General features: G+C 52.8%; 58 protein-coding genes (1 of these 58 running past the window's edge). 38 read left to right on the top strand and 20 right to left on the bottom strand.

The features are described from left to right. Positions 1-398, top strand: partial view of an MlaD family protein gene (locus PMI41_RS21660; RefSeq protein WP_008128451.1) — the 3' end only. 589 nt of this gene lie to the left of the window's left edge; 398 of the gene's 987 nt are visible here — the last part of the coding sequence; its start codon lies beyond the left edge, outside the window; its stop codon occupies positions 396-398. Between the two features lie 291 nt (positions 399-689). On the opposite strand, the gene PMI41_RS25125 is transcribed toward PMI41_RS21660, so the two are convergent. Then, positions 690-866, bottom strand: coding sequence for a hypothetical protein (locus tag PMI41_RS25125; protein ID WP_008128448.1), 177 nt, complete (start codon positions 864-866; stop codon positions 690-692). A 193-nt stretch (positions 867-1,059) separates the two neighbouring features. Then, complete coding sequence (locus PMI41_RS21655) at positions 1,060-1,392, bottom strand: hypothetical protein (RefSeq protein ID WP_008128447.1); 333 nt, start codon at positions 1,390-1,392, stop codon at positions 1,060-1,062. Between the two features lie 510 nt (positions 1,393-1,902). On the opposite strand from PMI41_RS21655, the gene PMI41_RS21650 reads away from it, so the two are divergent. Then, positions 1,903-2,241: a hypothetical protein gene (locus PMI41_RS21650; protein WP_008128446.1), complete on the top strand. Its 339-nt coding sequence runs from the start codon at positions 1,903-1,905 to the stop codon at positions 2,239-2,241. Positions 2,242-2,309: 68 nt separating this feature from the next. Here the strand turns inward: PMI41_RS21650 and PMI41_RS21645 are convergent, their stop codons facing one another. Then, on the bottom strand, positions 2,310-2,693 hold the full coding sequence (locus PMI41_RS21645; protein ID WP_040856339.1) for a DUF305 domain-containing protein: 384 nt from the start codon (positions 2,691-2,693) through the stop codon (positions 2,310-2,312). An 83-nt stretch (positions 2,694-2,776) separates the two neighbouring features. Then, a complete protein-coding gene (locus PMI41_RS21640) occupies positions 2,777-3,946 on the bottom strand; it encodes a cystathionine beta-lyase (protein ID WP_008128444.1) in 1,170 nt (389 codons plus the stop codon). 103 nt (positions 3,947-4,049) lie between these two features. Here PMI41_RS21640 and PMI41_RS24400 point away from each other — a divergent pair, with 103 nt between their 5' ends. The 9 genes from PMI41_RS24400 to PMI41_RS21595 all read left to right on the top strand — a co-directional run bounded on the left by PMI41_RS24400 (position 4,050) and on the right by PMI41_RS21595 (position 12,788). After that, entirely contained in the window at positions 4,050-4,814 is a 765-nt protein-coding gene (locus tag PMI41_RS24400; protein WP_008128443.1) for a phosphatase PAP2 family protein, read from the top strand. 105 nt (positions 4,815-4,919) lie between these two features. Then, a complete protein-coding gene (locus tag PMI41_RS21630; protein ID WP_008128442.1) occupies positions 4,920-5,948 on the top strand; it encodes an amino acid ABC transporter substrate-binding protein in 1,029 nt (342 codons plus the stop codon). Positions 5,949-6,088: 140 nt separating this feature from the next. After that, a complete protein-coding gene (locus PMI41_RS21625; protein ID WP_008128441.1) occupies positions 6,089-7,117 on the top strand; it encodes an amino acid ABC transporter substrate-binding protein in 1,029 nt (342 codons plus the stop codon). Positions 7,118-7,404: 287 nt separating this feature from the next. After that, positions 7,405-8,433: an amino acid ABC transporter substrate-binding protein gene (locus PMI41_RS21620; RefSeq protein ID WP_008128439.1), complete on the top strand. Its 1,029-nt coding sequence runs from the start codon at positions 7,405-7,407 to the stop codon at positions 8,431-8,433. Between the two features lie 107 nt (positions 8,434-8,540). Continuing rightward, positions 8,541-9,734 (top strand): amino acid ABC transporter permease, encoded by a 1,194-nt coding sequence (locus PMI41_RS21615; RefSeq protein WP_008128437.1) that lies wholly within the window; start codon positions 8,541-8,543, stop codon positions 9,732-9,734. 2 nt (positions 9,735-9,736) lie between these two features. Continuing rightward, on the top strand, positions 9,737-10,894 hold the full coding sequence (locus tag PMI41_RS21610; RefSeq protein ID WP_008128436.1) for an amino acid ABC transporter permease: 1,158 nt from the start codon (positions 9,737-9,739) through the stop codon (positions 10,892-10,894). Between the two features lie 12 nt (positions 10,895-10,906). After that, a complete protein-coding gene (locus PMI41_RS21605) occupies positions 10,907-11,710 on the top strand; it encodes an amino acid ABC transporter ATP-binding protein (protein ID WP_008128434.1) in 804 nt (267 codons plus the stop codon). Beyond that, positions 11,707-12,396 carry a TIGR02117 family protein gene (locus tag PMI41_RS21600; protein ID WP_008128432.1) on the top strand — a complete coding sequence of 230 codons (690 nt, stop codon included), beginning with the start codon at positions 11,707-11,709 and terminating at the stop codon, positions 12,394-12,396. Before PMI41_RS21605 ends, PMI41_RS21600 begins: the two co-directional genes overlap by 4 nt. Positions 12,397-12,476: 80 nt before the next feature. Next, positions 12,477-12,788, top strand: coding sequence for a hypothetical protein (locus PMI41_RS21595; protein WP_008128429.1), 312 nt, complete (start codon positions 12,477-12,479; stop codon positions 12,786-12,788). Between the two features lie 236 nt (positions 12,789-13,024). Here PMI41_RS21595 and PMI41_RS21590 read toward each other — a convergent pair whose 3' ends face one another. Beyond that, a complete protein-coding gene (locus PMI41_RS21590; RefSeq protein WP_008128425.1) occupies positions 13,025-14,323 on the bottom strand; it encodes an FAD-dependent monooxygenase in 1,299 nt (432 codons plus the stop codon). Beyond that, the gene (locus PMI41_RS21585) at positions 14,320-14,565 is read right to left on the bottom strand and encodes a zinc-finger domain-containing protein (RefSeq protein ID WP_008128424.1); all 246 of its coding nucleotides are present in this window, start codon (positions 14,563-14,565) and stop codon (positions 14,320-14,322) included. The genes PMI41_RS21590 and PMI41_RS21585 overlap by 4 nt, the downstream gene beginning before the upstream one ends. 237 nt (positions 14,566-14,802) lie before the next feature. Between PMI41_RS21585 and PMI41_RS21580 the strand changes: the two genes are divergently transcribed. From PMI41_RS21580 to PMI41_RS21570, 3 genes are all read left to right on the top strand, one after another. Continuing rightward, a complete protein-coding gene (locus PMI41_RS21580) occupies positions 14,803-16,938 on the top strand; it encodes an RNA degradosome polyphosphate kinase (RefSeq protein ID WP_244423993.1) in 2,136 nt (711 codons plus the stop codon). A gap of 58 nt (positions 16,939-16,996) precedes the next feature. Beyond that, positions 16,997-18,508, top strand: coding sequence for an exopolyphosphatase (gene ppx, locus PMI41_RS21575; protein ID WP_008128421.1), 1,512 nt, complete (start codon positions 16,997-16,999; stop codon positions 18,506-18,508). A gap of 98 nt (positions 18,509-18,606) precedes the next feature. Further along, positions 18,607-18,966, top strand: a complete 360-nt coding sequence (locus PMI41_RS21570; RefSeq protein ID WP_008128419.1) for a VOC family protein — start codon at positions 18,607-18,609, stop codon at positions 18,964-18,966. 34 nt (positions 18,967-19,000) lie between these two features. Here PMI41_RS21570 and PMI41_RS21565 read toward each other — a convergent pair whose 3' ends face one another. Continuing rightward, positions 19,001-20,188 (bottom strand): tetracycline resistance MFS efflux pump, encoded by a 1,188-nt coding sequence (locus PMI41_RS21565; protein ID WP_008128418.1) that lies wholly within the window; start codon positions 20,186-20,188, stop codon positions 19,001-19,003. A gap of 107 nt (positions 20,189-20,295) precedes the next feature. Between PMI41_RS21565 and PMI41_RS21560 the strand changes: the two genes are divergently transcribed. From PMI41_RS21560 to PMI41_RS21545, 3 genes are all read left to right on the top strand, one after another. Continuing rightward, on the top strand, positions 20,296-20,949 hold the full coding sequence (locus PMI41_RS21560) for a TetR/AcrR family transcriptional regulator (protein WP_008128415.1): 654 nt from the start codon (positions 20,296-20,298) through the stop codon (positions 20,947-20,949). A gap of 71 nt (positions 20,950-21,020) precedes the next feature. Next, positions 21,021-21,473, top strand: coding sequence for a DUF4304 domain-containing protein (locus PMI41_RS21555; RefSeq protein ID WP_008128413.1), 453 nt, complete (start codon positions 21,021-21,023; stop codon positions 21,471-21,473). Positions 21,474-22,118: 645 nt separating this feature from the next. After that, a complete protein-coding gene (locus PMI41_RS21545) occupies positions 22,119-23,180 on the top strand; it encodes a serine hydrolase (RefSeq protein ID WP_008128409.1) in 1,062 nt (353 codons plus the stop codon). On the opposite strand, the gene PMI41_RS21540 is transcribed toward PMI41_RS21545, so the two are convergent. Beyond that, on the bottom strand, positions 23,181-24,101 hold the full coding sequence (locus PMI41_RS21540; protein WP_040856432.1) for an EamA family transporter: 921 nt from the start codon (positions 24,099-24,101) through the stop codon (positions 23,181-23,183). Positions 24,102-24,338: 237 nt separating this feature from the next. Next, entirely contained in the window at positions 24,339-25,499 is a 1,161-nt protein-coding gene (rnd, locus tag PMI41_RS21535) for a ribonuclease D (protein ID WP_008128405.1), read from the bottom strand. 142 nt (positions 25,500-25,641) lie between these two features. On the opposite strand from rnd, the gene aspS reads away from it, so the two are divergent. Beyond that, the gene (gene aspS / locus PMI41_RS21530; RefSeq protein WP_008128402.1) at positions 25,642-27,432 is read left to right on the top strand and encodes an aspartate--tRNA ligase; all 1,791 of its coding nucleotides are present in this window, start codon (positions 25,642-25,644) and stop codon (positions 27,430-27,432) included. A gap of 77 nt (positions 27,433-27,509) precedes the next feature. Here the strand turns inward: aspS and PMI41_RS21525 are convergent, their stop codons facing one another. After that, positions 27,510-28,709 (bottom strand): hypothetical protein, encoded by a 1,200-nt coding sequence (locus PMI41_RS21525; RefSeq protein WP_008128401.1) that lies wholly within the window; start codon positions 28,707-28,709, stop codon positions 27,510-27,512. Positions 28,710-28,935: 226 nt separating this feature from the next. Between PMI41_RS21525 and PMI41_RS21520 the strand changes: the two genes are divergently transcribed. Next, positions 28,936-31,251, top strand: a complete 2,316-nt coding sequence (locus tag PMI41_RS21520) for a DNA topoisomerase IV subunit A (protein WP_008128400.1) — start codon at positions 28,936-28,938, stop codon at positions 31,249-31,251. 52 nt (positions 31,252-31,303) lie between these two features. Here PMI41_RS21520 and PMI41_RS21515 read toward each other — a convergent pair whose 3' ends face one another. From PMI41_RS21515 to hemB, 5 genes are all read right to left on the bottom strand, one after another. Continuing rightward, positions 31,304-32,203, bottom strand: a complete 900-nt coding sequence (locus PMI41_RS21515; protein WP_008128399.1) for a DMT family transporter — start codon at positions 32,201-32,203, stop codon at positions 31,304-31,306. A 75-nt stretch (positions 32,204-32,278) separates the two neighbouring features. Continuing rightward, complete coding sequence (locus PMI41_RS21510) at positions 32,279-33,028, bottom strand: arginyltransferase (RefSeq protein WP_008128398.1); 750 nt, start codon at positions 33,026-33,028, stop codon at positions 32,279-32,281. A 102-nt stretch (positions 33,029-33,130) separates the two neighbouring features. After that, positions 33,131-33,547, bottom strand: a complete 417-nt coding sequence (locus tag PMI41_RS21505) for a hypothetical protein (protein WP_008128396.1) — start codon at positions 33,545-33,547, stop codon at positions 33,131-33,133. A gap of 45 nt (positions 33,548-33,592) precedes the next feature. Continuing rightward, a complete protein-coding gene (locus PMI41_RS21500; RefSeq protein WP_008128395.1) occupies positions 33,593-34,063 on the bottom strand; it encodes an RDD family protein in 471 nt (156 codons plus the stop codon). A gap of 68 nt (positions 34,064-34,131) precedes the next feature. Then, on the bottom strand, positions 34,132-35,169 hold the full coding sequence (gene hemB / locus PMI41_RS21495; protein WP_008128394.1) for a porphobilinogen synthase: 1,038 nt from the start codon (positions 35,167-35,169) through the stop codon (positions 34,132-34,134). Positions 35,170-35,316: 147 nt separating this feature from the next. Between hemB and PMI41_RS21490 the strand changes: the two genes are divergently transcribed. The 12 genes from PMI41_RS21490 (at position 35,317) to PMI41_RS21435 (ending at position 47,018) form a co-directional block, all read left to right on the top strand. Continuing rightward, positions 35,317-36,372 (top strand): enoyl-CoA hydratase/isomerase family protein, encoded by a 1,056-nt coding sequence (locus PMI41_RS21490; RefSeq protein ID WP_008128393.1) that lies wholly within the window; start codon positions 35,317-35,319, stop codon positions 36,370-36,372. Beyond that, positions 36,369-36,797: a DUF6163 family protein gene (locus tag PMI41_RS21485; RefSeq protein WP_008128392.1), complete on the top strand. Its 429-nt coding sequence runs from the start codon at positions 36,369-36,371 to the stop codon at positions 36,795-36,797. Before PMI41_RS21490 ends, PMI41_RS21485 begins: the two co-directional genes overlap by 4 nt. A gap of 161 nt (positions 36,798-36,958) precedes the next feature. Beyond that, complete coding sequence (locus tag PMI41_RS21480; RefSeq protein WP_008128391.1) at positions 36,959-37,474, top strand: winged helix DNA-binding protein; 516 nt, start codon at positions 36,959-36,961, stop codon at positions 37,472-37,474. 371 nt (positions 37,475-37,845) lie between these two features. After that, positions 37,846-39,126 (top strand): L,D-transpeptidase family protein, encoded by a 1,281-nt coding sequence (locus PMI41_RS21475; RefSeq protein ID WP_008128390.1) that lies wholly within the window; start codon positions 37,846-37,848, stop codon positions 39,124-39,126. A gap of 172 nt (positions 39,127-39,298) precedes the next feature. Further along, entirely contained in the window at positions 39,299-40,591 is a 1,293-nt protein-coding gene (gene glyA / locus PMI41_RS21470) for a serine hydroxymethyltransferase (RefSeq protein WP_008128389.1), read from the top strand. Between the two features lie 147 nt (positions 40,592-40,738). Further along, positions 40,739-41,221 carry a transcriptional regulator NrdR gene (gene nrdR, locus PMI41_RS21465; protein ID WP_008128388.1) on the top strand — a complete coding sequence of 161 codons (483 nt, stop codon included), beginning with the start codon at positions 40,739-40,741 and terminating at the stop codon, positions 41,219-41,221. 5 nt (positions 41,222-41,226) lie between these two features. Then, positions 41,227-42,321: a bifunctional diaminohydroxyphosphoribosylaminopyrimidine deaminase/5-amino-6-(5-phosphoribosylamino)uracil reductase RibD gene (gene ribD / locus PMI41_RS21460; protein ID WP_008128386.1), complete on the top strand. Its 1,095-nt coding sequence runs from the start codon at positions 41,227-41,229 to the stop codon at positions 42,319-42,321. A gap of 10 nt (positions 42,322-42,331) precedes the next feature. After that, the gene (locus tag PMI41_RS21455) at positions 42,332-42,946 is read left to right on the top strand and encodes a riboflavin synthase (protein WP_008128384.1); all 615 of its coding nucleotides are present in this window, start codon (positions 42,332-42,334) and stop codon (positions 42,944-42,946) included. 44 nt (positions 42,947-42,990) lie between these two features. Further along, positions 42,991-43,452 (top strand): 6,7-dimethyl-8-ribityllumazine synthase, encoded by a 462-nt coding sequence (locus PMI41_RS21450; RefSeq protein ID WP_008128383.1) that lies wholly within the window; start codon positions 42,991-42,993, stop codon positions 43,450-43,452. Positions 43,453-43,455: 3 nt separating this feature from the next. Beyond that, positions 43,456-43,962, top strand: coding sequence for a transcription antitermination factor NusB (nusB, locus tag PMI41_RS21445; RefSeq protein WP_008128381.1), 507 nt, complete (start codon positions 43,456-43,458; stop codon positions 43,960-43,962). A gap of 42 nt (positions 43,963-44,004) precedes the next feature. Continuing rightward, the gene (locus PMI41_RS21440) at positions 44,005-44,619 is read left to right on the top strand and encodes a hypothetical protein (RefSeq protein WP_008128379.1); all 615 of its coding nucleotides are present in this window, start codon (positions 44,005-44,007) and stop codon (positions 44,617-44,619) included. A gap of 242 nt (positions 44,620-44,861) precedes the next feature. Next, complete coding sequence (locus tag PMI41_RS21435; protein ID WP_008128377.1) at positions 44,862-47,018, top strand: sodium-translocating pyrophosphatase; 2,157 nt, start codon at positions 44,862-44,864, stop codon at positions 47,016-47,018. Positions 47,019-47,115: 97 nt separating this feature from the next. Here PMI41_RS21435 and PMI41_RS21430 read toward each other — a convergent pair whose 3' ends face one another. After that, positions 47,116-47,634, bottom strand: coding sequence for an outer membrane protein assembly factor BamE (locus PMI41_RS21430; RefSeq protein ID WP_086003543.1), 519 nt, complete (start codon positions 47,632-47,634; stop codon positions 47,116-47,118). A 112-nt stretch (positions 47,635-47,746) separates the two neighbouring features. Between PMI41_RS21430 and PMI41_RS21425 the strand changes: the two genes are divergently transcribed. From PMI41_RS21425 to PMI41_RS21395, 6 genes are all read left to right on the top strand, one after another. Beyond that, positions 47,747-48,307, top strand: coding sequence for a ubiquinol-cytochrome C chaperone family protein (locus PMI41_RS21425; protein ID WP_008128375.1), 561 nt, complete (start codon positions 47,747-47,749; stop codon positions 48,305-48,307). Positions 48,308-48,317: 10 nt separating this feature from the next. After that, a complete protein-coding gene (locus tag PMI41_RS21420; RefSeq protein WP_008128372.1) occupies positions 48,318-48,884 on the top strand; it encodes a DUF177 domain-containing protein in 567 nt (188 codons plus the stop codon). A 200-nt stretch (positions 48,885-49,084) separates the two neighbouring features. Further along, on the top strand, positions 49,085-50,173 hold the full coding sequence (gene plsX, locus PMI41_RS21410; RefSeq protein WP_008128369.1) for a phosphate acyltransferase PlsX: 1,089 nt from the start codon (positions 49,085-49,087) through the stop codon (positions 50,171-50,173). Continuing rightward, positions 50,170-51,141 carry a beta-ketoacyl-ACP synthase III gene (locus tag PMI41_RS21405; protein ID WP_008128367.1) on the top strand — a complete coding sequence of 324 codons (972 nt, stop codon included), beginning with the start codon at positions 50,170-50,172 and terminating at the stop codon, positions 51,139-51,141. The genes plsX and PMI41_RS21405 overlap by 4 nt, the downstream gene beginning before the upstream one ends. Positions 51,142-51,264: 123 nt before the next feature. Next, the gene (locus tag PMI41_RS21400; protein WP_008128366.1) at positions 51,265-51,585 is read left to right on the top strand and encodes an integration host factor subunit alpha; all 321 of its coding nucleotides are present in this window, start codon (positions 51,265-51,267) and stop codon (positions 51,583-51,585) included. A gap of 170 nt (positions 51,586-51,755) precedes the next feature. Continuing rightward, on the top strand, positions 51,756-52,313 hold the full coding sequence (locus tag PMI41_RS21395) for a MerR family transcriptional regulator (RefSeq protein ID WP_008128364.1): 558 nt from the start codon (positions 51,756-51,758) through the stop codon (positions 52,311-52,313). A 151-nt stretch (positions 52,314-52,464) separates the two neighbouring features. Here PMI41_RS21395 and PMI41_RS21390 read toward each other — a convergent pair whose 3' ends face one another. Together PMI41_RS21390 and PMI41_RS21385 are read right to left on the bottom strand one after the other, a co-directional pair. Then, positions 52,465-52,782: a hypothetical protein gene (locus PMI41_RS21390; protein ID WP_008128363.1), complete on the bottom strand. Its 318-nt coding sequence runs from the start codon at positions 52,780-52,782 to the stop codon at positions 52,465-52,467. A gap of 17 nt (positions 52,783-52,799) precedes the next feature. Beyond that, positions 52,800-53,051: a hypothetical protein gene (locus PMI41_RS21385; protein WP_008128362.1), complete on the bottom strand. Its 252-nt coding sequence runs from the start codon at positions 53,049-53,051 to the stop codon at positions 52,800-52,802. A gap of 189 nt (positions 53,052-53,240) precedes the next feature. On the opposite strand from PMI41_RS21385, the gene PMI41_RS21380 reads away from it, so the two are divergent. Next, entirely contained in the window at positions 53,241-54,161 is a 921-nt protein-coding gene (locus tag PMI41_RS21380) for a hypothetical protein (RefSeq protein WP_008128361.1), read from the top strand. 253 nt (positions 54,162-54,414) lie between these two features. Here the strand turns inward: PMI41_RS21380 and PMI41_RS21375 are convergent, their stop codons facing one another. Both PMI41_RS21375 and PMI41_RS25585 read right to left on the bottom strand, forming a co-directional pair. Further along, positions 54,415-55,119 carry a DUF899 family protein gene (locus PMI41_RS21375; RefSeq protein ID WP_008128358.1) on the bottom strand — a complete coding sequence of 235 codons (705 nt, stop codon included), beginning with the start codon at positions 55,117-55,119 and terminating at the stop codon, positions 54,415-54,417. A 226-nt stretch (positions 55,120-55,345) separates the two neighbouring features. Beyond that, positions 55,346-56,896 carry a calcium-binding protein gene (locus PMI41_RS25585; protein WP_008128356.1) on the bottom strand — a complete coding sequence of 517 codons (1,551 nt, stop codon included), beginning with the start codon at positions 56,894-56,896 and terminating at the stop codon, positions 55,346-55,348. Positions 56,897-56,960 lie beyond the last annotated feature (64 nt).

Raw genomic sequence — 56,960 nt, 5'->3', positions numbered from 1 at the left:
ATGAGTATGGAAGGCGCGCGCAGAAACTGGAAAGCACAATGCATGACGCACGCGATGTGATTTCGCGCGTCAATGAAGCATCGACGAAAGTCGATGATACGCTTCGTAAGGTCGATGAACAGCTTTCTGACGCAAGGGACAGCACTGTCAGCGAAATCCGCGGCAAGCTCGTGGACTATCAGAACCAGGCAAAGGAGTTGAACAAGACCCTTCAGGGCGTCGCCAACAATCTCGCTAATTTGACCGGCGAGAAGCTACGGAACGCGCAGAAGGTGATTTCCGAAAGCCGCCGCGCAGTCGAGAACATAGAGCGGGGTGTGTCAAATTTTCAGGACAATCCGCAAAAAATGCTCTTTGGAGACGACAATACCGTTCCGGAATATGCGCCTAAGCGCTGACCTATTTAGAAGTGCAGGTGCCCGCCATATTGGTGACCAAGATATAGTACGATTGGTATGATTATAAGAAACAAGATCAGATAGCCCCAAACCGGTGTAAGGTAGGGCGCATAATCATCTTTTTCTTTGTCACCCTCGTCCATCATGGGCTCAAGCGCCTATCCATGAGCATTGCAGCTGGTAATAAGCGACGAAATAGAGGGCTCTCCATGTGGGGTTAACCGCACGGAGAGTCCTCTAATTTATATCATGATGTGCCTGTTGAAGCATATCCGCCTCAAGCACCTATAATTATTTAGAATGCTGCTTGAAACGGCGATGGGTGAAGCCACCTTTGGCACGTTTCAGAATGTCCGACAGCTTGTTGCTGCTGTCGCTCTTTAGAGGCATTTCCGAGCGAACCTTCTGTAGTATCTGGGGTGTCGCGCAGTTTGCATTATGGGGCGTATGAAGGGTCACTTCTGCCATGTTTGTCACTCCCTGAAGAAGAACAAATTACAGCCGGCTTTCACCGGTATTTTCCACCCGAACTGGTAGCGTACGCCCAATTATTTATAGGCACAATAAAATTTGACATAGCGAATCAATCAACACCCCGCCCACCCTTCAATAAGCCGTGATACCGGGCGCAGAACGCGAATTTGCCTCTCAGGCAAGGGCTTTAAGCAGGAGTTCCGCACTTTCTGCGATCAATCGAGCGGCTCATCGACTCAACTTGACCTTGCAGAACACCAGCTTTTTTCTGATTTTCCGCGCGATAGTCCGGCAGGATAGGGCCCAAGCCAACAATGACATTAGGATCCTGATAGCCCTGACCATTGGTAAGCCGGCTGACTTCGGCAGCGGCGCGGCTGCGTTGCGCAATCAGGGCCGGGCACTCGACTGAATCATAGCGAAGCGACGAAATCTTTTCATTATCAAGCTGTCCTTGAATATTGCCGCAGCCTGCAAGCAGGGCGGTCAATATGATTGCTGGAAAGAGTCTCGTTCTCATATGCCAATATCCTCAATCGTGGGCAGCGGGACATGAATGAGGCAACGATATCGTTTTGGCAAGGCGAAAGGCGGTGTAATCTGCACCAAATTACCAGTTTTGGTTGTGTTTATGTAGTAAACCACGGAATCTAGAACTGCGATAGGTAGTTCGACTGCGGGTAGGGGCAATTGATTTTTGCTATGGCTTATCGCTTTCGGGGTAAACTGAATGTACGGAAAGGGTTAATGCCGGGTGGGTGCGGATCGAACTTTTCCCAGTTCAGTCTAAACGATTAGATTTTCTGGTCTTGTATCGTAGAAAACGTAATTATATGAATTGCTTATGGTTATTTCATCAATATGCAGATCAATAATGAACGTTAAACATGGTGCTATTTCTCAATTTAATGAAAAATGTCGAGTATTTAAGTATGGATTAACGATTTGGACTTGCGGTTTGTAGTGTCCGGCACGTATGATTCTGTTTCCGGGAGCCCCCGGCAGTGCAACACAAAGTGAGGAGACAGGAATGCCTGGTTTGCTGCACCCACTTCATGAGGGCCATGCGCCCATCATCTTGCATAACGCCTTTCAGGACGCGATTGACGCCCTGGAGGATTGGGAACTCGGCAGGGACGAACCCGTGATTGACGTCAATGAGAGACAGGTTGCTATCAGCACTGTGTTTCGGCGTTTAGGGACCTGCACTGATATACTTCCCGCACGTACACTGGCCGTCGTGGAGGATCTTCTGCCTTTGCGTTCGGCCGAATTCAAAGCAGGTTCATCGACCTATGCCGATGCTGCCTATAGTCTTTGGGAACTATGCCTGCAAAAACGTGCTGCAAGCAGTGAAATACGCCAGTAGGGCTTAACAGTTTGCGTAAAAAAGCCCGCCGGTCCGACCGGCGGGCTTTTTGTTTAAATGAGAGCGCTTCAGCCGCCGTTCTTTTCCAGCCACGCCTTCATGTCTTTGATCTCGCCTTCCTGTGCGGCAATAATCGTCTCGGCCAGTTTGCGGATTTCAGCGTCCTTGCCATATTCAAGTTCAACCTTGGCCATGTCGATCGCGCCCTGATGATGGGCAATCATGCCGCGTACAAAATCCTTGTCGGCATTGCCTGAAAACGCGATAGCCATATCCTTGTGCATTTTGGTATTGGCCTCGATAAATGCCTTTGAAGAAGGGCCCTGATCGCCCGACTGAGCTTTCATGGCATCAGATTTCATTGCATGTCCGCTGTGTTCCTGCGCCAATGCGGGGGAGGCAAAAGCGACGAGGCAAACAAACGCGGCAGTTTGGAAGTGCTTCAGGTTCATAATATAATCTTTCATCTGAAAAATTGGAGTTTGGCAGGCAGTTCATACCAGCACGCGCTGATCAAATCGAAATCAACTTCGGGTTATGCAGCTTTGGCGGCAGCCAAACCCTTGGCAATATCGGCGATCAGGTCTTCCTTGTCCTCCAACCCGATCTGCAGGCGAATAACCGTTCCCGCATAATTTTTTCCGGTAATTTCCCTGTCGCTGAGCCGGACATGCACTGCCAGACTGGCGAAGCCGCCCCATGAATAGCCAAGACCGAATATCTCCAAAGCGTTCAAAAAAGCATGTGCATGTGTTTTACCGCCTTCAATAACGATGGAGAAAACGCCGCCGCCGCCGGTAAAGTCGCGTTTGTAGATTGCGTGTCCCGCGTGGCTGGGCAGCGCTGGATGCAGCACTTCCACAACGCCATCCTGTTTTTCCAGCCATTCTGCAATCGCCAGCGCGCTTTCCGCATGCCGTTCCATGCGCAAGCCCATGGTGCGAAGTCCGCGCAACACCTGGTAGGCATCATCGCCGCTGACACAAAGACCGAGCGCCGTATAGGTCTGCTCCAATGTCTTGAAATGCTTTTCATTGGCAGAAATCGTGCCCATCAGAATATCTGCGTGGCCTGACGGATATTTGGTTACCGCATGAATCGAAATATCAACGCCGAAGTCCAACGCCTTGAAATGAATCGGTGTTGCCCAGGTATTGTCCATCATCACGACGGCACCCGCCGCATGGGCCTTTTCGGCAATGGCAGGAATATCCTGCATTTCAAAAGTATTTGAACCTGGCGATTCGGTGAAAACAACCTTGGTATTCGGCTTGATCAGCTTTTCAATGTTCGCGCCGACCAGCGGATCGTAATATTCGACCTCAACGCCAAGCCGCTTCAATGTGGTATTGCAAAAATAATGTGTATTGCCATAGCAGCTATCGACCATGAGCAGATGATCGCCCGGCGAAAGAAATGCCAGCAACGGCACTGTCACAGCCAATAGGCCCGATGGCACGAGCAACGTCCCGGCTGATCCCTCAAGTTCATCAATGGCCCGGCAAAGTGCATCGGTCGTGGGCGTGCCGTGCGTTGCATAAGTATAAGGCTGTTTGCCTGTCGCCATGGTTTGCGCGTCAGGAAACAAAACAGTTGATGCGTGCACGACGGGTGGATTGATGAAGCCATGGTAATCCATGGGATCATAGCCACCATGGGCAAGTCTCGTATTGACACCAAGTTTTGAACGAGATTGCTTATCCATGGCTGGTCCTCCAAATTGTCGGCTTATTTATGGGCTTATAGGCTTGTAGAACTATGTCGATAATCGCACCGCACAGCGGTTGCAACAGAAGAAGGATTTTTGATTGGCCGATAGCTCATCTATCGTGCAGCGCCTGGGAAATTCCTTTGCCCGTTACCTGCATATAATCACCTCAAAGCCACTGCCTGATACAAGACCGGTATGGACCGCATCGATGTCGATGGGCGTGGCGCTTATCGCATTTCTTGTATTGGCACTGCATCCATACGATGAATATCTGTCTCGCATGTTCACATCGCCTGACAGCGATCTGCGTAGTCTGCGTGCGATAACCGATATCGGCCTGTCGAAATGGTATGTGGTTCCCGCATTCATCATCGCCGTGTGCCTAATTGCCATCGATTGGCAGCATTTACCCACGCCGCGTCGAAAGCGGCTGCATCTGGTCTATACACAAGCAAGCTTTGCCTTCTGGGCTATTTCCCTTGCCGGAACCTTCACCGCAATTGCTAAATTCCTCATTGGCCGGGCCCGCCCGCCTTTCATTGATACGCTGGGTACTGGACACTTTTCGCCCTTTGCCGGCGGAGACGATCTGGCCAGCTTTCCATCCGGGCATTCGACCACGATGGGCGCAGTAGGCGCTATACTCGCATTATGGTTTCCGCGATGGCGGCTGCCGATCATCCTGGCCACCATGTTCATCGCCTTTACCCGCATTATTGCGCAGGCACATTACCCCACCGATACGGTTGCGGGCTACACTGTCGGCTTTCTTGCGGCAGTAACACTGGCCAGATATCTTGCCAGCCGGGGCGCAATCTTTGGCTATGGGCAGGGGCAATTTCTTCCCGTCATTCGCTCCTGAATGGCATCAAATATTAATCCTTGACCGGAAAGCTCGAATATCCTTCCTTATCAGTGCGTTACTCGTGTGGTCAGTATTCGGCCAAGCTTTGCAGAAGGAAGTTCAATGGGTGTTTCCGCATCGAAATTTCTCGTGGCAACGTCCGCGTTGCTTTTGGCTGCGAGCGGCGCTTGCGCAGCTACGCTAGATATCGTCAAGGAAAAAGGTTTCCTGCAATGCGGCGTCAATACGGGCTCTGCAGGTTTTGCATCACCAAATGACAAGGGTGAGTGGGCAGGTTTTGACGTGGATTATTGCCGCGCTGTTGCGGCTGCCATTTTGGGCGATGGAACCAAGGTCAAGTTCACACCCCTTTCATCGAAAGATCGCTTCACTGCCCTGCAATCGGGCGAGATTGATGTTCTGATCCGCAATACAACATGGACACTGAGCCGCGACACGCAGGGTTTCGATTTCACCGGCGTGAATTATTATGACGGCCAAGGCTTCATGATCAACGGCAAGAAGCTGACAGGTATTACATCTGCGCTGCAACTTTCCGGAGCCACGATTTGCCTACAGGCGGGCACCACGACTGAACTGAACGTGGCTGATTATTTCAAGGCAAACCGTATGGAATACAATCCGGTTGTCTTTGAAAAGCTGGAAGAGGTGAACAACGCCTATGATTCCGGTCGCTGCGACGTTTACACCGATGATCGTGCCAGCTTGCATTCCATTCGCCTGCGTCTTGCTTCCACGGCGGATCACATCGTTTTACCTGAGATCATTTCCAAGGAACCGCTCGGTCCTGCCGTGCGTCAGGGCGACCCGCAATGGGCCGATATAATCCGCTGGACGCACTACGCGTTGCTGACGGCGGAAGAGCTTGGCATTACCAAGGCCAATGTCGATGAAATGGTTAAAAGCGAAAGCCCGGAAATACGGCGTGTGCTTGGCCAGGAGCAGAACACAAAACTCGGTACCGACCTTGGCCTGACCAATGACTGGGTGGTCAATATGGTTCGTGCAGTCGGCAATTATGGTGAGATTTTCGATCGCGATCTGGGAGCGGGCAGCCGCTTGAAAATTGACCGCGGTATCAATGCTTTATGGACCAAAGGCGGCCTGCAATATCCCATGCCCATCCGCTGATTTTCCTGGCGTTCCGTCATCAAATTTTCATCAGCGGTGAATAGGTTGACGGAACGCGCGGAATCGCATTCCGGTATCCGCGCATTTCAGCACATGCTTGCGGCAGTTCTTGCGGTAAAATTCTTCAAAAGGTTTCACGAATGAATAGTTTTACAACTAAACTGGCCATTGCCGCTGCGGCTCTGGCCTTTCTCGGCTTTGGTGCTTCGGCAGAGACGCTCTCGGATGTAAAAAGCAAAGGTTTCCTCCAGTGCGGCGTAAACACCTCGCTTGGTGGTTTTGCCTCGCCAAACGATCAGGGTGAGTGGACAGGCTTCGAGGTGGATTACTGCCGTGCCGTTGCCGCTGCCATTTTCGGTGATGGTTCGAAGGTCAAGTTTACGCCGCTCTCGTCGAAAGACCGGCTTCCGGCGCTCCAGTCCGGTGAGATCGACGTTCTTTTCCGCAGCGCTACCGTAACGCTGAGCCGCGATACCCAGGGTTTCGATTTCCCTGCCGTCTATTATTATGACGGGCAGGGCTTCATGGTGAACACCAAGAAGCTTCCGGGAATCACCTCCGCAAAGCAGCTTTCCGGCGCAACGGTTTGCCTGCTGGCCGGTTCTACGACGGAGTTGAATGCCGCCGATTTCTTCAAGGCCAACAAGATGGAATATAATCCCGTCGTTTTCGAGAAGCTGGAAGAGGTCAAGGCTGCTTATGATTCGGGTCGCTGCGATGTTTACACGACCGATCAGACCGGTCTTTATGCCGCGCGCCTCGCTTTATCCACACCCGCTGACAATCTGGTTCTTCCGGAAATCATTTCCAAGGAGCCGCTTGGTGCCGCTGTTCGTCAGGGCGATCCGCAATGGGCCGATATCATCCGCTGGACGCATTACGCGCTTCTCACCGCAGAAGAATTCGGCATTACGCAAGCCAATGTCGATGAGCTGAAAAACGGTGATAATCCCGAGATCAAGCGTATTCTTGGTCAGGAAGCCAACACCAAACTCGGTGCTGATCTTGGTCTTGGCAATGACTGGGTTGTCAATATCGTCAAGGCTGTGGGCAATTATGGCGAGGTTTTCGAAAAGAACATCGGAAATGGCAGCCCGTTGAAGATTGCAAGGGGAATCAATGCTCCCTGGAACAAGGGTGGATTGCAGTACGCCATGCCGATCCGCTGATTTTCCGATTTTAGTCTTACGGGTGCCAAAATGAGAATTTGGCACCCGTTTTCATTAAAAAAAGTCAGATTGTATAGAAAAACGGCGAACATTTGCTTCGTGTGCAGTATTTTTGACGCTCTTGCTTCAATATTGAGCAAATATTCTCCCTTGACCAAACCCTCAGAATGCCCTTCGATAGATGGGTGAATGGGAGAGGCATTGGGGCCCTTTTCGGGGCTGGGGTAATTAGCCGATGTAAACTACCTCTCTGGGAACGACTACAACAACCAAAGGGCAAATTAATTATGAAAAATCTTGTTTTGAAGGGCGTACTGGCAGCTTCGGCGTTGGTCCTTCTTGCCAACGTCGCTTCGGCCACAGTGCTCGAAGATGTCAAGAAGAAGGGCTTCTTGCAGTGCGGCGTCAATACAGGTCTTCCTGGCTTTGCAGCGCCAAACGATAAGGGCGAATGGTCCGGCTTCGACGTTGACTACTGTAAAGCCGTTGCCGCAGCTGTTTTCGGCGATGCGAGCAAGGTTAAATACACGCCATTGTCTGCGAAGGATCGTCTTCCAGCGCTGCAGTCCGGCGAAATCGACGTGTTGATTCGCAACACCACATGGACACTCAGCCGCGATACGCAGGGTTTTGATTTCCCGGGCGTCAATTATTATGACGGTCAGGGCTTCATGATCAACGCGAAGAAGCTTTCGGGCATCAACTCCGCGCTGCAGCTTTCAGGCGCATCGGTCTGCGTTCAGGCCGGTACAACAACCGAGCTTAACCTTGCCGACTATTTCCGCACCAACAAGATGGAATACAATCCTGTTGTGTTCGAGAAAGTTGAAGAGGTCAACGCAGCCTATGATTCCGGCCGTTGCGATGCTTACACGACCGACCAGTCCGGCCTTTATGCCTATCGTCTGGCATTGACTGCTCCGGATGATCACGTGGTTCTTCCAGAAATCATTTCCAAGGAGCCGCTTGGTCCAGTCGTCCGTCAGGGCGACCCACAATGGGCAGATATCGTTCGCTGGACACATTACGCTTTGCTGACTGCTGAAGAATTCGGCATCACACAGGCAAATGTGGACGAAGTGAAGAATGGCGAAAATCCTGAAATCAAGCGCGTGCTTGGCCAGGAAGCCAATACCAAGCTTGGAACAGACCTTGGTCTGACCAATGATTGGGTTGTCAATATCGTCAAGGCAGTCGGCAATTATGGTGAGATTTTCGAAAAGAACCTCGGTTCCGGCAGCCCGCTGAAGATTGCACGCGGCATCAATGCTCAGTGGAGCAAGGGTGGTCTGCAATACGCGATGCCTATTCGCTGATCGCATACTATAATCGATAGAACCGGGAGAGGGGGCTCCGGCCTCCTCTCAATTTCCTATAATAATAAAAATAATAAGAACAAGAACTTAGCAGAAATGAGGGGCCAATGGCATCGCAGGATATTTCGCCTGGCACAGATAGCGGCAAAGCTTCGCTCTTAAACGATCCCAAATTCCGTGGTTATCTTTTTCAGATTCTGGCTGTGCTCGTCATAGCGCTGTTGGGATATTGGATCGTCAACAACACTATTGAAAATCTGCAGCGTGCGCGTCTCGCTACGGGTTTTGGGTTTCTCGATGGCCGCGCTGGTTTCGACATCAGCAGCAGCCCGTATCTGACATATTCGAGCGATTCGACTTTCGCCAAGGCGCTTCTGGTCGGTATCCTGAATACGCTGACAGTGGCTGTTGCAGGTATCATCACCGCAACCATACTCGGCTTTATTGTCGGCATTGGCCGGTTGTCGCATAACTGGCTTATCCGCAAGATCTGCACGGTCTATGTGGAAATTTTTCGCAATGTTCCGCCGCTGCTGGTCATTTTCTTCTGGTATTCCGGTGTTCTTGCCGTATTGCCACAGGCACGACAGAGCGTTGCCCTGCCATTTGGAACCTATCTGAACAATCGCGGTTTCTATGTTCCATCGCTTATTCTGGGCGAGGGCGCATGGCTTGCCGGCGTAGCTTTCATCATTGGCATTGTGGCCGCGTTTTTCGTAAAGCGCTGGGCACACAAGCGGCAGATGGCAACAGGGCAGCCCTTTCCGGCGAATCTGACGGCGATTGCCTTGATTATCGGCCTGCCCATTCTGGCACTTGCCATCAAGGGTTTCCCGTTGACGCTGGATTATCCAATTCTTGGAGCATTTAATCTCAAGGGCGGCTCACAGGTTGGTCCGGAGTTCATTTCGCTCTATCTGGCGCTGTCATTCTACACGGCATCATTTATCGCAGAGATTGTGCGTGCCGGTATTCGCGGCGTCGGCAAGGGTCAAACGGAAGCTGCGCATGCACTAGGTCTGCGCCCCGGTACGACAACACGCCTCGTCGTGGTGCCCCAGGCAATGCGTATTATCACACCTCCGCTGGCCAGCCAGTATCTGAACCTGACCAAGAATTCATCGCTTGCGATTGCTGCCGGTTATCCGGACCTTTTCGCAGTCGGCGGCACGATCCTTAATCAGACCGGCCGTTCGCTTGAAGTGGTCGTCATCTTCATGATCGTTTACCTCAGTCTCAGTGTTCTGACTTCGCTGTTCATGAATTGGTACAACGCCAAAATGGCACTGGTGGAGCGCTGATCATGACAGACACCAATATCAGTTTCGTTCGTCAGGAAATGCTGCAGGGCCAGACCCCACCTCGGGGAGAGCGCGGAATTATAAGGTGGGTCAGGCTTAACCTGATCGCGACACCTGTTGATGCCGTGCTGACCATTCTGGCCCTTCTGGCGCTGGCATGGTTCCTGCCACCTCTATTGAACTGGCTCTTTGTCGATGCATCATGGGTTGGTCCGGATCGTTCGGTCTGTGCTACTGCGGCACAGGGCGGCATTCAGCCTGAAAACTGGTCCGGCGCTTGCTGGGCGTTTGTAAACGCCAAGTTCGGCCAGTTCATGTATGGGCCATATCCGCTCGATCAGCGCTGGCGGGTCAATCTTGTGGGCATCATGTTCGTTGCCCTTCTGATACCCCTTCTCATGCCCAAGGTGCCCTACAAGGTGCCGAACGCTGTGGTATTTTTCTTCGTATTCCCGATCATTGCCTTCTTTCTTCTGGTCGGCGGCTGGTTCGGCCTGCCATACGTTGAAACCTCCCGTTGGGGCGGACTCTTGGTCACACTGGTCATTTCCTTTGTCGGCATCTCCGTTTCACTGCCGCTGGGTATTGCACTGGCACTTGGACGACGTTCGAAAATGCCGGTCATCAAGATGCTCTGCGTCATTTTCATCGAAATGGTGCGTGGTATCCCGCTGGTGACGGTTCTGTTCATGGCCAGTTACATGCTGCCGCTGTTCCTGCCGCCGGGCGTTTCATTCGACAAGTTCCTCCGGGCGCTTATTGGTGTTGCCCTGTTCGCCTCGGCCTATATGGCAGAGGTTGTGCGCGGTGGTCTTCAAGCCATTCCAAAAGGTCAATATGAAGGAGCGGATTCGCTCGGATTGGGCTATTGGCAGAAGACTGGGCTGATTATACTCCCGCAGGCGTTGAAGCTGGTCATTCCCGGCATCGTCAACACCTTTATCGGCCTGTTCAAGGACACATCACTTGTCTCCATAATCAGCATGTTCGATTTGCTCGGAACAGTGCGTCAGCACTTCAACGATCCCAATTGGGCATCTCCACAAACCCCAATTTCTGGGCTGGTCTTTGCCGGCTTCGTCTTCTGGATTTTCTGCTTCGGCATGTCGCGCTATTCCATTTTCATGGAAAATCGTCTCGACACTGGCCACAAACGTTAGGAGCATACGCATATGACTACTGAAAACATTATCAACCCGGAAGAAATCCACGTCGACCGCTCGCTCCTGCACGTTTCGAAGACGGATGTTGCTGTCGAGATCATAAACATGAACAAGTGGTACGGGGACTTCCACGTCCTCAAGGACATCAACCTCAAGGTGATGCGCGGCGAGCGCATCGTCATTGCTGGTCCTTCCGGTTCAGGCAAATCCACCATGATCCGCTGCATCAACCGTCTTGAAGAGCATCAGAGTGGCAAGATTCTTGTCGATGGCATTGAGCTGACCAACGATCTGAAGAAGATCGATGAAGTGCGTCGCGAAGTCGGCATGGTGTTCCAGCACTTCAATCTCTTCCCGCATCTGACCATTCTTGAAAACTGCACGCTTGCCCCGATCTGGGTACGCAAGATGCCGAAGAAGAAGGCGGATGAAGTTGCAATGCACTTCCTCGAGCGCGTCAAGATTCCGGAGCAGGCCAATAAATATCCGGGCCAGCTTTCCGGCGGTCAGCAGCAGCGCGTGGCGATTGCCCGTTCACTCTGCATGAACCCACGCATCATGCTGTTTGATGAGCCGACTTCGGCGCTTGATCCGGAAATGATCAAGGAAGTGCTCGATACCATGGTGCAGCTGGCTGAAGAAGGCATGACCATGGTTTGCGTTACCCACGAAATGGGCTTTGCCCGTCAGGTAGCAAACCGGGTTATCTTCATGGATCAGGGCCAGATCGTTGAACAGAACGCGCCTGCCGAGTTCTTCGATAATCCTCAGCATGAGCGCACAAAGCTGTTCCTCAGCCAGATTCTTCATTGAGATATCTGCGCATCATCCTGAAATCTTTTGCAGCGGTCCTGGTGGCCGCTGCAATCATATTTATCGTTGGCGCTGTAGTTCCGCGGCCATTCTGGCCAGTCGAACAAAAGCCAGCCGAATCGCAATCGCGGCAGGTTCTGCTCCTGTCCAATCCTATCCACACGGATTTGGCTTTCCCAGCTGATCCGGATGTTTTGCAGCGTCTTTCATTTCTGGCAAATGATAATTTCCAGCTCACTGATCCGCGCATCAAATGGATTATTGTCGGTTGGGGAGGGCGTAGTTTTTATCTCGAAACACCAACTTGGGCGCAGTTGAAATTCATGCCGCTCATGCGCGGCATTACTGTTGATAATTCGGTGATGCATGTGGAACCGGCAGGCGACTTCGATACCGCTCAACCTCACATTGAACGATTGTCCGTTTCTGCCGATGCTTTCGACGCTATGTTGCAGAACGTTGTCAGCAGCTTTCAGGTCGATGCAAGTGGCAACGCACTGATGATTGCCGGTGCCCAATATGGTTTGAACGACCGCTTCTTTGAAGCCAATGGGAGGTTCAGCGCAATTGTAGGATGCAACACTTGGACTAGTGCAATTCTGCGTTCAGGTGATTTGCGTACAGGCTTTTGGAACCCCATGCCGCAAAGTCTTGTCTGGTCGCTGAAGCGGTATAATACTTTCTAAAAATTCTTTATTTCTCCGATTTTCTCAGCAATGCTATTAAGCGTCTATTTTTTATAAAGCTATTTTCAGTTGGAATTATTATGACGGAAGATTTTACAGAAAAAACAAGCGAACAATTGAGAGAAATCGCAATAACCCGGCAAATGTGGAACAACGAGTTACGTAAATATGTGGCTGCGGCACTTGATCGATTATCGACAGCGCTAATCGTGGTTGGCTTCCTTGGACCTCTAGTGGCTGTTATGACCAGCCCGGATATTTTGCAACATGACAACAACTTATGGTTGCTTATGAAGTTTATTGCCGTGGTATTGTGCATCGTGTTATCTTTTGGGCTGCATATCGGCGGCAGACTGGTTCTTAAAAGAGGTTATCTTAATGTTCGCCTATGAGATTTATTGGGTTCTAACATGGATTATGATGCCTCTATTTGTGACAGTTGGTGCATTGCTGCTTGGAAACCATGAAGTTAAACAAAGCCAGAAAGATACAGATATTCTTCTCGCAAATATTGCTCATGAGTTGAAGCGTCGGGCTACTCCAGCGGAGTAACTGCCACTTATTTCGATATCATGTATGACTTTAGCAAGCCTTTTTGGGCGAACGCATAGCAAGCCCTTTTGGGCGCTCAGGACCCTCGCTTTGGCGGGGGTTTTTGCATTTGGCTCTCTTCGGCATCATACCCATAAAGCCAGTCCAACCCTGCGATAAACTTTTCGGCAGGGCGTTTGCGCATGATCATGTTACGCGCCATGGCTACAGGACCCCGTGCGCGATAGGCGAGGTGGTTGAGCGCACCGCGCCGGACAACAGCCTTGATGCGTTTGCCGCGCTGCTTGCCAAAATTGTTCAGCGCTGCGGGCCACTCGCTAGCGTCCCCGCTTAGGCTTGCCGCCAGCTCCCAAGCGTCCTCGATAGCCATTGCCGCACCTTGCGCAGCATAAGGCGTCATTGCGTGGGCGGCATCTCCGATCAGTACGAGCCGATCTTCCAGCCGGTATCTGCATTTTCGCATTTCAAACAGTGGCCAAGGCGTCCACGGGCGTGCCGCACGCATGATATCGCGAATGCCGGGGTGCCAGTGATTGAACTCGCGAATGAAATTCTGGCTGGGCGTTTCCGGAACTGCGCCAGCGTCCCAGCGCCGCCCGCCCTGGCGATCCGGAGCAACGGCAACGAAATTGAACATTTTTCCTGACCGGATCGGATAGGCAATCAGATGTGCATTCGCGCCGGTCCAAGCAACGACATTGGTGCCTTGCGGCAGCAAACTGCTAAAACTCTCCGGCAATTGATCAGCCGCAATTGTCGAGCGCCAGGCAATCGTCGATGTATATCGGGCGCGCTCCACGTCGGACATCGCATTGCGCATATTCGACCACACACCGTCAGCTCCAACCAGCAGGGCGCCACGCTGCTCTTCGATGCGATCGTGATATTGTACCCGAACCAGAATGCCGTCCATATCGGATTTATATTGTGTCACGGCCGATTGCAGTTGGATCGCAATGTTAGGTTGGCTGCGCGCCTGCTCCAGCAAGGCGTTTTGCAGATCAGCACGATGGCATACGATATAGGGCGAGCTCCATCGTTCACGAGCTACATCACCAACGCCGAGCGAAAGCAGGGTCTCGCCGCTTGAACCATCGGCAAGACAAATGGCCTGTGGTTCTACGGCGGAAGGCGTCAATTTTTCGAGTACACCAATACGTTGAAGTATCCGTGTTGCATTAGGAGAAAGTTGCACTCCCGCGCCAGCTTCCGCCAATGTTGCGCTTTTCTCGAATATCTGGACTGGAAAACCCTTGGCGTTCAGTGCCAGCGCAAGTGTAAGTCCAGCAATACCGGCGCCAGCGATAATAATCTGGTCAGGATTTGGATCGCGCCTGTTTCGTTCGGTCTTCAGATCGATCAGTGATGCGTTCAAGCGGCCCTGTCCACATAGGTGCAACCTGCGGGAACTGTCTCGTCGGCGTGAAGCGAAGCATCATAGCGATAGAGTGTAGAGCAGTATGGGCAGACCTTTTCATTGTCGTCGCCAAGGTCGAGAAACACGTGCGGATGATCGAAGGGCGGATTGGCACCGACGCACATGAATTCCTTTACACCGATAGCGATGCTCGCATGTCCTGCGCTGTTCTGGAAATGAGGGATGCTGTGGCCAGCCATGTTTCGCTCCTGAATCGTCACACCAAATGCCTGTTTGCGGCATTTGACTTCTCTTTCGCTTCGGTTTGTATCATCCTGATTACGATTTCAAGACGATTGCTATCAAACTGTCAAAAGACTTCTCTATGGTGCGCGCATAAGTCCGTATTTGATGGATGAATTATTAGCTGGAGAATATTGATGAACGACCAATCGCCCGCCATTCCGCAGCCCGTCGAGAACGTCTCTCTGCCGGATATGCACACCAGCGTTGATCGCTTTGTCAATCGCGAGTTCTCATGGCTGCAATTCAACAGGCGTGTGCTCGAAGAAGCCCAGAACAAGCACCAGCCATTGCTGGAGCGCCTGCGCTTCCTGTCGATTTCCGCCGCCAATCTGGACGAGTTCTTCATGGTCCGCATCGCCGGTCTTGCCGGGCAGGTGCGCGAAAATGTCTCCAGCCGCAGCGATGACGGACGCACACCACAGGAACAGTTGGAGTTTGTTCTTGAGGAAGTCGGCAAACTTCAGGCGGCACAGCAGTTGCGTCTTGGTGCTTTGCGCGAGGAACTGATCAAGGAGAATATCGAGATTGTCCGTCCTGACCGCCTGACGAAGGCTGAACAGGAATGGCTGGAAGATCATTTCCTTGAAACCATCTATCCGGTGCTGACGCCGCTTGCCATTGATCCGGCGCATCCTTTTCCGTTTATCCCTAATCTCGGCTTCACCATCGCCATGCTGCTTAACCGCAGTACGGACAATCGCCCGATGACGGCTTTGCTGCGCCTGCCGCAGGCGCTCAAGCGTTTCATCCAGATACCTGATGATACTGGCCGCTATCGGTTTCTTTCGCTGGAAGATGCGATCAGCCTTTTCACCGGGCGGCTGTTTCCCGGTTATGAGGTAAAGGGTGCCGGTACATTCCGCATCATCCGCGACAGTGATATTGAAGTGGAAGAAGAGGCGGAAGACTTGGTCCGTCTGTTTGAAAGCGCCCTGAAGCGCCGCCGTCGCGGTCAGGTGATCCGCATCGAGTTTGACGATGAAATGCCGGAAACACTGCGCAGCTTCGTCGCCACGGAGCTTGGCGTACCGGATAACCGCATCAGCGTGCTTGGCGGGCTGCTGGCGCTCAACATGATTTCTGAAATCGTGGGCATTCCGCGTCCGGATTTGAAATTCGTGCCCTACAATCCGCGTTTCCCGGAACGTGTGCGCGAGCATGGCGGTGATTGCTTCGCCGCTATCCGCGAGAAGGATATTGTCGTTCACCACCCTTACGAATCGTTTGATGTGGTCGTGCAGTTCCTGCGTCAGGCCGCGGCCGATCCGGACGTGGTCGCGATCAAGCAGACTTTGTACCGCACCTCAAACGACAGCCCTATCGTTCGTGCGCTCATCGATGCTGCCGACGCCGGCAAATCCGTGACTGCCCTGATTGAGCTGAAAGCCCGCTTTGACGAAGAAGCCAATATCCGCTGGTCGCGCGATCTTGAGCGCGCCGGTGTGCAGGTGGTATTCGGTTTCATCGAACTGAAAACCCATGCGAAGATGTCGCTTGTCGTGCGCCGTGAGGAAAGCAAGCTGCGCAGCTATGTGCATCTGGGGACTGGCAACTATCATCCGATCACCGCCAAGATTTATACTGATCTGTCCTTTTTCACCTGCGAACCGGCAATCGGCCGCGATGTGGCGCAAATCTTCAACTACATTACCGGCTATACGCCGCCTTCCGGCGAGATGCGGATTGCCGTGTCGCCGATTACCCTGCGCCCACGCATTCTCCAGCACATCGCCGAAGAAATCGCTCACGCCAAGGCTGGTCGTCCTGCTTCGATCTGGATGAAGATGAATGCGCTCGTCGATGCAAAGATTATCGATGCGCTCTATGAAGCCAGTCGCGCCGGTGTGGAGATTGATCTTGTCGTGCGCGGCATTTGCTGCCTGCGTCCGCAGGTGCCGGGGCTTTCCGAGAATATCAGGGCAAAGTCCATCGTCGGGCGTTTCCTCGAACATGGCCGCATTTTCTGCTTCGGTAACGGCACGCCTATGCCCTCTGAAAATGCTCTGATTTATTTCGGCTCAGCCGATATGATGACCCGCAATCTCGACCGACGGGTGGAAACTTTGGTGCCAATAACGAATCCAACTGTGCATCAACAGGTTCTTTCACAGATTATGCTGGCGAACCTTCTCGACAACCAGCAGAGTTATGAGCTACTTGCAGATGGAACCTCGCGGCGGATCGCTCCTGCCGATGGGGAGGATGCTTTTAATGCGCAGGAATACTTCATGACGAATCCCAGCCTTTCCGGCCGTGGCAAGTCGTTGAAGTCCTCGGCGCCTCGATTGATTGCCCATCGCAAGCGGAAAGCGGCGAAAGAAAAATGAACTTGATTGCGACTCTCCCGAGTTACTGCCGATATAGTGGTCCAGGAACCCAGACTGTATGATATCGGCAGCACAGGGACGTGTGCAGGGACGCAGGCCAGCCGCTGTCATCGACATTGGCTCCAACTCCGTGCGTCTGGTGGTTTACGAAGGCGTCACCCGTTCGCCCACGGTGCTTTTCAACGAAAAGATATTGTGCGGCCTCGGAAAGGGACTGGTAAAAACCAAGAAACTCAACGCTAAAGCTGTACAGAGCGCCTTGCGCGCTTTGCGCCGGTTCCGGGCCCTGGCAGAGCAGGCCGGTGCAGTTTCGCTTGATGTGCTTGCCACCGCCGCCGCGCGTGAAGCAGAAAACGGCTCGCAGTTCATCAAAGAGGCCGAAGCCATCCTGAAGGAACCCATCAAGGTTCTGTCGGGCCGCGAAGAGGCCTATTATTCAGCGCTGGGTATCATTTCCGGTTTCCATGATCCGGATGGCATTGCAGGCGATCTTGGCGGCGGCAGTCTTGAACTTGTGGATGTCAAAGGCCGCAAGATCGGTGATGGCATTACGCTGCCGCTCGGTGGGTTGCGGCTGCAGGATATGTCAGAGGGCGATCTGACCGAGGCACTGGACATTGCCCAGAAAACGCTCGGCACCGCCAAGCTGCTTGCCAATGGCAAGGGCAGGGCCTTTTACGCTGTTGGTGGAACGTGGCGAAACCTTGCCAAACTGCATATGAGCGCGGAGCATTATCCGCTGCATGTTATGCATCATTACGAAATCCCCTTTGAGGAAGCCCAGCGTTTCCTCAAGCGTGTCGCGGTCGGCGATGTCGATAACATGCGTGGCATCGAGGATGTCTCGAAAAACCGCCGTGCGCTCCTGTCATACGGCGCCATAGCGCTGCTTGAGACCATCAGGATCATGAAGCCGTCCAAGGTCGTGTTCTCTGCGCTCGGCGTGCGTGAAGGTTTCCTCTACTCGCTTCTCCCGGATGGCGAGCAATTGAGTGACCCGCTCATTTCGGCCTCGGAAGAATTGGCGACCTTGCGCGCCCGTTCGCCCGCCTATGCGCGTGAACTTGCCGATTGGAGCGGCGAGGCTTTCGCTGCACTCGGCTATGACGAAACCGATGACGAAAAACGTTATCGCCGTGCGGCCTGCCTGATTGCGGATATCAGCTGGCGTGCCCACCCGGATTATCGGGGCAGTCAGGCGCTCAACATGATCTCAAATGCCAATTTTATCGGCATTGATCATCCGGGCCGCGCCTACATCGCTCTTGCCAATTTCTTCCGCCATGAAGGCGTTGCCAACAGCGTGCCGGACCCTGATCTTGCGGCCATTGCCAGCCCACGCCTTTTGGAGTTCTCGCGCCTGCTTGCCGCCATCATGCGGATTACCTATCCGTTTTCGGCATCGATGTCTGGAGTAGTTCCCAACCTGTCGTGGAAAAAGACCCCTGAAGGCATCAGCCTTGTCGTGGACAAGTCCAAAGCCGATCTGATTGGTGATGTCACCGAGGGACGCTTGCAGCAATTGGCAAAGCTGACCGGCAAAACGCTGAAAATGGAAGTTGGCAAGTAATCAACACGCTACTTTGGCCGCATGCAAAATGAGCATGGCAAGAAGGCTATCGGCTGGCTATCTTGAGGAATGCGGGGCATTTCAGAGAAAGCGCGACATTGCCGATAAACAGAATAGTGCTTTACGCACAGGACATCGAAGAAACCGTTCAGTTCTACGAAAAGCATTTTGGTTTTGAAGCGTCCAGACGAACGGGCGACAGGATTGTTGAGTTGTCCAGCAGGGATGGCGGCGCCAGTTTGATGATCCATCAGGCAGCCAAAGGGCAGCGCGGCGGCCAGTCGATAGTCAAGCTTGTTTTTGATGTGGAGGATATCGCGGCTTTTTGTGCTCTTAGTGCGAAAAACGGGCTGGAATTCGGAACTATTCATCAAGCGGATGGATACGCGTTTGCAAATGCGAAAGATCCTTGCAAAAACTCAATTTCAGTCTCCAGTCGTGCTTTCCGAAAGAGTTGAACCTGTCCAGCCTGTTGATTTTGGGTGACTGCACTCAATGAGCCATTTTCAGCTTGGGAATATGCAGACCAAGCACCAGCGGCACGGTGATCGCGTAGACAATAAGGGCGGATAGCCAAATCGCACCCGGCCATTGCTTCTGCACGACAAAGTAGAAAGTGGAAAAGCCAAGCGGAGCGATGATCGATGCAAGGCTGATTGCTGAGGCCAGTACACCTTGGAACTGACCTTGCTTGTCCTCGTCCACCATGCGTGTGGCAAGTGACTGGAGCGAAGGAACGCCAATACCGCCGAGCACGAACACCGGCATGATGGCAAAGACTACCCATGGTTGTGTGGCAAAGGCGAGAATGATGAGAGCCAGCCCTGTACCCGCAACACCGGTCAGTATGGTTGCACGCTCACCGAGCAGTTTCACGGCAGGCCCCGGCAGAAATGCTTGGGCAAGCGCCTGACATGCGCCATAGGTGCCGAGCGAAAGCCCGATCCACAGGCCATTCCAGCCGAAAGCATCGTGGCCCCATAATGCCCAGCAGGTGCCATATACTTCGCCAACGCCGCTGAAAATGAAGAAGACGATGATAATCGGCAGCAGCCCTTGCATTGACAATATTGAACGAAACGGGCGCAGCGGATTGAGCGCAGCAAGATCGATCTTTTCGCGGGTGGGTGTGCGTGACTCCGGCAGGACGAACAGCGCCATCAAAAAATTACCCCCGTTGAGCAATGCAGCAGCAATAAATGGCAGTCTTATCCAGTAATCCCCGAAAACGCCGCCAAGAACAGGCCCGATGATGAAGCCGATACCGAACATCGCGTTGAAAAGCCCAAAGCGGCGAGCACGTGTGTCTTCAGCGGAGATATCAGTAATGTAGGCTGTGGCAACGGAGATGTTGGCACTGGTCAGGCCGGCGATAGCACGGCCTATCAACAGCATCCATAGGTGAGGTGCAAAAGCCAGGATCAGATAATTGATGGCGGCACCCGCCATGGAGATCAGGAGCACGGGACGGCGGCCAAGCCTGTCACTGAGTGCGCCCAGCACCGGGGCAAAGACAAACTGCATCAGGGCATAGAGCGCGGTCATGATGCCGATGTAGTGCGCAACATTGCCCGCATGCGTAACCTCCTCGATAAGACGAGCCAGAATAGGGAAGATAAGTCCGATGCCAACGGCGTCGAGACCGACCGTTGCAAAGATAATGATAAGAGCTCTGTTCATAGTGTGTATACCGAGTTTAGATTTATACTGAGTACATAAATGTCTCTGGGAGCCCGATATGTCAATATAAATATGTACTCGGTATAAAAATATGCTATTCGGACCGTATGACCAAATCTCCAAACTCGATTCCCTCCGACCTGCGTTCGCGCAAACGCGTCGCCACGCGGCGCGCTATCTCTCAAGTTGCTGATCGGCTCTTTCTGGAACGCGGTTTTGATAATGTGACAGTGGATGACATAGCGGCTGCGGCGGATGTTGGCCGTATGACAGTGTTCAACTACTTCCCTCGTAAGGAAGACATGTTCTTTGACCGCGATGAGGAAGGGCGCGAGACGCTGCGGGATGCCTTGCGGCAGCGTGATCCAGGTGTCGCGCCAATGGAGACTTTACGCCTTCTAGCCCACCAGCTCGTGGCAGAGCAGCGCCCATACGTAGAATTTTCAGTGCGAAGCCAAGGATTTATCAGGACGATTGAAGGCAGTGAAACCCTCAAAGCCCGTGCCAGAGCAATACGTGATGAACTTGCGCAGCTGGTTGCCGCAGCGCTTTGTGAATGTGCGGGGCGCGACGCTGTTGATCCTGACGCCAATCTTGCTGCAAATTTGCTCATGGCCACGTGGAGCGTGGCGTTTATTGAAGCGCATCGCACTTTCCGGCAAAGCGAAGATACGAAAGCAGCGGAAGCGATGTTTCTAGGCATTGTCGATAAGGGCACTGTTGGCCTGAAGGCAGCTTTAGCGGGCACGCCTTACGTTTGAAACGATGACCTGGACATCAACGAGTATAACAATATTGGTTGGCACACCCCCGTGAGGTTGCTTTGAATAAAATGGAACTCGTAGCAATTATTGATGATGAACTTTCAAATTGCGGATTCAAGAAGAGGCAAACAACTTGGTATTTCAAGACGGCACGAGGTGTGCTTGTGTTGGATCTACAAAAATCTGCATACGGGCACCAATTCTACATTAATCTGGCATCTGCGCCTATCGAAGTAGAAACAATCGGTTACCCAACGCCGAAGGAATACAAGTGTCCTCTACGTCTTCGTTTGGACAGTGCGTACCCGCAACTCAGTGATGAACTAAAATTAGTGCTGGACTTAGAGAACCTGTCAATTGGCGATGAAGGCAGAACTGCCGTGATCCGTCGTGTGGTGAGTGAATACTCTGTGCCGTTTCTGATGAAGCTTGACGGAATGCAGAAAATCAAACGCTCTCTGCATGACGGTTCACTTGACCGGGCATTTGTGGCGCTTGCACTTGGCAAGTTCACCAGTTAGGCGACAAATACGCCTTACGTTAGAGAATACCCCTACAGTATCAAGATTAAATTGCTCGCAGAATTTCTATCTCGCAAAATGCATTTATGTCGCCTGCCCGGAAGATCATTCCAGGTGCCAACTCGAATTCCAACGTTCCGACCAGACCGCAGAAGGTTGCCCCCAGTGGAATTTCGCAGTCAAATTTATTCATGAAAATTGCCATATCGAAGCTTTGCGAATCGTCTGTCAGTCCACGACATTTGAACATCCGATTGGTTATCTCTCTTGATATCATGGGAACTGACCGACCAGTCGAACTGGCAGGAAGCAGCGAGACATTTGCGAGATACAGAGGACGTGTAAACCATTGGTCTCTCCCGATCGCTGAGTTCATGCTTGATCACACCCATTTCCTCTAGAAATACCAATTCACCGATAGCCAGTCTATCCAGTTCATTTTTGGGATTCTCGAAGGTATTTCTCAAACTTCGGGGCGCAGGTTGATCTCCCATTATGTCTCCGCCAAACGAAGCGGCATGAATATAACAATGGCTGCCACCCCATCGCAATCCTGCCGGTTTCGCAGCTGTCCGTTTCAGCTCTTCACACGCATGTGAGAGCATTTGTCTTGCCGGTTGGTGCGACTATCGCCAATGTCGCCGGATGGCAAATCAGATCGTTGATCGGCGGACTTTCATTCTGGGTTCCATGGCAGGGGGTGCCTGTTTGCTGGCGCCATCACGATCCCATGCGCAAGCGCCACAAAGCATCAAGCCTCTGGACGGTGTCGCCATAAGCCGTATCATTGATCAGGCGTCGGCATTTCCTGCACTTCAAACCATGATCGTATATGCAGGCGGCAAGACGCAGATCGAGCATCGCTTCCATGGTCCTGCTGCCGACCGCCCCGTCAATGTCAAATCCGTATCGAAGACCATCATTGCTACGCTTGCCGGTATCGCCATTGACCGCAAGGTATTTTCCGGTCTCGGTGAGCTTGTCGCGCCGATCCTGTCGAACAAACTGCCGCAAGAGCGCGACCCCCGGCTGGCACAGGTTACGCTTGGCAATCTGCTTTCCATGCAGGCTGGTCTCGACCGCACGTCCGGTCCCAATTACGGGCGATGGGTGGAGAGTTCCGATTGGGTGCGCTACGCGCTTGCCCGTGATTTTGTCGATGAGCCGGGTGGGCGTATGCTTTACTCGACCGGCAATTCCCACCTCATATCTGCGATGCTTACCCGTAAGACCGGGCGATCGACATTAGAGAATGCCCGCGAATGGCTCGGTGAGCCTTTAGGTATCAACGTACCGGCTTGGCCGCGTGATCCGCAAGGCATCTATTTTGGCGGTAATGATATGGAGCTATCGCCGCGTGCCATGCTGACTTTCGGCAAGATGTTTCTGGATGAGGGGCGCAGCGGCAATAGGCAGATTGTGCCCGCCGCATGGATAGCGGAATCATGGAAGCCAAGAACCAGTTCGCCATTTACTGGAGATAGCTATGGTCTTGGCTGGTTCATTTCCTATACGCCGGATGGCAAGCCGTTTTATTACGCCTGGGGTTATGGCGGCCAGATGATCTACGTGGTGCCGCACGCTGCCGTGGTTGCGGTGATGACCTCCAATACCGCAGCGCCTTCCGGTCGTTCCGGCTATGTGCGCCAGTTGCACAACCTCCTTGCCACTCAGATTGTGCCTGCGGCGGAAGCTGCAATCGGCTAATCATCCGGCAGCAGGCGCAATCTTCCTTCGTGACGGGAAAGTCATGGCCGCAACGCCCATCACGACAAAAATCAATCCAAGCCATGCAGTGCTGGCCAACGTTTCACCGAGGAATATCACCCCGATGCCAACGCCAATCGGAACACGCAGATAGGCCTGTGAAGCAGTGCTGATAGAGCCGACCGTATGAATGAGCCGGAAGTAAATGGTAAAGGCGAGGGCAGTCGAGAAAACTGAAAGACCAATCAGTGCCAGGATCGAATCGGACGATGGCGTAATCGTCCATGGGTGATCAACGATCAGGCTAACGGGGATAAGTATTATTGCTCCGCAGATCATTGAACCGGCCGCTGGTATCATCGGATTAAGGCCTTTGAAGCTTCGCCCGAATATCGCGGCCACAGCATAGGAGAAGGTTGCAGCCACAATTGCCACTTGCGCCAGCAGTTCATTACCAACGCCCTCAAAAGCCTCCATGCCGATGATCAGGCTGATTCCCATCACACCTGCGAGGGTACCGAAGAGCTTGCGCGGAGTTACCACCTCATGCCGCGTTATCAGGACCGTCAGGAGAAAGACGAATATTGGCGTCGTCGAGTTCAGGATTGTTGCCAGTCCGGCATTTACCGACTGCTCAGCCCAGGCAATGAGTGTAAAAGGGATGACACTGTTTATGCAGGCTTGAACGAAAAAGCGTTTCCAGATGGCCGGATTTTTTGGCAATGAAAGACCGCGCATTTTTATGATGGCGAGAAGCACGCCACCAGCAATCAATGTTCGTGCAGCGATGAAGGTGATTGGTGGGATCGTCTCCACGCCGATTCTGATGAACGTATACGAAGCACCCCATAGAGTTGCAAGGAGGGCAAGAAGTGCAACTTCTTTGGCAAGAAGGGGGGTGGCGTTGGGGGAGGCAGTCATGTTTTTCACTTTCAAAGCATTGATCATTTGTATGATCAATGCCCTGAATTCCTGCCCGATGTTTCGATGACGGTCAAACTATCAAAATTTATGGATCACTTGTCTGATATTGATCAATCATTCTGAGACTTGCACGAGCTTTGCAGAAGAATGGCCAGTTGTGGGAGCAAAACCGGCGATTCTTCGAGCATTTTTGTAACCCTGAGCTGCAAAATAGTTGCTGCCAGTTGAGATTGTCTATGCGGCCCGAACAGCCACTGCGGTGATTTTCTTGTTTTCGAATTTCAGGCACAGTTCGCCATTAATCAGCTGCAGCGCTTTCTCTCCGAAGACTTCGCGACGCCAGCCTTGCAGTGCCGGAATGTCGTCGACATCGCCTTCCGAGGCAATCCGGTCGATCTCGTCGGAGGTTGCAACTACCTTTGCCGCTACCCCATGTTCCTCGGTAACAAGCCGCAAAAGCACTTTCAAAAGCTCTGAAGCTGCTCCCGCACCCTCTGGTGAAGCAGTCTGCTTCGGCAGGCGGGGCATCTCTTCCTTTGGCAGATCAAGCGCTAGATTAACAGCATTAAGCAGGCCAGTAGCCATGCTGGAGCGCTCCCAACCCTTTGGAATCGTTCGCAAACGTGACATTGCTTCCGCATCGCGCGGCTGTTGTTGGGCAATCTCATATATGGCGTCGTCCTTGATGACCCGGCCGCGTGGAACATTGCGTTCCCGTGCCTCCCGCTCCCGCCAAGCGGCGACACTGCGCAAGACTGCAAGTTCGACAGGCTTGCGCAAACGCATCTTCAGGCGCTTCCAGGCATCGTCCGGGTGCATGTCATAGGTCTCGCGAGCGGTGAGAATTTTCATCTCGTCCAGAACCCATTCAGTGCGGCCTTCCGCTTCCAGGCTCTTCTTGAGATGCAGATAAATATCACGCAGATGCGTCACATCAGCCAAAGCATAGTCGAGTTGCTTTTCGGAAAGCGGCCGCCTGCGCCAATCCGTAAACCGTGAAGATTTATCGATCTGCGCCCCAACCACACGTTGCACCAACTGATCATAGGCGATGGCATCGCCGAAGCCGCAAACCATTGCTGCAACCTGTGTATCGAACACCGGATGCGGGATCAGATTGCCAAGATGGAAGATGATTTCGATGTCCTGACGGGCAGCATGAAACACTTTCACGATCGTTTCATCGGCCATCAGCTTAAAAAACGCAGCAAGATCAAGGCCCGGCGCCAGCGCATCAACAATCGCCGTATGATCTGGCGATGCCAATTGGATAACGCAAAGTTCCGGCCAGAACGTGGTCTCACGGATAAATTCCGTATCGACAGTCACGAAGTCTGATTGGGAAAGGGCGGCAACAGCCTGTTCAAGCTGATCTGTAGTTGTAATCATGGTCATGATTTTTCTATAGCGAATGAGAATGGGTTTGTCTCGGTTCTTGACAAATCAACTCCAAAATGCGCTTGTCCGCCCAAATTCTTTGGCGTGTCGGGGGCTTTTTCCCCGAGCTTTTCGCCATATTTAATCAGAGGCACATATCATGCACCGTTACCGCAGCCATACCTGCGCCGCCTTGCGTAAATCAGACGTTGGTTCTTCAGTTCGTCTTTCGGGTTGGGTCCACCGTGTCCGCGACCACGGTGGAATTCTTTTCATCGATATTCGCGACCATTACGGTCTGACGCAGATCGTTGCCAATCCGGATTCACCAGCCTTCAAAATGGCAGAAACCGTGCGCGGCGAATGGGTTATCCGCGTTGATGGCGAAGTGAAGGCGCGTACGGAAGACACGGTAAACGCCAACATGCCGACAGGTGAGGTTGAGGTTTTTGCGCGCGAGATCGAAGTTCTCTCGGCTGCGAAGGAACTGCCTTTGCCTGTGTTTGGCGAACTCGATTATCCGGAAGATATTCGCCTCAAGTACCGCTTCCTCGACCTGCGCCGCGATACACTGCACAAGAACATCATGCAGCGCACGAAAATCATTGCGGCGATGCGCCGCCGTATGAGCGAAAACAATTTCACTGAATTCTCGACACCGATTCTGACGGCTTCATCGCCGGAAGGTGCGCGTGACTTTCTCGTGCCGAGCCGTATTCATCCCGGCAAATTCTATGCTTTGCCGCAGGCTCCGCAGCAGTACAAACAGCTGATCATGATGTCCGGTTTCGACCGCTATTTCCAGATCGCGCCCTGTTTCCGCGATGAAGATCCGCGCGTTGACCGCCTTCCGGGCGAGTTCTATCAGCTCGACGTGGAAATGAGCTTCGTCGAACAGGAAGACGTTTTCTCCACTATGGAACCTGTTATACGCGGCGTTTTCGAAGAATTTGCTGAAGGCAAGCGCGTGACGCAGCAATTTCCGCGCATCGCCTATGATGATGCTATGCGCAAATATGGCTCCGATAAGCCTGACTTGCGCAACCCTATCGAAATGCAGGCGGTAACCGAACATTTCGCTGGTTCGGGCTTCAAAGTCTTCGCCAACATGATCGCCAATGATCCCAAAGTCGAAGTATGGGCCATCCCGGCAAAGACCGGTGGCTCGCGTGCATTCTGTGACCGCATGAATTCCTGGGCACAGGGCGAGGGGCAGCCTGGCCTTGGTTATATCTTCTGGCGCAAGGAAGGCGAAAACCTTGAAGGTGCTGGTCCGCTTGCCAAGAACATTGGACCTGAACGCACAGAAGCTTTGCGTGTTCAACTGGGTCTTGATGATGGCGATGCGGCGTTCTTCGTAGCTGGCGATCCAAAGAAATTTGTGTCCTTTGCAGGCGCCGCCCGCACTCGCGCTGGTGAGGAATTGAACCTTGTTGATCGCGATCAGTTCGCGCTCTGCTGGATTGTTGATTTCCCGTTCTTCGAGTGGCTCGAAGATGAGAAGAAGATTGACTTCGCTCACAACCCGTTCTCCATGCCTCAGGGTGGCATGGATGCGCTGGAAAATCAGGATCCGCTGACAATCAAGGCATTCCAGTACGATACGGTTTGCAACGGTTTCGAAATTGCTTCCGGCGGCATCCGCAATCATCTGCCAGATACAATGGTCAGGGCATTTGAAGCGGTTGGTCATTCGCGTGAAACTGTGGAAGAGCGCTTCGGTGGTCTCTACCGCGCATTCCAGTACGGCGCACCGCCCCATGGCGGTATGGCAGCTGGTGTTGACCGTATTGTCATGCTGCTCGTCGGCGCAAAGAACCTGCGTGAAATCACCATGTTCCCGATGAATCAGCAAGCCAATGACTTGCTGATGAATGCGCCTTCAGATGTTTCACCTGCCCAGCTTCGTGATCTGAACATCCGCCTCAATCCGGTGAAGAAAGAGGTTTAAAAACCTTCTCTAACCGACTCTGGATAAACAAAAAGCCCGGCATCGCTGCCGGGCTTTTTCGTTGCATTGATCAATACTTACTGGTTTGCGACGACAGTCACGCCAAGTGTCTTGAGCAGTGTCTTTGGATCGGCCATGCCACCTGCAGCGATAATTGCAAATGGAACTGACTTCGGAGGCGCTGCCTTGATTTCGATGGTCTTTGGGTCGTCAAGATAAGCGCTGACCGCCGTACCGAGCGTCTGGGCAAATTCTGCATCACCCAACTGCGCTGCGGCCATTGGAACGATTGCCTTGGCTTGGTTGATCAGGTCTTCGCGCTTGGCACCCTGCTGCTTGGCAACATAGTCGAGTGCCTTGTAAGTGACTGAGTCATCTTCAAAGCGGATTGATGCGCCGGTAAAGCTCAACTGCTGCATCAGGCCAAGCATTGCCATGCCCTGTGCATCGTCAGGCTTGCCTTCCATGTTCTTGGTGGCTTCCTGAAGACCTTTGATGAAATCGAGAGTATAACCCGAGAGATCAAGCTTGATACCAAGTGTTCCGGCATCGTTGGTAACAAAGTCCAGTTTCTCAATGTTGAGGCGGCCATCAGGAACATTCCACGTGCCGTTTACATCGATCTTGCCCGAAAGTGTCTGATAGCCGAGAGCGGTCAATGCTTCCTTGGTTTTGGGATCTTCCACATCTGACAGATCAGCCTTGAAGCTTTCAACATTCGTTGTGAACGCGACAGGAGAGGTTTCTGTAAGTGGCGAAATGGTTGCCGTGATGCCATCGGCCAAGAATACGTCCTTGCCTTTGGCATTGACGCCAATGTGCTTCACTTCAGCTTTTTCATACTGCAAGATTTTCGCCAGAGGTTCCGTCGCGCCTTCCGCAGGAAGCGTGATGCCTTCTACAGCGATTCCTTCGACGGTTACCTTGCCCTTGTCATCACCTTCAGGAGCGAAGCTGATATCCGGGATGGTCATGGAGCCGATCTTGAAGCCGCCGCCCGAAACGTCGCTGACATCCGAAAGCGTAACGTCGCCGGCAGTGAATGTTTCCTTGACGCCAGCGGTTGAAACTTTCGTTTCCTTCAGGATGATCGTCGAGCCATTGGTTTCAACATTGCTGTATTCAATGACGCCGCCCTGTTCGGCATAGACTGCCTTCAAGCGTGCAGCGACAGCGTTTCCATCAACAGCAAAGGCTGAACCGGCAAATACGACGACGAGAGCCGAGGTTGCAGCCAGAAGGCGCAAGCCGGATTTTACGGGGTAGGTTGAACGCATAATCAGTTCCTTGTTGATATCAATGATCGTACCTATTGCATGATGCACGGCAAAACTGTGACAGCCATGAGCCAAGCGGCAATATTTACAATTCGGGCGCTACAAAGTCAGATTTGGCGTGCGAAGGCAAGCTTTGTTCAGTTTCCCACTGCATATGCGCTGATCAGCCTGTGATATGGGCGAATCATCGCTTGCCCGAGAATCCGTGTCTTGATAGTCCATTCAAATGGGAAAAAGCCTGATTCCGCCAGACGATGGCGATGATAATGTCGAACCGGTTGACCTGAAGGCAGCGCTTGAAGAGCGCTATCTTGCCTATGCTCTGTCAACGATCATGCACCGTGCCTTGCCGGATGTGCGGGATGGGTTGAAACCTGTTCATCGCCGCATCATGCATGCCATGCGTTTGCTGCGTCTTTCGCCCGACCAGTCCTATGCAAAATGCGCCCGCATCGTCGGCGAGGTCATGGGTAAGTTCCATCCCCACGGCGATCAGTCGATCTACGACGCACTTGTGCGTTTGAGTCAGGACTTTGCCGTTCGCTACCCGGTTGTCGACGGACAGGGCAACTTCGGCAATATTGATGGCGATAACCCCGCCGCCATGCGTTACACCGAAGCGCGCATGACTGATGTCGCCATGCTGCTGCTGGAAGGCATTACCGAAGATGCTGTCGACTTCCGTCCGACCTATAATGAGGAAGACGAGGAACCGATCGTTCTTCCGGGTGCTTTCCCGAACCTGCTTGCCAATGGTTCATCCGGCATCGCGGTCGGCATGGCAACCTCCATTCCACCGCATAATGTTTCGGAGCTGTGCGCCGCGGCGTTGCATCTGATCAAGCATCCTGATGCAACTGTTGAAGAGTTGATGACGCCGCCGGAAGAGTGGGCGGTAATTGAAGCGGAAAGCAAAACCGATCCCAAGGCCCTGCTGAAATGCAAGGTGCGTGGACCTGATTTCCCGACAGGCGGTATCCTTGTCGAAAGCTGGGACGCGATTGTCGAAGCCTACAAGACCGGGCGCGGCGGTTTCCGACTGCGCGCGCGCTGGGCAACAGAGGATTTGGGCCGAGGTACATGGAATATCGTTATTGGCGAAATTCCATATCAGGTGCAAAAATCACGTCTGATTGAAAAGATCGCTGAACTCCTGATCGCCAAGAAGCTTCCGCTGTTGGACGACGTACGTGATGAATCGACAGAAGACGTCCGCCTTGTGCTTGAGCCGAAGAGCCGCAGCGTCAATCCAGACATTCTCATGGAATCGCTGTTTAAGCTCAGCGAACTGGAAACACGCTTTCCATTGAACATGAACGTTCTTTCACACGGCAAAGTGCCCAATGTGTTGTCCCTGCGTGAGGTGCTGAAGCAATGGCTTGAGCACCGCAAGGAAGTGCTTATCCGCCGCTCACGGCATCGTCTGGGCGAAATAGAGCGCCGTCTGGAAATCCTCGGCGGCATGTTGATTGCCTACCTGAATATTGATGAAGTCATCCGCATCATTCGTGAGGAAGATGAACCGAAGCAGGAGATGATCCGGCGCTTTGAGTTGACTGATAATCAGGCCGAAGCCATTTTGAATATGCGCCTGCGTTCCTTGCGCAAGCTTGAAGAGTTCGAAATCCGCAAGGAATTTGATGGCTTGAGCGCCGAAAAGAAGCAGATTGAGGAACTGCTGGGATCAGAGCCGAAGCAATGGCAGACGATCTCGTGGCAAATATCGGAAATGCAGAAAAAGTACGGCCCAGATACGCTTGTCGGCAAACGCCGTACAACCTTTGCCGATGCACCGACGCATGATCTGACAGATATCCACCACGCAATGATCGAGCGCGAGCCGGTGACGGTTGTCGTGTCGGAAAAGGGTTGGCTGCGGGCGATGAAGGGGCATCTGGCAGATTTTGCCACCCTGACGTTCAAGGAAGGCGACAAGCTGAAACTGGCTTTCCATGCCGAGACGACTGATCGCATTCTCGTTTTGACCACGGGCGGCAAGTTCTACACCATTGGTGCGAACAGCCTTCCAGGCGGACGCGGCCATGGCGAACCGATCCGCATCATCGTCGACATGGAAAACGATCAGGATATTGTGACGGCCTTCGTGCACAATCCCGAGCGCAAGCTGTTCCTGTCATCGCATGTGGGCAATGGTTTCATCGTTCCGGAAGCGGACGTCATTGCGAATACCCGCAAGGGCAAACAGGTAATGAACGTCAAATCACCGGATGAAGCACGTCACTGTGTTCCGGTTGTCGGTGACAGCGTTGCGATTGTGGGTGAGAACCGCAAACTGCTCGTGTTTCCGCTGGCCGATGTACCCGAGCTTGGACGCGGCAAGGGTGTGCGTCTGCAGCGATACAAGGATGGCGGCGTTTCGGATATTCGCATCTTCACGATGGAGCAGGGGCTTACATGGCAGGACGCCTCGGGCCGCAGCTTCACGCGTGGAAAGCTTGAATTGCTGGAATGGGTGGGTCCCCGTGCAACCGCTGGCCGCATGGTGCCGAAAGGCTTCCCGCGTTCCGGCAAGTTCTCGTAGCGTTTGAGCTTTCCAGTTTGAATGGAGCTGCACTACTCAAACAGGAAAAGCGCTAGATCGGATGACGGATTATCGTCGTCCGGGCACGTCTGCGCGAATGATACATTTGCCAGAGTGAGTGGCCGATCAAAGCCGAAATGATGATGATGCCACCTACGAGCGTGGCGTCAGTCGGACGTTCGGAAAACACCAGCCATACCCAGATAGGCGTCAGCACCGTCTCAAGCAGATAGAACATCGCCACTTCCGGTCCCGATAGAAATCTTGGTCCGGTTGCAAGACAGATGAAGGCGATTGTCGTCACTACCGCGCCATTGAAGATGATCCAGCCGGGTACGGCAACATGGAAACCGTTCTGCGATACCATGAATGCCGCAACAGTCATGGGAACCGCTGTCCCCATCATGGCAGCAAAGCTCATATCCTTGCCGGATGCGCGTGTGACCGTTATTGCCGAAGCCAGAATAAAGGTCGAAAGCAGCCCCATAAGATCGCCAAATACATGCCCCGACGATAATCCCTCCCGCACAATAATGCCGACGCCGATCAGCATCAGGAACATGGCGATGAACGTAACCGCTTTGGGCCTTTCTTTCAGGAATACCCAGGAAAGCAGCGCGGCAAAAACGGTGTTGAAGGCAAGAATGAAAACCAGATTGGCTGTTTTCGTATTGTAGACAGCGGTCATGAAAGCGATTGAAGCCATGCCGTAAAGCGCTGCAACTAGAAACCCGGTCTTGCCGGGAAGCAACGTGCGGCGTTTTCCGGTGATCAGGTTCCAAATAACCCAGATGATCAGAGCGCAAAGCAGGGTGGTCGAACTGCGCAACAACAATGTTGACCATGTTTCGCCTTGTCCGAGCCGTAGCAGCGGAATATCAGCGGAAAGTACCAGCCCTCCAATGCCGGTGATAAGCAGACCTTTGCGATGGTCGTGATGTAACTGGGACATGCGGCGGATTTTCCGAGATTATTTGGTGTTATGCCGCGTGATCTAGCGGGGATGGATATCAACGTCCAGAGCCGTTCAGGGTGAACGGCGTTCCCAGCCTTTCATGCCGAGGTGTTCCTGCGGCTGATAGCGGATTTTATACTGCATCTTTCGAGATCCCTCGACCCAATAGCCGAGATAGACATGCGGCAAGCCCGCGGCGGCAGCCCTCTGGATGTGGTCGAGAATCATGAAAGTGCCCAGTGAACGGCTCGCATGGTTGGGGTTGAAGAATGAGTAGACCATCGACAGCCCGTCGCCCATCACATCGGTCAGTGCAACGGCGATCAGTTCTCCTTCACCCTTCTGCGTGATGAAACTATCAGGGCCGCGGCGGCGATATTCGATGATCTGCGTGGGTACGTGCGTGTCTTCAACCATCATGGCATAGTCGAGCACGGTCATTTCCGACATACCGCCCTTGTTGTGGCGCGCATCAAGATAGTGCCTGAACAGCGAATACTGTTCGGTGGATGGCTCGGCGTGATGAATATTGCCGATCAGATCGCGATTGCGGTTCCACACGCGGCGCATGGATTTGTCCTGAGTAAATTCACCTGCAAGAATGCGCACTGACACGCAAGCCCGGCAGTTTTCGCAGGCTGGGCGGTAGGCAATATTCTGCGAGCGACGAAAACCGCCTTGGGTCAGCAGATCATTCAGTTCGTTGGCGCGTCCGCCTACAAGGTGGGTAAACACCTTGCGTTCAAGCTGTCCCTCAAGATAGGGACATGGCGATGGCGCTGTCAAAAAGAACTGCGGTGATTGCTGCGGTTGATGGGTCATCCATGTTCCTGCGATACTCTGTAACAGCTATAGAATCGTATGACCGCCTAAAACGTCAATTCAATTATATTGCATCGCAGAGTGAATGTCGCGTGTGTCGTATCAGGGCGTTGGTGTCGGCGGGCAGCGAGTGCCGCTCCATGAATGGATCGGCGGGTCAAAGCGCCCATTGTTTGAGCCGCCCCACGCAGCTTTGAAATCCTGATAGTCATCGCTGAAATGCAGCGATACCAGCCCCGTGCCATCTTTGTCGGTCCAGATCAACGTGCGGTCTGTCGGGCTTTTCTTGTCTTTCTCCACAATATTGCCATCGGTGCGACCTGCCGGCCCATCAATCTTGTAGGAACCCACAATCTTCCCGTCGCGATCAACGCTCAGATTGGTCTGGATATCCTGATAATCGCCATAGGAAATAACTTCGCCACAGAATTTACCAGCAGGTGAAGCCGCGTAAACAGCATGGCCCGATAGGGCGAGCAGGGCGATTGCCGCAGCAGCAAGTTTGAATCTGTTCATCATTTCAATGCCAAGAAGAAAGGCTCCCGGATGGGAGCCTTTGGAAGTTTAGTTGTATGCCCTGACGACAACTGTTCCAAGCAGGAGGTCATGCAAGGTGCGCTTGCGATCCAGAAAGAAGGTTGCAAGCAGGATGAATGGGGTCAGCACAACATTGAGGCCCCAGAAAAGTACGGTGTGAACGACTGCGAGCAGGCCATCGATCTTTTCGCCATTCAGGCGTTCCAGCTTGAGGCCCATCATTTGCATGCCTTTCGTTGCCTGTCGCGGCCCGCCAAGCGTGCTGTAAACATAGAGCAGGGCAACAGCAGGGAACATGATGCCGTAAAGCATCCAGCCCAATCCCAGAGTAGCCACGCCAAGGATAAAGACCAGAATCGCTACCGGAATGCACAGCAGGAACACGATCGCATAGTCAATCAGAAAGGCGAACACGCGGCTGGTGCGTACGCCCTGATACAAGCGCCAATCTTCGAGACGATCCGTAATTATTTCGCCATCAAGGGTTTTCGCGTTCATTTCATTTCCTGTTTCAAGTGATGACCATATGGCCATTGCCCTGAAATTGGGAATTCAAGAAGATAAATTCAAGCGCCAGCCTTCAATCGTTCTGCAACCAAGGGTGCAAAATAAGTAAGAATGCCATCGCAACCGGCACGCTTGAACGCGAGAAGCGTCTCCATCATGACGCGATCTTCGTCGATCCAGCCATTGGCACCGGCGGCTTTGATCATCGTATATTCGCCGGAAACCTGATAGGCGAAAGTTGGAACCGCGAAAGTTTCCTTCAGCCGGTGAATGATATCAAGATAGGGCAGGCCAGGTTTGACCATCAGCGAATCCGCGCCTTCGGCAAGATCCTGTTCGGCTTCGCGTACGGCTTCATCCGTGTTTGCTGGATCGATATAATAGGTCTTCTTGTCACCTTTGAGCCTGCCGGATGTGCCGATAGCCTCGCGGTAGGGGCCATAAAATGCCGAAGCGAATTTGGTCGCGTAGGCCATAATGGCCACATCCTGAAACCCGTTCCGATCCAGCGCATCGCGTATGGCACCAATGCGCCCATCCATCATATCTGACGGCGCAATGATGTCGGCACCAGCTGCCGCTTGCAGCACAGCGCCTTGGGTGATCTGGGCCACTGTCTCGTCATTGACAATAATACCGTCGCGCAAAATACCGTCATGGCCATGGCTGGTGAAAGGATCAAGCGCCACATCGGTAATCATGCCGATTTCCGGCACCGCATCTTTGATTGCGCGCGTCGCACGATTAATCAGATTGTCCGGGTCGAGAATGCCAGAACCCGCTTCGTCACGCAGTTCAGCAGCAATGTTGGCGAATGTGGCAATGGCAGGAATACCAAGCTTGGCTGCTCTTTCTGCCTCTCGCACTGCCATATCGACGGAAAAGCGTTGGACACCCGGCATGGCGGCAATATCTTCGCGCCTGTTCTCGCCTTCACACAGGAATATCGGCCAGATCAGATCATTGACAGTCAGCTGATTTTCCTGAACGAGGCGGCGCGACCAATCTGCCTTGCGCATGCGGCGCAAGCGGCGGCTTTGCGTAATTTCGTCAATGGTCCTTGGCGCGTGCCTCTGGAATGCGGGATGCTTGTTCATGGTACCTGCCTGCTGTTTAGAAGAGTTTTAACAGGATCATCACTTTTGCATAACCCCAAAATTGCTTCTGGCTATTGGACGAATTGCCCAGCCATTGACGCGGCCTGTCGTATTTTCCTAACCTGCTCGAAGATAACGGAGAAATGCATGGAAATCGATTTTGGCGGGATGGGCGAGATCGCATTCGAACGGCGCGGTAAGGCTGGCCTAGTTCGATTGACGCGTCCGAAAGCGCTCAATGCGCTAACGCGAGTGATGGTTACCGCGCTGCATAAAGCGCTTATTGCTTGGGCTACGGATGATGGGGTCCATTGCGTCATTGTCGAAGGTGAGGGGCGTGCCTTTTGTGCGGGCGGAGATATTCTTGCCGTCTATCATGCTGGTCGCTCAGGTACGCCGCTTTATGATTTCTTTGCCGATGAATACCGTCTCAACGCCTATATAAGGCATTATCCCAAGCCCTATATTTCGCTGATTGACGGGATTGTAATGGGAGGTGGTGTCGGTATCTCCGTGCATGGCTCGCACCGGATCGTCACAGAAAATGTCACTTTCGCAATGCCGGAAGTCGGCATCGGTTTCTTCCCGGATGTCGGCGGCAGTGCATTCCTGCCGCATTTGCCTGAACATTTCGGCACCTATCTGGCTTTGACGGGCAACAGGATAAAACAGGGCGATTGCCTGCAAAGCGGCATTGCTACTCATGCGATCAAGGCGGAAGACAAGGAAAAGCTCAAACGCAGCCTGATAAGGTCAGGTGATCCGGAAAAGGCGCTCAAGGGCAAAACCGTCAATCCGGATTTCGAGACCTCCGAGGCAATGCGAGATATGATCAGCGTGCTGTTCGACTCGCCGACGTTGGGAGGCTGTCTGATCAGGCTAAAGGCTGCAGGCGTCAATGGCAGCGAAGAGGCGCAAAAATTGCTCGACCTTATCAAGACCCGCTCGCCCACAAGTCTTCATGTGAGCTTCCGGCAGATAGAGGAGGGGCGTGATCTCGATATGGATCAATGCATGCAGATGGAATACCGCATTCTCTCTCGCATGCTTGAGAATCATGATTTTTACGAAGGCGTGCGGGCACTTCTTGTGGACAAGGACAATTCTCCCGTGTGGAGTCCCGCAAAAATCGAAGATATAACGCCAGACATGATAGATGCCTATTTTGCATCATTGGGTGAGCGGGAATTGCAACTGACATGAATGACAAGCCCACCCATCTGCCGTTCGATCCGACAATGGCCCAAACCGGCTTTGTCTGGTTCCTCCGGCTTGTGGCTATTTATGCGCTTGTCGCCGGAGTGGGCTATTGGGCGCAGATCAGCGGCTATTATGAAGGCTTGCTTTGGCGCTTTGATCTTATGCCTTGGCAATGGAAGGTAGCTTCAGTTTCGTTGGCAATGCTCTATCCGGTCGCGTCGACCGGCCTTTGGATGATGGTTTCCTGGGGACCGGTCATCTGGTTTGTTGCCGCACTCGGTGAAACCCTGATGTTCACAGTGCTCTCGGAGTTCTTCTTTTACCGGCCACAGATTGCAATCATTCATGGCTGTGTAGCGCTGCTCTATATCGCTTTCCGGATTGTGCTTTTCTTGCAGAAACGCCAGCAGGCGATGCCGGTACGCTGAACCCCATTATTGTCCGTCGGTAAGTCTTCGTTAAGTTAGAAATTGATTCAGTGCTGGTAAGATACTGTTAAGTCTATGTTTTAAGTCGAATTTTATGCGTATTCGATAGTGTCTGCTCAACGGTGAGAAAAATACACCGAAACAACAGTGAGGCAGGTATTATGAACAACGTACAGAGAAAGTCTGGCGCAAGCTCGAATTCTACAATAAATGATACAGCATTGCGCACACTATATCTTGAAGCACTTCAGTTGGTCGAGCGGTTGCACCGCCGGTTACTTGATGTGGTCAAGGACGAATTCGACCGTAATGGTCGCAGTGACATCAACGCCATTCAGGCATTGCTTCTTTTCAACATCGGCAATGCGGAATTGACGGCTGGTGAACTTCGCAGCCGCGGCTATTATCTCGGCTCGAATGTTTCCTACAATCTGAAGAAACTCGTCGAACTTGGTTTCATCTCTCACGAGCGTTCACGTACCGACCGCCGTTCGGTCCGCGTAAGCCTGACTGAGAAAGGTTCGGAAGTGGCAGAACTCGTTGCCGGTCTTTATGAGCGCCATGTTGCATCCATCGAACACGTTGGTGGCATCAAGGCAGAAGAATTCCAATCTATGAACAAGGCCTTGCAGCGTCTTGACCGCTTCTGGAACGACAGCATCGCCTACCGCATGTAATTTGCGGTAGTACAATAACAAAAGCCCGGCTTTGCGCGGAGCAAAGGCGGGCTTTGTCTGTTTAACAGACAGCGCGGAGACTATTTGACCTTGGCCTTAATTCGAATTGTCTCTCATGTAAAACGAGGCAGTGTCGCCAAGTCATCAATCCGCCATAATGGAATGCAACTGCACGATCCAATACTTCATGTCAGTGCAATATCTGTTACGCGTCAAAGGGCGCGTATCGCGTAATCATCACAATCGCGCTATAATCCGCGAAAAGTTGATGTTTATTAAGGATGTTCCTGATATTTTTGGAAACCATATCTGCTTCTGCGCATTGCTGTGAGCAGCTTGACTAAAGAGCTTCCAACAGGTTGGACAAGAACATGAAAAAATTCGGATCGTCAGCGCTGGACCGCCGCGCATTTTTGACCGGTGTCGCAACAGCGGGCATGGCGGCATTCGCATCGTCGGCTTTCGCTCAACAATCCGATATCGGCGATATCCTTTCCGCCCCCAAGCGCGGCAACTGGGATGACCAGTTTGATGCGCGCTCCACAAATCGCGGCAAGGTTGCAAGCTTCCAGCCTATTGCAAGCACTGAAACGGTTTCATTCATCGAAAACGCCATCAACACTTATAGCCAGATCGTTGGCAATGGTGGCTGGCCGAGCGTTCCTGGCAATGTGAAAATGCAGCTCGGTGTTGTCGATCCTGCAGTTTCGGTGATGCGCAAGCGCCTCATTATTGCTGGTGATCTTTCGCAGAGCGCCGGTGTTTCCAATTCCTTCGACACCTACGTCGATGCGGCGGTCAAGCGCTTCCAGTCGCGCCATGGCCTGCCTGCCGATGGCGTCATGGGCCAATATTCGCTCGCGGCCATGAATGTGACGGCAGATGTTCGCCTTGGCCAGTTGCAGACAAATCTTGAACGTGTCCGCAAGCTTGCGTCCGAGGATCAGGGCCCGCGCTATGTCATGGTCAACATTCCGGCCGCGCAGATCGAAGCTGTTGAAGCTGGCCGTGTTGCACAGCGTCATACGGCCATTGTCGGCAAGATCGACCGCCAGACACCGATCCTCGACTCCAAAATCCACGAGGTTATCCTTAATCCATATTGGACAGCGCCAAAGTCGATCATCCAGAAGGATATCATTCCGCTGATGCGCAAAGATCCGACCTATCTGGAAAAGAACAAGATTCGCCTGTTCGACGAGCGCACACGTGAAGAAGTTTCGCCAGAGAGCGTCGATTGGTCAACGGATGATGCCGTCAAGCTGATGTTCCGTCAGGACCCGGGCAAGATCAACGCCATGTCCTCGACCAAGATCAACTTTGCGAACCCTTATGCGGTTTATATGCATGATACGCCTTCGCAGGGTCTGTTCAACAAGCTGATGCGCTTTGACTCGTCCGGTTGTGTCCGTATTCAGAACGTGCGTGATCTCAATGTCTGGCTGCTGCGGGATACGCCAGGTTGGGACCGTCAGACGATGGAGGCAACGATTGCCTCACGCGTCAACACCCCGATTGCCGTCAGCAACCCTGTGCCAGTGCATTTCGTCTATGTTTCGGCCTGGTCGACAGGCGATGGCGTTGTCCATCTGCGCGACGATATTTACGAGATGGATGGTCAGGCCGCTCTATCAATCGGCACCAACACCTGATTACATTTTTCAACTGAGAATAGAGAAAGGCCGCTTATTAGCGGTCTTTTTTGTTATGGCGGTTTCAAACCATTGGTTTTCGCCCCTCGGCCATTGGCGTCTGTTATTTAAGTATGATAATGCGCGGCAACTACCCACCAATATCCAGATGGCAAATGAGGGTTCAGGCACCATGTCGAATGCAGATACATTTTTCAACGCATCGCTCGAAGATATCGATCCGGAAGTATTCAGTTCCATTCGCAAAGAGCTGGGCCGCCAGCGCCATGAAATCGAGTTGATCGCATCGGAAAATATTGTCTCGCGCGCTGTTCTTGAAGCGCAGGGTTCGATCATGACCAACAAATATGCCGAAGGTTATCCGGGCAAGCGCTATTATGGCGGCTGCCAGTTCGTTGATATTGCTGAAGAACTCGCCATTGAGCGCGCCAAAAAGCTTTTTGGAAGCAACTTTGCCAATGTGCAGCCGAATTCCGGCAGTCAGATGAATCAGGCCGTGTTTCTGGCCCTGCTGCAGCCCGGCGATACATTCATGGGTCTTGACCTCAATTCAGGCGGTCACTTGACCCATGGTTCGCCGGTCAACATGTCCGGCAAGTGGTTCAAAGTTGTTTCCTACGGCGTGCGTCAGGACGACCACCTGCTTGATATGGATGCGATTGAAAAGCAGGCTCACGAAACCAAGCCGAAGCTGATCCTCGCCGGCGGTACTGCCTATTCGCGTGTTTGGGATTGGGAGCGCTTCCGCAAGATTGCTGACAGCGTTGGTGCCTATCTCATGGTCGACATGGCCCATATCGCTGGTCTTGTCGCTGCCGGTGTCCATCCGTCGCCAGTACCGCACGCACACGTTGTTACCACTACAACGCATAAATCATTGCGTGGTCCTCGCGGCGGCATGATCCTTACAAATGATGAGGAAATCGCCAAGAAGATGAATTCTGCCGTATTCCCCGGCCTGCAGGGCGGCCCGTTGATGCACGTCATCGCTGCAAAGGCAGTTGCCTTTGGCGAAGCACTCAAGCCGGATTTCAAGGTCTATGCGCAGAACGTTGCTGACAATGCCAAAACCTTGGCCTCAACATTGAAGAAGAACGGTCTCGATATTGTGTCCGGCGGCACCGACAACCATTTGATGCTGGTTGACCTGCGTCCGAAAAATGCAACTGGCAAGCGTGCTGAACAGGCTCTTGGCCGTGCGAACATCACTTGCAACAAGAACGGCATTCCTTTCGATCCGGAAAAGCCATTTGTTACATCTGGTGTTCGTCTTGGAACGCCAGCCGGTACCACACGCGGGTTCGGCGCGGCAGAGTTCACTGAAATCGGCAATCTCATCTCGGAAGTTCTCGATGGCCTCAAGGTTGCCAACTCCGACGAAGGCAATGCTGCGGTAGAAAAGGCAGTCCAGCAGAAAGTCATTTCATTGACTGACCGCTTCCCGCTTTATCCATATCTGGGCTAAGAAACCAGTCTCCGCCATCTCCGGCTTAATCTCGGGGATGGCGAAGGGGATTGCACTTTATGAATATGAATATAGCGCCGCTTTAATCTCGCTTCGAAAAACACTATCTTTGCGGTGATTTCAGAATCATCTCCGGAAAGTTGCTCGATGCGTTGTCCCTACTGCCAATCTGAAGACACTCAGGTGAAAGATTCCCGTCCCGCTGAGGACGGGGCCGTCATCCGCCGGCGGCGCATTTGCACAGTGTGTGGGGGGCGCTTCACGACATTCGAACGCGTGCAGTTGCGCGATCTTTCCGTCATCAAGAAAAGCGGGCGCAGGGTGGCGTTTGATCGTGACAAGCTGATGCGTTCTGTTGAAGTGGCTTTGCGAAAACGCGAAGTGGACCAGGAGCGCGTTGAGCGGGCGGTCTCAGGTATTGTGCGCCAGCTCGAAAGTTCCGGCGAACCTGAAGTCAGCTCTGATGAAATTGGCCGACTGGTCATGGATGCGCTCAAAGGCATCGACGATATTGCCTATATCCGCTTTGCTTCGGTATACCGCAATTTCAGCGAAGCCAAAGACTTCCATGATGTGATTGATGAAATCACTGCTAGTGACATAGCAACCGGCCCCATTGAGGACGACTGATCCGTATGACAGCGACTGAACTCGACCGCCGCTACATGGCCGCGGCTATACGTTTTTCGCGCCGCCATCATGGCCTGACGGGCACCAACCCTTCGGTGGCAACGCTCATAGTCAAGGATAATGTCATTGTAGGGCGCGGCGTAACCGCCATTGGCGGACGTCCCCACGCGGAAACACAGGCATTGCTTGAAGCTGGCGAAAATGCGCGCGGCGCGACGGCTTATGTGACGCTTGAGCCTTGCGCCCATCACGGTAAAACACCACCCTGCGCCAATGCGCTGATTACTGCCGGAGTAACCCGCGTTGTATCAGCGGCGAACGATCCGGATGAGCGCGTTGCAGGCAAAGGCTACGCCATCCTGCGCGATGCTGGCATCGAAGTGGTGTCAGGGGTATTGGCCGATCAAGCCGCCGATGAACTGGCTGGCTATTTGATTCGATCTTCCAAAAAACGGCCGGAAGTGACTCTGAAACTTGGACTTTCCACCGATGGCTACATTGGCAGGCAAGGTGAGGGGCAGATAGCAATCAGCGGGCCGGTGTCGAGAGCGCAGGCGCATGTGATGCGTGCCGAGGCGGATGCGATCCTCGTTGGAATAGGAACCGTGCTTGCTGACGATCCGCAATTGACCTGCCGGTTGGCGGGGCTTGAACATCGCTCGCCAATACGTATCGTGCTCGACAGCCAGCTGCGCATACCCATGGATAGCGAACTGGTTAAGACGGCGACGAGTGTTCCCGTGTGGATTGCCGCCAGTGCGGAAGCAGATTCCGCCAAACGTCAGGCACTTATTGCTGCTGGGTGCAAAATACTTGCAACTGAAGTTGACTGCGGCGCGACAGCACTTCCGGAACTTCTTGATGATCTTGCCGCGCAGGGCATTGCAACGCTGATCGTCGAGGGCGGGGCTGTCGTGGCGGCGTCCTTCCTTCAGGAAAATCTGGTTGACCGTATTGTGCTCTTTGAAGGTCCGCTGGAGATCGGCAAGGGTGGGGTTGCAGCGCCCGACCTTCAATCCCATATGGCTCATGAATTCAAGCTGTTGTACGAATCCCAATTCGGCGATGACCGTTACAGCGAGTATATAAGACCGCTTTAAGGAGCCGCGCATGTTCACTGGGATTATTACTGATATTGGCAGGGTCGGACAGGTAAAGCCGCTGAATGAAGGTGTGCTTCTCCGCATTGAAACCAATTATGATCCCGAGACGATTGAAATAGGCGCTTCAATTTCCTGTTCCGGTGTCTGCCTGACTGTAACCACTCTTCCGGAAAAAGGCTCCAATGCCCGCTGGTTTGAAGTGGAGGCCTGGGAAGAAGCCCTTCGCCTGACCAGCATTTCCGGCTGGAAGACCGGGACGCACATCAATCTGGAACGTTCGCTTAAACTGGGCGACGAAATGGGTGGCCATCTTGTGTCTGGCCATATCGATGCCTTGGCCGATTTGATCAAGCGTGAAGAAGAGGGCGATGCCGTTCGTTTCACCTTGCGTGTGCCTGAGAACCTTGCCCGCTTTATTGCTCCAAAAGGCTCTGTAGCACTTGATGGCACGTCGCTGACAGTCAACGCCGTCAACGGCAATGAGTTCGATGTACTGCTCATCCGCCACTCTCTGGAAGTGACGACATGGGGTGACCGCAAGGTCGGAGACAGGATAAATATCGAGATTGATCAGATGGCGCGGTACGCTGCGCGACTTGCAGAATATCCGAAATCAGCCTAGGACGAGGGAAACGGCCTTAGCCGCACAAAATTCCTGGAGCCAGCATGTCCAAAAATAAGGCGCGTGCGCCACATCTGTTGATTGTGGAAGCACGTTTCTATGAAGAACTGTCCGATGCATTGCTCAATGGCGCGAAGATCGCGCTCGATGAAGCCAATGCGACTTATGATGTTGTGACGGTTCCCGGTGCACTTGAAGTGCCCGCCGTCATTTCTTTTGCTCTTGATGGTGCGGAAGAAGGCGGCAAAAAATATGATGGCTATGTTGCACTCGGCACTGTCATTCGCGGCGAGACATATCATTTCGATATCGTTGCCAATGAATCATGCCGCGCTTTGATGGATTTGGCTGTGGCAGAAAGCATTGCAATCGGTAATGGCATTCTGACTGTCGAAAATGAAGAGCAGGCTTGGGTTCGTGCCCGCCGTGAAGACAAGGACAAGGGCGGCTTTGCCGCCCGTGCGGCGCTCACCATGATCGCCCTCAAGGATAAGCTCGGAGCCTGACCCATGGTCAATTCTAACGATGGACAGACCCCTGCGGCAAAACCCGCCAATAAGCGCGGCGTAGCTCGGCTTGCCGCTGTACAAGCACTTTATCAAATGGATGTCGCCGGAACTGGCGTACTTGAAGTTGTTGCCGAGTACGAAGAACATCGGCTGGGCAAGGAAGTGGACGGCAAGCAATATCTGGATGCTGATCCACAGTGGTTTCGGGGAATCGTATCTGGCGTTGTTGCCGATCAGACAACACTTGATCCGATGATCAGGCAGGCTCTAACGGAAGACTGGCCGCTTTCGCGTCTTGATTCGACCTTGCGTGCCATATTGCGCGCCGGAATTTGGGAGCTTCGTGGCAAAGCGGATGTGCCAACCGCGGTTATCGTTTCCGAATATGTGGACATCGCCAAGGCATTCTATTCGGAAGACGAGCCAAAGCTGGTCAATGCTGTTCTGGATCGTTTGGCGTTCGAGCTTCGTGGTGAAAGCAAGGGCGTAAAAGGCCCCAAGCGCTGATATCTGCATAAAGGCTCATGCCTGATAAATACTGAGGGCGTCGTGACAGATAATTCGGATCAAAGCGAATTTGAGTCCTTGGCCCGGATAAAGTTGAAGCAAGCAAATTATCTCGTTGATGACGCCGGGCAACCGGTAGAAGCCGTGCTTATATATGACGAGATTCTTGCAGGCGTCATCAATTCTGATGATTTGACCTCCCGGGAATTGCTTGCGGATGTTATGTTTCACAAATCGATAGCACTTTTCGATCTGGGACAGATTCAAAACGCCGTCACATTAACGAATGAAATGATCGCTCGTTTTAGTGCGGCGGAGTTTGTTCTGCGCAAGGCTGTCTCTCACGCGCTTTATCTGGCGGTTTTTATCTTGAGGAAAGAGCATCCAGGTCACGAGCAGACCCTTATAGAAATTTGCGATAAAGCTGCTGTGCTGTTCGGCAAGGAAACAGATATTTGGATGCGCGATCGGTTGCTCAACTTCCTGAATGAAAAAAGCTTTGCCCTGATAGTTTTGGGGCAGCTGGATGAGGCAATTGCACTTCGGAATGAGGTCGCTGCTCGGTATAAGGATGATCCTGATCAGGATCTTCGTCAGCGTGCGGAGCGCATTTGCGAGTTGATGGATATGCGTCTCACCGGTACCGCATCTGGTTAAAGCGGCTGCTCCAAGCTAGTTTACTGATGGCATGTTATCTGCACTGGCTTGCCATTTTCTCCATCTGCACTTCCTGCTTTTGGTCTATCGTTTTGATCTGAATACGAAAGACCTTGACGTTTTCGCATTTGCTTCGCTACTCCTTACACATACGGTCGCGTTTCTGCCGGCCTGGCAGCTGCGTGTGCCGTACCGAACCTGACCCGGGGAGGGGTTTTTCCGGTCAAATCTGAGGGAGTGGCATGACAATACTGTTTCTGGTCATTGCCTGCGGTCTGCTGTCCATCGTCTATGCGGTTCTAGCCACCAAATCGGTGCTTGCTGCAGACCAGGGCAATGCGCGCATGCAAGAAATCGCCGGTGCAATTCGTGAAGGCGCACAGGCATATCTCACACGTCAATATACCACGATCGCCATTGTTGGCGTGGTTGTTTTCATAGCAGTCTGGTTCCTGCTTACTGGGACGGCGGCTATAGGCTTCCTCATTGGGGCGGTACTCTCGGGTCTGGCAGGTTTTATTGGCATGCATGTCTCGGTTCGCGCCAATGTGCGCACGGCACAGGCGGCTTCACGCAGTCTTGCTGCCGGACTTGAAATCGCATTCAAGTCGGGTGCTATTACCGGTATGCTGGTTGCGGGCCTCGCTCTGCTGGGCGTTGCCGTCTATTACTGGATACTCACCGACATTCTCGGTTATGCTCCAGCTGACCGTGCGGTAATCGATGCTCTTGTATCGCTTGGCTTCGGTGCTTCGCTGATTTCAATCTTTGCCCGTCTCGGCGGCGGTATTTTCACCAAGGGTGCTGATGTCGGCGGCGATCTGGTCGGCAAGGTCGAAGCCGGTATTCCGGAAGATGATCCACGTAATCCTGCAACAATTGCGGACAATGTCGGCGACAATGTTGGTGACTGCGCGGGCATGGCTGCGGACTTGTTCGAAACCTATGCGGTGACGATTGTTGCCACCATGGTTCTCGGCGCGATCTTCTTTGCAGCGACGCCTGTCTTAAGCAGCATTATGCTGTATCCGCTGGCAATCTGCGGCGCCTGCATTCTTACTTCTATTGCAGGAACTTTCTTCGTCAAACTTGGCGCTAACAACTCCATCATGGGCGCTTTGTACAAGGGCCTGATCGTAACCGGCCTTTTGTCCATCGTTGGTCTTGCACTTGCAACCTGGGCAACGGTTGGCTGGGGCGAGATTGGTACAGTGGACGGTCAGGTTATTACCGGGCTTAATCTGTTCTATTGCGGTATTCTCGGACTTGTCGTCACTGCGTTGATCGTTGTGATTACGGAATACTATACCGGCACCAACAAGCGCCCGGTCAATTCAATCGCTCAGGCTTCGGTCACTGGTCACGGTACAAACGTGATCCAAGGCCTCGCAGTATCGCTTGAATCGACTGCTTTGCCTGCATTGGTGATCGTTGGCGGCATCATCTGGACATACCAGCTTGCTGGATTGTTCGGGACCGGTATCGCGGTCACAGCAATGCTCGGTATTGCCGGCATGATCGTTGCTCTGGATGCCTTCGGTCCAGTTACCGACAATGCCGGTGGTATTGCGGAAATGGCTGGTCTCGATCCGGAAGTTCGTAAATCCACCGATGCGCTTGATGCTGTGGGAAATACGACGAAGGCAGTAACCAAGGGCTATGCCATTGGTTCGGCAGGTCTTGGTGCGCTGGTTCTGTTCGCAGCCTATTCAAACGATCTGAAGTTCTTCATTGCAGAGGCCGACAAGGCGGGTGCTACGGCGTTTTCTTACTTTAAGGGAATTGGTGCAGTTTCGTTCGAACTGTCCAATCCCTACGTTGTGGCTGGGCTTATCTTCGGTGGCCTGATTCCTTACCTCTTCGGTGGTATCGCGATGACGGCTGTCGGTCGTGCTGCCGGTTCCGTTGTGGAAGAGGTTCGTCGCCAATTCCGCGAAAAGCCGGGTATTATGGCGGGTACAGAACGCCCGGATTATGCTCGCGCCGTGGATATTCTCACCCGTGCTGCCATCAAGGAAATGGTGATTCCGTCACTCCTGCCGGTTCTTGCGCCGCTCGTTGTCTATTTCGGCGTGCTGCTCATTTCCGGCTCGAAAGCCTCCGCCTTTGCGGCGCTCGGCGCATCGCTGCTTGGTGTGATCATCAATGGTATCTTTGTTGCCATCTCGATGACATCCGGCGGCGGCGCGTGGGACAATGCGAAAAAGTCCTTCGAGGATGGATTTGTCGACAAGGACGGTGTTCGCCACCTCAAAGGCTCGGACGCCCACAAGGCATCTGTGACGGGTGATACTGTCGGCGATCCTTACAAGGACACTGCCGGTCCTGCCGTCAACCCGGCAATCAAGATCACTAATATCGTGGCCTTGCTGCTATTGGCTGTCCTGGCTCATCAATAAGAGTATGGATGCAGTTTCCCGAAGAAACTGCATCCATTCAAATAACAAAAAACCCGCGAAACACTGTTTTCGCGGGTTTTTCTTGTTGAGACTGTTGTTATTGGCCGGATGGTCCGCCACCGCCGAGCGATGGAGGGGCCTTGCCCACACCTTGCAAGAGCTGGCCAAGGAAGGAAAGATCCTTGCCGCCTGTCGGTGTGGTTCTGCTGATGAAGTCGAAGACCTTGCCGTCCTGCAGGCCATAATTGGCTATATTGGAAACCTTGGAGTCCTTGTCGAAATAAACGGCAAGGATACGGCGATCAGTCACCTTGGGCTGCATGAACGCAACGCTACGATGCCGCTTTTGTGAAATGTAGTAGAACACTTCATTGTCGAAGGTTGCTGTTGTTGATGGGCTGCCAAGCGAAAGGACGACCTGTTCGCGGCTTGATCCGACAGGAACAAACTCAAGGGTTTTCTCATCAAGAACATAACCCTGACTCAATGTTTCCGAAGGATTGAGGCTTGCGGTGTTGCAACCGGCAAGTCCTGTAGCCAAAACGAAAGTTCCCGCGAGAAAATATCCGCGTGAAACATGGGTCTTGAAAATCCGCTGCAGCAACGACATCTCCATTTCAAAGTGGGCGCAAGTCTTTCGCTGCCCGCAGAACTTCGGTAAACCACCTTGAAGTCCGATGCAACATGCGACTCATGCTGCGTCCCCGGTTCAAGTGAAAGCTTAATCAATGATTCTCAGTCTGTTCAGCCGCAAGGCCAAGGCAAATGAGGCGATAACAATCGCCATCTACGAAACAATCGTGGCAGCGGCGCGGCAGCCATATTTTTATTCTGACCTGGATGTGCCCGATTCACCCCTTGGTCGCTATGAAATGCTTTCTTTGCATGTTTTTCTGTTTATCCGGCGTATCAAAGGCAGGGGTGATGCTCTCAAATCAATCGGGCAGGAGGTAACAGATGAGTTCTTCCGCGATGTCGATCATTCCTTGCGGGAACTGGGGATTGGTGATTCCGGTGTGCCAAAGCGTATGAAGAAGCTTGCAAGAATGTTTTATGGCCGTATCGAATCCTACGACAAGGCGCTTGAAAATAACGACCAGAGCGAGTTGGCAACTGCATTGGCACGAAATATATGTCCCGATAATGCTGGCTGGACAGGAAGTGCAACGCTGGCAAAATATGTGGAACAGGTAGTCCTGTTGCTGGAGACGCAGCCCGATGATGTTCTGGCAAGCGGAACAGTGGTATTTCCTGATGCCGCTGTGACCCTTTCCGGGCAGCAGGCTTAAGGAGAACTCGATGGTTAGGAAAATGGACGGGGCTTTGAGTTTTCCTGTGCAGGTAAAGCGATTGCCGCAAAAGGGATTGACCATAAAAATCGAGGCCGATGCCAAAGAACGCGATGCCTTGCGGGATTTTCATGAACTTGAAGATGTAAAATCCTTCAGGGCAGATTTGCAGATTGTTCCTTGGAAAAAGGATGGTGTCCGGGTTCGCGGCACCGTCAAGGCCGATATCGTTCAGTCTTGTGTTGTCACACTCGAGCCTATCGACGCAAAAATCGACGCTGAAATCGATAGCCTTTTTGTGCCACAGGATTCCCGGCTGGCCCGCTTGCCGCTGGATGAGAACGGTGAACTTATCATCAGCGCTGACGGTCCGGACATACCGGAGACATTTTCTGGCGATAGCCTGGATGCAGGTGCCATCGCGGAAGAGTTTTTTGAGCTGGCAATAGATCCCTATCCCCGTAAGCCAGAGGCTGAAGCGGCTGCGCCGGTTGAGGCAACGTTCGGGACCGAAGGGCCGGATGAAAAGCCGGTCAATCCATTTGCGGGTTTGAAGGACTGGAAACAGAAGACTTGATTGGTAGTGCTTGATGCTAATAAGTAGCAGATTACTGGCCGGAATGAGAAAATTTGGAGCCGGTATGGGGGGAGTATTGGGCGATTATTTAGTTCAGCAAGCCATTGGCTGGCAGAATCCGGTTGTGCGCACGAGCAAAATGGCTATTTTCGCCGAGTCTTTTCAAAACCTAAGAACTGAACAGGACAGGACAATCAAGAGTGATTAGAATTTCGATTGACGCCATGGGCGGCGATTTCGGTCCTGAGATCGTAGTTCCCGGCATGGCGACGGCGCTGGAGCGCCATCCCGATATCCATTTTGTGATTTTCGGGCGTGAAGAAGAAGTTCAGCCGCTCTTGGCAAAGCATCAGGCATTGTCCAAGGCGTCCACGTTTCACCACTGTGACGTGTCTGTGCGAATGGATGAGAAGCCGAGTCAGGCGCTGCGTAATGGCCGTTGGAAATCATCCATGTGGCGTTCGATCGAGGCGGTGAAAACCGGTGAGGCCGATGCCTGCGTCTCAGCGGGCAATACCGGCGCGCTGATGGCCATGTCAAAATTCTGCCTTCGCACCATGGCAAGCGTCGAGCGACCTGCAATAGCAGGTATATGGCCGACACTGCGCGGTGAAAGCATTGTTCTCGATATTGGCGCGACCATTGGTGCAGATGCCCAGCAACTCGTTGATTATGCGGTCATGGGGTCTGCCATGGCGCGTGCACTCTTCGAAATCAAACGCCCGACGATCGGTCTTTTGAATGTGGGTGTCGAGGAAATCAAAGGTCAGGACGACGTTAAGGATGCGGCACGCATTCTTCGTGAAATTCCGTTGCCAAGCCTTGAATATTACGGATTTGTCGAAGGTGACGATATCGGTAAAGGCACGGTTGATGTGGTTGTGACCGAAGGTTTTACCGGCAATATTGCGCTAAAGGCAGCAGAGGGAACTGCAAAACAGTTTGCCCAGTATCTTCGCGAGGCCATGAGCCGTACTCTGATGGCGAAGATAGGATATATTTTTGCCAAGGGCGCTTTCGATCGCCTGCGGGAGAAGCTCGACCCTCGCAAGACCAATGGCGGCGTGTTCCTCGGGTTGAACGGAATTGTTATCAAGAGTCATGGTGGCACCGATGCACTCGGCTTTGCTGCGGCCATTGATGTAGGTTATGATATGGCCAAGAACGGATTGCTCGACAAGATCGCAGCCGATCTCAGCCATTTCCACAAGAGCCCCGTCGGCATTGCTTTCAAAGGCGAAGCTGAACCGGAGGCTGACGTCGAAATAGAACAACAGGCAGATAAATGATTAGATCCGTTGTTAAAGGGATAGGGGCGGCCAAACCGGCTCGTCTCGTCAAAAATGCCGATCTTGAGGGTGTGGTTGAGACCACGGACGAATGGATCGTTCAGCGCACGGGCATCCGCCAGCGCTATATTGCGGGCGAGGGTGAGACAACTGCATCGCTCGGCGAGGCGGCAGCCCGTGCGGCGCTCGACAATGCGGGCATGACACCGGACGACATTGATCTGATCATTCTTGCCACATCAACGCCCGACAATACGTTCCCTGCATCCGCAGTGGACATTCAGGCTCGCCTTGGCATGACTCATGGCTTTGCCTTTGACATGCAGGCTGTGTGTTCCGGCTTCGTCTATGCGGTTACCACCGCTGACCTTTATATTCGCGGCGGCATGGCCAAGCGTGTTCTTGTCATCGGCGCGGAGACATTTTCGCGTATTCTCGATTGGAATGACCGCACGACTTGCGTTCTGTTTGGCGATGGAGCTGGCGCCCTCATCCTTGAAGCGAGCGAAGGGCGCGGTTTGACGTCGGATCGCGGCATTCTCACAGCCAATCTTCGTTCCGACGGTTCACACAAGCAGAAGCTTTATGTGGATGGCGGACCGTCATCGACGCAGACCGTTGGACATCTGCGCATGGAGGGCCGTGAGGTCTTCAAACATGCCGTCGGAATGATCACGGATGTCATTGAGGCATCGTTTTCCGAGGCTGGAATTACCGCTGAAGATGTCGATTGGTTCGTGCCGCATCAAGCCAACAAGCGAATCATAGATGCCTCAGCCAAGAAGCTGAATCTGGCCGAGGAAAAGGTCGTCATTACAGTTGACCAGCATGGAAATACATCAGCAGCTTCAGTACCCTTAGCTCTTGCGACGGCCGTTGGTGACGGGCGCATCAAGCAGGGCGATCTGGTGCTGCTGGAAGCCATGGGCGGGGGCTTTACGTGGGGTGCAGTTCTGCTACGGTGGTAACTAACCCGGTTGGGTCGGCAGATTAGGTAACGAAGTTTCCCATCCTGCTTGCCCGATCAGTTTTCATCCTATAACTTCCGCTGTCACCGATAGTTTTGCAACAAACGAGAGCTTTGAGATCGTATGGGGGGTAAAACCATTACGCGCGCTGATCTGGCTGAAGCAGTCTATCGCAAGGTAGGGCTTTCACGCACGGAGTCAGCGTCACTTGTCGAGACCATTCTTGATGAGGTCTGTGATGCAATCGTCCGCGGGGAGACCGTCAAATTGTCGTCTTTTGCGACATTTCAGGTCCGGGACAAGAATGAACGCATTGGGCGCAACCCGAAAACAGGCGAGGAAGTACCGATCCTGCCGCGGCGCGTCATGACGTTTAAAGCGTCAAATGTGCTTAAACAGCGCATCTTACGTTCGCATCAAACCCGGAAGAAAAAATCAGCCTGACGGGTAGCGTCACCTGAGCTTTGAGCGAGATTGCTGGGGGTAGTCTCGCATCAAGCTTGAAAAATTACTGATAAACCGCTGAAATACACGTCGAATCAGAATTTCTCCTTACTGCGCCGTGCGCATAGCGCATAAAGGACGCAGTAACGCTTTGGCTCAAGGGTGAAATCATGGACAAGAGTCCCGACGCATTTAGAACCATCAGCGAAGTTGCCGAAGATCTGGATTTGCCGCAGCACGTCCTGAGATTTTGGGAAACCCGGTTCACGCATATCAAACCGATGAAACGTGGCGGCGGACGGCGTTATTACCGCCCTCTTGATGTCGATTTGCTCAAAGGCATCCGCCATCTCCTTTATGACCAAGGCTACACCATAAAGGGTGTCCAGCGTCTTTTGCGCGAGAACGGCACGCAGTTCATTATAGCGCTTGGCAGCGGCGATATTGCTGCAGCCGAAACCATCAGCCAGCAGAAACAGGCCCATGCACGCCAAGAAGAAGCTTTGGCGGCAGAGCAGAGCAGGGCCGACGCTGACGAGGAAGCCGCAATTATGGGAGCACCCAAGGCGGCACCACATGGTCGGCGTCTCTTCGGGCTGATCAAGGGTGATGATGAAGGCCCAGTCGCTGCTGATGGCAAGCGCCTGTCCAAAGACAACCGCTCATTACTGCAGGAAACATTGTTCGACCTGCTCGAGTGCAAACGACTCCTGGATCAAGTGCGCTAACCCTCAAAATTTGAGATGTTTCAAGCCAAAGAAAAACCCGGCACTGAGGCCGGGTTTTGTGGCTGTGGGGTGACAGCCGTACTGGTGGGGGGCCAGTATGCTTATAAAATGCGCTGGAGAGATAATGGTTCCAGCAAAGGCGAAATTATTTTCAACGCGCCAGCATTCCAATAATAACACCAAGTCCAGCGATCATGACCAATGTGGAAATCGAGTTTTGCGTTGGAATATCTCCAACCCGCTTTGCCTGATGCCCAATCGCGCTGGCGGCTCTGGCTCCACGGCGTCCAATTGTGCGCGCAGTGGAATAATTTACGTCTTCATCTTCAGTCAGATCGTCGAAAACTCTGCTGCCCTTGTCGGCAAGTGTTTTTGTAATTGCCGCCAGATCGCGCTTCAATTGGGCGATCTCGCTTTTCAGGCGTGCCTTATCGGCTTCGCTTTGAATTGTATCGGCTATATCGTCCATGATGCTCGTCCTTCAGATTACCGGCGGGAAAACAGGCCAATCAAAAGAGCAGCCCCAGCAACTATTGCGAGCGTGGCAACCGGATTTTCCTTCGCCGTATCAGCGGCATAGCGGGCCTGCTTGGTTGCGACACGCTTGACTTCATCAAACCGCTCTGAGCCCAAATCCGACAGACTTGCGGAAATCTTCGAAATTTCCTTGCGTAGTGCTGCAATCTGCGCCTCTACGTCACCCTGGATGTCGTCTGCGTTCTTGGAAAATATTGCCATAGTCAAATGCTCCTGTTTAACACACGACCTATAACGGTCTGGTCTGACGAATGTTCCCCAGCAAAATCGATTGGCAGTTGAGAAGGACGACAAGCCCGGTAGCAAACATGGACTATCTTATAAGCTGTTGCTTGGCTTGGTATATTTGCAACCCTGTTCATTTCTGAATTGCAATGCTTGGGGACTTAAATGAAGAATCCGTTGGACGCCATATTTTCGCAGAATGCTCAGCGAAACATACAGGATCAAGCCTATCACATGCGTCCTGATGTACAGGCGAGGGACAAAGCTGCCCTTGATGCCTATGCAAAGCAGAGCCTTGATGGCGATCTGCAGAGCTTTGCACAAAGACATCTGGGTCCACTCCTGACGCCATGGATCATATCGGGAATGGATGATTTTTCGATCTCAGCGGGAACATTTGGTGCGCATATAGGCATTGAACTTGGTACGCTCGACGTACCCCTGAAGAACGGACCTAAAGGCAAGATTATCAAGCTCAAGGGCACGCTTGGCGGAGGGATGACAGTTAGTGCAGATATGGGGTTGCCATTCGAGATTGATCTGCCAAAAAAACTTGGCACTGCTCTAAAACCCGCAATAAAGAAAATTGAGCCGGTTGTAAGAAAGGTGGATGAAATCGCACAGAAACTTGGCCCGAAATTCAAGTTTAAGCCGGTTCCGCTAAAGGACAACATCCAGAGTCAAATCGAAGGGGCATTGGATGATGTTGCCGAAAAGCTGCATGATACGCCCGATGAGATCATCACTTTCAAAGGCCCATTCTGGAAGGAAAGCAAGGGTGTTGAGAATTTCACTGGCCTGACTGTCATATGCAAATACGAGCTTGGTCTACTCATGGGCGGTATGATCACCAAAAACCACGAAGGTTTTAAGCGGCTCGAAGCGTGGGAGAAGATGTTCGGACGAAAAGCAGCCCTGACAATCATCCTGTTCAATTGCAGCAGATTTGCTGGTGGGCTCGGTCCAAAAGCCTGTGCTCTAACCTGTAATGCCTTTGCAATATGCGTGTCAGAAGGGCTTGCGGCAACGCTGGCCAGCATAGGTGTTACCAACTTGGTGTATAATCTGAGTATCCGCTCGGCTTGATCGTAATCCTACCGCACTAACCTTCGTACGGAAACAGGATGCAGGCTGCCCAGGTGGCAGCGATGAATGCGATGGAAATCGCTAGCATGGACATGGCATCGCTTCCCCCTCGTTTTTTGGGAAAGTGTGCCGATGTCCTTTTTGTGAATCAACCCGAATAACGACAGAAAATGCATCTCATAGCCACGAGAGCCCTTCTTGCGGAAACAGAACCGCTATTTGAACAGGAAATTCTGGCCGGCTTAGCTCCCTTTTAGTTTTCGTAATCAAGTTTGGGATACCAGTTACTGCCACGACCCTCCGGCGTCATGTCCAGAATGTTCCACAGCGGCATGAGATCGGGCGCACCACGCGGATCCTGTCCGGGATCAGCAGTTTTGCCGCCCATCTCGCCGCTCCAGAAATGGTGGATAACGCCATCGCGCCGGGTAAACACATTGATGGCGGCATCATCGTCACCCTCAGCGCTTACATAATCCCTGCTGTATTCACCGGTAAGATCGGTATAGAGCTTCAGGCCAGTCCATCTGCGCTCTTCCTTGAATGCCAACAGACGATCAATTGGCGACCGCGCGACGATGGCAAGTGAAGCACGTTGATCGACATCCTTTGCTTCTCCATCCCAAGCGGACAGCAGTGATGTGCACATGGGGCAGGGTCGTTTACGTTGCGGACCGAACATATAGCTGTAGACAATCAATGTCTGCTTATCGCCGAACAGGCTGGCAAAATCGCCATGTCCATTCTCACCTTCGAATTTGTAGGGAGCCGTTACTCTCCCGCCCAATGGCAATGCCCGGCGTTGTTCCGCCACCCGTTCAATGTGCCGACGCAATTCGATCTCTTCCGCAAGCAGGGCATTACGGGCATTGCGATACTCTTCGCTCTCGTTGGGATAGTGCGCCCCATTTTTCAGGGCTAACTCGCTTGCGGGTGCCAGTGTTGCATGACTGCTCATTTTACATCTCCTCACATGCCTAAAGATCGCCGTCAGCCAAACCATTTCATCAGCGTAGCTTGACCATGTAAAATAGGTTGATATCAACATAATAGGCGATTGTCAAAATTGATATGTTCGCAAGGTGAAGAAGACGTGACGAGAATACTTGAATCCATAGAAAATAGGACTTGTCTGAAGTAGCCGAACCCAAATGGCCCGGCTACCATGAAGACTATGCTCCATATTATATCACTAGAAAATCCGCATTGGTTAGCGCGAGGCCTTTGCTCAATGTTGCAAACTGGGTGGCTCCACCAGCGGCTGTGCCGTTGCTGTCATAGATAAGAGCGCCTGTTGTTGAATTGTAGATAATCCTGTCGCTGGCGTCCGCTGCTGCTGTGCCGATGTGGAAAGCCGTTGCTGCCAACGCCCCAGTAGCTCCGAGCTTGGTGAATATGGCGTTGTCCATCCAGATCGTGTCTGCGACTACATTGAAATCGGTGATTGTATCGCGATTGTTGCTGGCCGGTGCCGTGTTGAAAACAAAGGCGTCTCTTCCTGCCCCACCTGTCAGCAAATCATTGCCAGCACCGCCACTGATGATGTTGGCGCCGCTATTGCCGACGAGATAATTGTTCAGGGCATTGCCAGTTGCATTGATGCTTGCAGAGCCGGTCAAAAGCACATTTTCAATGTGCTGCCCGCCAGTGGCAAAAGACACCGAACTCGACACAGTATCGGTGCCAGCGACATTTCCTTCGATTACCTTGTCGCCGGCATTGTCGATATAATACTTGTCGCTGCCGGCGCCGCCGGACATACTATCCGCGCCTGTTTTACCATCCAGACTGTTATTTCCGCTGTTTCCAACCAGCTTGTTGCCCAGCGAATTGCCTGTTGCATTTATATTGGCCGATCCGGTCAGCGTTACGTTCTCGATATATTGCCCGACTGTCGAAAACGATACCGAAGCTATGACCGTATCAATACCGGTTACCCTCGCTTCAACTACGCGATCTCCCGCACTATCCACGTAATATGTATCGTTGCCTTCACCGCCGACGAGCATATCCTTTCCGAATCCACCATCGAGAATATCGTTACCTGCCCAACCATAAATCGTGTCGTGGCCACCCCAACCACGCAGCGCGTTATTGCCGTTATTGCCGTAGATGAGATTGTTGAGTGAATTTCCCTGGCCATCAATATTGGCTGAACCTGACAGCGTTAGGTATTCCACATCGCCACTGACCACAAAACTGTCACTGGTCAAGCTGAACGAGATTGAAGATATGACGCGATCAATACCGCCCCCGGAAAATTCATTGACTTCGTCATCAGCACTGTCGACGTAGTAAATGTCGCTGCCGGTACCGCCGGTCATTCGGTCCTCACCGGTGCCGCCGTTCAGTATGTCATTGCCGGCGCCACCATTGAGTGTATCGTCACCGTCGCTACCAAAGAGGCGGTCGTTGCCGTCACCAGACGATATATAATCATCATCGGCACCGCCATCCAGAAAGTCATTGCCGATTCCACTGTAGAGTTGGTCCTCGCCACGACCGCCAAGCAGGGTGTCATTTCCGGGAACATCCGGGCCGCCATCCGTACCGCTACTGCCATAGCCGTAGATCAGGTCATCTCCGTCGCCGCCGTCCAGAATGTCACTGCCTGCGCCGCCATAAAATTGGTCATTGCCCAACCCTCCGGAAACTTTGTCGTTGCCATTGAGTGCATAGACAAGATCATTACCGGCGGTGCCGGTATAAACATCATCTCCATCGGTGAGCACCATTAGCAATCTCCATCTCTCTCAGGCACGGCAACGCCGTTGTTCAAATATCAAATGACCAGGAAAT

Origin of the sequence: Phyllobacterium sp. YR531, assembly GCF_000282595.1 — a bacterium.
Taxonomy (GTDB): Bacteria; Pseudomonadota; Alphaproteobacteria; order Rhizobiales; family Rhizobiaceae; genus Phyllobacterium.
This window is presented reverse-complemented; position numbering and strand designations above follow the sequence as displayed.

What these genes read in the sequence shown, in the direction of transcription:
- nusB (WP_008128381.1), top strand. Translation starts at nt 43,456, where the DNA reads ATGGTCAATTCTAACGATGGACAGACCCCTGCGGCAAAACCCGCCAAT.
- PMI41_RS21545 (WP_008128409.1), top strand. Translation starts at nt 22,119, where the DNA reads ATGGCAAATCAGATCGTTGATCGGCGGACTTTCATTCTGGGTTCCATG.
- PMI41_RS21400 (WP_008128366.1), top strand. Translation starts at nt 51,265, where the DNA reads ATGGGGGGTAAAACCATTACGCGCGCTGATCTGGCTGAAGCAGTCTAT.
- PMI41_RS21395 (WP_008128364.1), top strand. Translation starts at nt 51,756, where the DNA reads ATGGACAAGAGTCCCGACGCATTTAGAACCATCAGCGAAGTTGCCGAA.
- PMI41_RS21405 (WP_008128367.1), top strand. Translation starts at nt 50,170, where the DNA reads ATGATTAGATCCGTTGTTAAAGGGATAGGGGCGGCCAAACCGGCTCGT.
- PMI41_RS21585 (WP_008128424.1), bottom strand. Translation starts at nt 14,565, where the DNA reads ATGGCTGGCCACAGCATCCCTCATTTCCAGAACAGCGCAGGACATGCG.
- PMI41_RS21510 (WP_008128398.1), bottom strand. Translation starts at nt 33,028, where the DNA reads ATGACCCATCAACCGCAGCAATCACCGCAGTTCTTTTTGACAGCGCCA.
- PMI41_RS21375 (WP_008128358.1), bottom strand. Translation starts at nt 55,119, where the DNA reads ATGAGCAGTCATGCAACACTGGCACCCGCAAGCGAGTTAGCCCTGAAA.
- PMI41_RS21450 (WP_008128383.1), top strand. Translation starts at nt 42,991, where the DNA reads ATGTCCAAAAATAAGGCGCGTGCGCCACATCTGTTGATTGTGGAAGCA.
- PMI41_RS21615 (WP_008128437.1), top strand. Translation starts at nt 8,541, where the DNA reads ATGGCATCGCAGGATATTTCGCCTGGCACAGATAGCGGCAAAGCTTCG.
- PMI41_RS21515 (WP_008128399.1), bottom strand. Translation starts at nt 32,203, where the DNA reads ATGTCCCAGTTACATCACGACCATCGCAAAGGTCTGCTTATCACCGGC.
- PMI41_RS21385 (WP_008128362.1), bottom strand. Translation starts at nt 53,051, where the DNA reads ATGGCAATATTTTCCAAGAACGCAGACGACATCCAGGGTGACGTAGAG.
- PMI41_RS21640 (WP_008128444.1), bottom strand. Translation starts at nt 3,946, where the DNA reads ATGGATAAGCAATCTCGTTCAAAACTTGGTGTCAATACGAGACTTGCC.
- PMI41_RS25585 (WP_008128356.1), bottom strand. Translation starts at nt 56,896, where the DNA reads ATGGTGCTCACCGATGGAGATGATGTTTATACCGGCACCGCCGGTAAT.
- PMI41_RS21610 (WP_008128436.1), top strand. Translation starts at nt 9,737, where the DNA reads ATGACAGACACCAATATCAGTTTCGTTCGTCAGGAAATGCTGCAGGGC.
- PMI41_RS21435 (WP_008128377.1), top strand. Translation starts at nt 44,862, where the DNA reads ATGACAATACTGTTTCTGGTCATTGCCTGCGGTCTGCTGTCCATCGTC.
- PMI41_RS21560 (WP_008128415.1), top strand. Translation starts at nt 20,296, where the DNA reads ATGACCAAATCTCCAAACTCGATTCCCTCCGACCTGCGTTCGCGCAAA.
- PMI41_RS21630 (WP_008128442.1), top strand. Translation starts at nt 4,920, where the DNA reads ATGGGTGTTTCCGCATCGAAATTTCTCGTGGCAACGTCCGCGTTGCTT.
- glyA (WP_008128389.1), top strand. Translation starts at nt 39,299, where the DNA reads ATGTCGAATGCAGATACATTTTTCAACGCATCGCTCGAAGATATCGAT.
- PMI41_RS21485 (WP_008128392.1), top strand. Translation starts at nt 36,369, where the DNA reads ATGAATGACAAGCCCACCCATCTGCCGTTCGATCCGACAATGGCCCAA.
- hemB (WP_008128394.1), bottom strand. Translation starts at nt 35,169, where the DNA reads ATGAACAAGCATCCCGCATTCCAGAGGCACGCGCCAAGGACCATTGAC.
- PMI41_RS21620 (WP_008128439.1), top strand. Translation starts at nt 7,405, where the DNA reads ATGAAAAATCTTGTTTTGAAGGGCGTACTGGCAGCTTCGGCGTTGGTC.
- ppx (WP_008128421.1), top strand. Translation starts at nt 16,997, where the DNA reads ATGATATCGGCAGCACAGGGACGTGTGCAGGGACGCAGGCCAGCCGCT.
- PMI41_RS21425 (WP_008128375.1), top strand. Translation starts at nt 47,747, where the DNA reads ATGATTCTCAGTCTGTTCAGCCGCAAGGCCAAGGCAAATGAGGCGATA.
- PMI41_RS21455 (WP_008128384.1), top strand. Translation starts at nt 42,332, where the DNA reads ATGTTCACTGGGATTATTACTGATATTGGCAGGGTCGGACAGGTAAAG.
- PMI41_RS21490 (WP_008128393.1), top strand. Translation starts at nt 35,317, where the DNA reads ATGGAAATCGATTTTGGCGGGATGGGCGAGATCGCATTCGAACGGCGC.
- aspS (WP_008128402.1), top strand. Translation starts at nt 25,642, where the DNA reads ATGCACCGTTACCGCAGCCATACCTGCGCCGCCTTGCGTAAATCAGAC.
- nrdR (WP_008128388.1), top strand. Translation starts at nt 40,739, where the DNA reads ATGCGTTGTCCCTACTGCCAATCTGAAGACACTCAGGTGAAAGATTCC.
- PMI41_RS21420 (WP_008128372.1), top strand. Translation starts at nt 48,318, where the DNA reads ATGGTTAGGAAAATGGACGGGGCTTTGAGTTTTCCTGTGCAGGTAAAG.
- PMI41_RS21480 (WP_008128391.1), top strand. Translation starts at nt 36,959, where the DNA reads ATGAACAACGTACAGAGAAAGTCTGGCGCAAGCTCGAATTCTACAATA.
- PMI41_RS21390 (WP_008128363.1), bottom strand. Translation starts at nt 52,782, where the DNA reads ATGGACGATATAGCCGATACAATTCAAAGCGAAGCCGATAAGGCACGC.
- PMI41_RS21595 (WP_008128429.1), top strand. Translation starts at nt 12,477, where the DNA reads ATGACGGAAGATTTTACAGAAAAAACAAGCGAACAATTGAGAGAAATC.
- PMI41_RS21625 (WP_008128441.1), top strand. Translation starts at nt 6,089, where the DNA reads ATGAATAGTTTTACAACTAAACTGGCCATTGCCGCTGCGGCTCTGGCC.
- PMI41_RS25125 (WP_008128448.1), bottom strand. Translation starts at nt 866, where the DNA reads ATGGCAGAAGTGACCCTTCATACGCCCCATAATGCAAACTGCGCGACA.
- PMI41_RS21655 (WP_008128447.1), bottom strand. Translation starts at nt 1,392, where the DNA reads ATGAGAACGAGACTCTTTCCAGCAATCATATTGACCGCCCTGCTTGCA.
- PMI41_RS21540 (WP_040856432.1), bottom strand. Translation starts at nt 24,101, where the DNA reads ATGACTGCCTCCCCCAACGCCACCCCCCTTCTTGCCAAAGAAGTTGCA.
- ribD (WP_008128386.1), top strand. Translation starts at nt 41,227, where the DNA reads ATGACAGCGACTGAACTCGACCGCCGCTACATGGCCGCGGCTATACGT.
- PMI41_RS21505 (WP_008128396.1), bottom strand. Translation starts at nt 33,547, where the DNA reads ATGATGAACAGATTCAAACTTGCTGCTGCGGCAATCGCCCTGCTCGCC.
- PMI41_RS21380 (WP_008128361.1), top strand. Translation starts at nt 53,241, where the DNA reads ATGAAGAATCCGTTGGACGCCATATTTTCGCAGAATGCTCAGCGAAAC.
- PMI41_RS21650 (WP_008128446.1), top strand. Translation starts at nt 1,903, where the DNA reads ATGCCTGGTTTGCTGCACCCACTTCATGAGGGCCATGCGCCCATCATC.
- PMI41_RS21605 (WP_008128434.1), top strand. Translation starts at nt 10,907, where the DNA reads ATGACTACTGAAAACATTATCAACCCGGAAGAAATCCACGTCGACCGC.
- PMI41_RS21430 (WP_086003543.1), bottom strand. Translation starts at nt 47,634, where the DNA reads ATGGAGATGTCGTTGCTGCAGCGGATTTTCAAGACCCATGTTTCACGC.
- PMI41_RS21555 (WP_008128413.1), top strand. Translation starts at nt 21,021, where the DNA reads ATGGAACTCGTAGCAATTATTGATGATGAACTTTCAAATTGCGGATTC.
- PMI41_RS21580 (WP_244423993.1), top strand. Translation starts at nt 14,803, where the DNA reads ATGCACACCAGCGTTGATCGCTTTGTCAATCGCGAGTTCTCATGGCTG.
- PMI41_RS21500 (WP_008128395.1), bottom strand. Translation starts at nt 34,063, where the DNA reads ATGAACGCGAAAACCCTTGATGGCGAAATAATTACGGATCGTCTCGAA.
- PMI41_RS21565 (WP_008128418.1), bottom strand. Translation starts at nt 20,188, where the DNA reads ATGAACAGAGCTCTTATCATTATCTTTGCAACGGTCGGTCTCGACGCC.
- rnd (WP_008128405.1), bottom strand. Translation starts at nt 25,499, where the DNA reads ATGACCATGATTACAACTACAGATCAGCTTGAACAGGCTGTTGCCGCC.
- PMI41_RS21520 (WP_008128400.1), top strand. Translation starts at nt 28,936, where the DNA reads ATGGGAAAAAGCCTGATTCCGCCAGACGATGGCGATGATAATGTCGAA.
- PMI41_RS21475 (WP_008128390.1), top strand. Translation starts at nt 37,846, where the DNA reads ATGAAAAAATTCGGATCGTCAGCGCTGGACCGCCGCGCATTTTTGACC.
- PMI41_RS21525 (WP_008128401.1), bottom strand. Translation starts at nt 28,709, where the DNA reads ATGCGTTCAACCTACCCCGTAAAATCCGGCTTGCGCCTTCTGGCTGCA.
- PMI41_RS21645 (WP_040856339.1), bottom strand. Translation starts at nt 2,693, where the DNA reads ATGAACCTGAAGCACTTCCAAACTGCCGCGTTTGTTTGCCTCGTCGCT.